The sequence below is a fragment of the Streptomyces sp. NPDC001796 genome (assembly GCF_042892355.1).
Lineage (GTDB): Bacteria > Actinomycetota > Actinomycetes > Streptomycetales > Streptomycetaceae > Streptomyces.
On record NZ_JBIAUC010000010.1, the window covers coordinates 115,169 to 171,452 of the forward strand.

General features: G+C 71.0%; 50 protein-coding genes, 2 pseudogenes and 1 riboswitch (2 of these 53 cut by a window edge). Of the genes and pseudogenes, 29 read left to right on the plus strand and 23 right to left on the minus strand.

The window, feature by feature from the left end; genetic code table 11:
* Together ACFYZE_RS21590 and ACFYZE_RS21595 are read left to right on the plus strand one after the other, a co-directional pair.
* Nucleotides 1–691, plus strand: partial view of an MFS transporter gene (locus ACFYZE_RS21590; protein WP_388996697.1) — the 3' portion only. The gene continues 476 nt to the left of window position 1, outside the view; 691 of the gene's 1,167 nt are visible here — the last part of the coding sequence; its start codon lies beyond the left edge, outside the window; the stop codon is at nt 689–691.
* Nucleotides 692–868: 177 nt separating this feature from the next.
* Nucleotides 869–1,192: a zinc-binding dehydrogenase gene (locus ACFYZE_RS21595; protein WP_388996701.1), complete on the plus strand. Its 324-nt coding sequence runs from the start codon at nt 869–871 to the stop codon at nt 1,190–1,192.
* Nucleotides 1,193–1,203: 11 nt separating this feature from the next.
* Here ACFYZE_RS21595 and ACFYZE_RS21600 read toward each other — a convergent pair whose 3' ends face one another.
* Nucleotides 1,204–1,722, minus strand: coding sequence for a YceI family protein (locus ACFYZE_RS21600; RefSeq protein ID WP_388996327.1), 519 nt, complete (start codon nt 1,720–1,722; stop codon nt 1,204–1,206).
* Nucleotides 1,723–1,867: 145 nt separating this feature from the next.
* Between ACFYZE_RS21600 and ACFYZE_RS21605 the strand changes: the two genes are divergently transcribed.
* The gene (locus ACFYZE_RS21605) at nt 1,868–2,371 is read left to right on the plus strand and encodes a MarR family winged helix-turn-helix transcriptional regulator (RefSeq protein WP_388996330.1); all 504 of its coding nucleotides are present in this window, start codon (nt 1,868–1,870) and stop codon (nt 2,369–2,371) included.
* A gap of 116 nt (nt 2,372–2,487) precedes the next feature.
* Here the strand turns inward: ACFYZE_RS21605 and ACFYZE_RS21610 are convergent.
* A pseudogene (locus tag ACFYZE_RS21610) lies at nt 2,488–2,634 on the minus strand (hypothetical protein); the annotation flags it as partial.
* Between the two features lie 422 nt (nt 2,635–3,056).
* On the opposite strand from ACFYZE_RS21610, the gene ACFYZE_RS21615 reads away from it, so the two are divergent.
* The 5 genes from ACFYZE_RS21615 to sbnA all read left to right on the plus strand — a co-directional run bounded on the left by ACFYZE_RS21615 (nt 3,057) and on the right by sbnA (nt 12,132).
* Complete coding sequence (locus tag ACFYZE_RS21615) at nt 3,057–5,642, plus strand: Pls/PosA family non-ribosomal peptide synthetase (protein ID WP_388996332.1); 2,586 nt, start codon at nt 3,057–3,059, stop codon at nt 5,640–5,642.
* Between the two features lie 19 nt (nt 5,643–5,661).
* Entirely contained in the window at nt 5,662–8,928 is a 3,267-nt protein-coding gene (locus ACFYZE_RS21620) for an amino acid adenylation domain-containing protein (RefSeq protein WP_388996335.1), read from the plus strand.
* Between the two features lie 69 nt (nt 8,929–8,997).
* Nucleotides 8,998–10,002 carry a TauD/TfdA family dioxygenase gene (locus ACFYZE_RS21625; protein ID WP_388996338.1) on the plus strand — a complete coding sequence of 335 codons (1,005 nt, stop codon included), beginning with the start codon at nt 8,998–9,000 and terminating at the stop codon, nt 10,000–10,002.
* Nucleotides 9,999–11,069 (plus strand): 2,3-diaminopropionate biosynthesis protein SbnB, encoded by a 1,071-nt coding sequence (gene sbnB, locus ACFYZE_RS21630; RefSeq protein WP_388996341.1) that lies wholly within the window; start codon nt 9,999–10,001, stop codon nt 11,067–11,069. The genes ACFYZE_RS21625 and sbnB overlap by 4 nt, the downstream gene beginning before the upstream one ends.
* A 34-nt stretch (nt 11,070–11,103) precedes the next feature.
* Nucleotides 11,104–12,132, plus strand: coding sequence for a 2,3-diaminopropionate biosynthesis protein SbnA (gene sbnA, locus ACFYZE_RS21635; RefSeq protein WP_388996344.1), 1,029 nt, complete (start codon nt 11,104–11,106; stop codon nt 12,130–12,132).
* Between the two features lie 118 nt (nt 12,133–12,250).
* Here sbnA and ACFYZE_RS21640 read toward each other — a convergent pair whose 3' ends face one another.
* The 5 genes from ACFYZE_RS21640 to ACFYZE_RS21660 all read right to left on the minus strand — a co-directional run bounded on the left by ACFYZE_RS21640 (nt 12,251) and on the right by ACFYZE_RS21660 (nt 17,407).
* A complete protein-coding gene (locus tag ACFYZE_RS21640) occupies nt 12,251–13,003 on the minus strand; it encodes a metallophosphoesterase (protein ID WP_388996346.1) in 753 nt (250 codons plus the stop codon).
* Complete coding sequence (locus ACFYZE_RS21645) at nt 13,000–13,290, minus strand: BON domain-containing protein (protein ID WP_200421983.1); 291 nt, start codon at nt 13,288–13,290, stop codon at nt 13,000–13,002. The genes ACFYZE_RS21640 and ACFYZE_RS21645 overlap by 4 nt, the downstream gene beginning before the upstream one ends.
* Nucleotides 13,287–13,970 carry a nucleotidyltransferase family protein gene (locus ACFYZE_RS21650; RefSeq protein WP_388996349.1) on the minus strand — a complete coding sequence of 228 codons (684 nt, stop codon included), beginning with the start codon at nt 13,968–13,970 and terminating at the stop codon, nt 13,287–13,289. The genes ACFYZE_RS21645 and ACFYZE_RS21650 overlap by 4 nt, the downstream gene beginning before the upstream one ends.
* Nucleotides 13,971–14,109: 139 nt before the next feature.
* The gene (locus ACFYZE_RS21655; protein WP_388996352.1) at nt 14,110–15,348 is read right to left on the minus strand and encodes a PP2C family protein-serine/threonine phosphatase; all 1,239 of its coding nucleotides are present in this window, start codon (nt 15,346–15,348) and stop codon (nt 14,110–14,112) included.
* Nucleotides 15,349–15,466: 118 nt separating this feature from the next.
* On the minus strand, nt 15,467–17,407 hold the full coding sequence (locus ACFYZE_RS21660; protein WP_388996704.1) for an ABC transporter ATP-binding protein: 1,941 nt from the start codon (nt 17,405–17,407) through the stop codon (nt 15,467–15,469).
* 144 nt (nt 17,408–17,551) lie between these two features.
* Here ACFYZE_RS21660 and ACFYZE_RS21665 point away from each other — a divergent pair, with 144 nt between their 5' ends.
* The 5 genes from ACFYZE_RS21665 to ACFYZE_RS21685 all read left to right on the plus strand — a co-directional run bounded on the left by ACFYZE_RS21665 (nt 17,552) and on the right by ACFYZE_RS21685 (nt 23,621).
* Nucleotides 17,552–18,514, plus strand: a complete 963-nt coding sequence (locus ACFYZE_RS21665) for a YbhN family protein (protein ID WP_388996355.1) — start codon at nt 17,552–17,554, stop codon at nt 18,512–18,514.
* Nucleotides 18,515–18,776: 262 nt separating this feature from the next.
* On the plus strand, nt 18,777–19,541 hold the full coding sequence (locus tag ACFYZE_RS21670) for a crotonase/enoyl-CoA hydratase family protein (RefSeq protein WP_388996358.1): 765 nt from the start codon (nt 18,777–18,779) through the stop codon (nt 19,539–19,541).
* A 205-nt stretch (nt 19,542–19,746) separates the two neighbouring features.
* Nucleotides 19,747–20,829: a mechanosensitive ion channel family protein gene (locus ACFYZE_RS21675; protein ID WP_388996361.1), complete on the plus strand. Its 1,083-nt coding sequence runs from the start codon at nt 19,747–19,749 to the stop codon at nt 20,827–20,829.
* 49 nt (nt 20,830–20,878) lie between these two features.
* A complete protein-coding gene (locus ACFYZE_RS21680; RefSeq protein ID WP_388996364.1) occupies nt 20,879–21,298 on the plus strand; it encodes a DUF4186 domain-containing protein in 420 nt (139 codons plus the stop codon).
* 103 nt (nt 21,299–21,401) lie between these two features.
* Nucleotides 21,402–23,621 (plus strand): NADP-dependent isocitrate dehydrogenase, encoded by a 2,220-nt coding sequence (locus tag ACFYZE_RS21685; protein ID WP_388996367.1) that lies wholly within the window; start codon nt 21,402–21,404, stop codon nt 23,619–23,621.
* A gap of 135 nt (nt 23,622–23,756) precedes the next feature.
* Here the strand turns inward: ACFYZE_RS21685 and ACFYZE_RS21690 are convergent, their stop codons facing one another.
* The 8 genes from ACFYZE_RS21690 to ACFYZE_RS21725 form a co-directional block, all read right to left on the minus strand.
* Nucleotides 23,757–25,133, minus strand: a complete 1,377-nt coding sequence (locus ACFYZE_RS21690) for an NtaA/DmoA family FMN-dependent monooxygenase (RefSeq protein ID WP_388996370.1) — start codon at nt 25,131–25,133, stop codon at nt 23,757–23,759.
* Nucleotides 25,134–25,154: 21 nt separating this feature from the next.
* Nucleotides 25,155–26,363: an LLM class flavin-dependent oxidoreductase gene (locus ACFYZE_RS21695; protein WP_388996373.1), complete on the minus strand. Its 1,209-nt coding sequence runs from the start codon at nt 26,361–26,363 to the stop codon at nt 25,155–25,157.
* 111 nt (nt 26,364–26,474) lie between these two features.
* Nucleotides 26,475–26,585: a putative leader peptide gene (locus ACFYZE_RS21700; protein ID WP_388996376.1), complete on the minus strand. Its 111-nt coding sequence runs from the start codon at nt 26,583–26,585 to the stop codon at nt 26,475–26,477.
* A 101-nt stretch (nt 26,586–26,686) separates the two neighbouring features.
* On the minus strand, nt 26,687–27,712 hold the full coding sequence (locus tag ACFYZE_RS21705; protein WP_388996379.1) for a transporter substrate-binding domain-containing protein: 1,026 nt from the start codon (nt 27,710–27,712) through the stop codon (nt 26,687–26,689).
* A gap of 76 nt (nt 27,713–27,788) precedes the next feature.
* A complete protein-coding gene (locus tag ACFYZE_RS21710; protein WP_388996382.1) occupies nt 27,789–28,574 on the minus strand; it encodes an amino acid ABC transporter ATP-binding protein in 786 nt (261 codons plus the stop codon).
* Complete coding sequence (locus ACFYZE_RS21715; RefSeq protein WP_388996385.1) at nt 28,571–29,554, minus strand: amino acid ABC transporter permease; 984 nt, start codon at nt 29,552–29,554, stop codon at nt 28,571–28,573. The genes ACFYZE_RS21710 and ACFYZE_RS21715 overlap by 4 nt, the downstream gene beginning before the upstream one ends.
* 328 nt (nt 29,555–29,882) lie before the next feature.
* A riboswitch (SAM riboswitch) is annotated at nt 29,883–29,992 on the minus strand.
* Nucleotides 29,993–30,080: 88 nt separating this feature from the next.
* On the minus strand, nt 30,081–30,965 hold the full coding sequence (locus ACFYZE_RS21720; RefSeq protein ID WP_388996388.1) for a glutathione S-transferase C-terminal domain-containing protein: 885 nt from the start codon (nt 30,963–30,965) through the stop codon (nt 30,081–30,083).
* Nucleotides 30,966–31,322: 357 nt separating this feature from the next.
* Nucleotides 31,323–32,492 (minus strand): glycosyltransferase, encoded by a 1,170-nt coding sequence (locus ACFYZE_RS21725; protein ID WP_388996391.1) that lies wholly within the window; start codon nt 32,490–32,492, stop codon nt 31,323–31,325.
* Nucleotides 32,493–32,799: 307 nt separating this feature from the next.
* Here ACFYZE_RS21725 and ACFYZE_RS21730 point away from each other — a divergent pair, with 307 nt between their 5' ends.
* Complete coding sequence (locus ACFYZE_RS21730) at nt 32,800–33,564, plus strand: hypothetical protein (RefSeq protein WP_388996393.1); 765 nt, start codon at nt 32,800–32,802, stop codon at nt 33,562–33,564.
* 157 nt (nt 33,565–33,721) lie between these two features.
* Entirely contained in the window at nt 33,722–34,528 is an 807-nt protein-coding gene (locus ACFYZE_RS21735; protein WP_388996396.1) for a hypothetical protein, read from the plus strand.
* Nucleotides 34,529–34,591: 63 nt separating this feature from the next.
* Here the strand turns inward: ACFYZE_RS21735 and ACFYZE_RS21740 are convergent, their stop codons facing one another.
* From ACFYZE_RS21740 to ACFYZE_RS21750, 3 genes are all read right to left on the minus strand, one after another.
* On the minus strand, nt 34,592–35,689 hold the full coding sequence (locus ACFYZE_RS21740; RefSeq protein WP_388996399.1) for an ABC transporter substrate-binding protein: 1,098 nt from the start codon (nt 35,687–35,689) through the stop codon (nt 34,592–34,594).
* Nucleotides 35,690–35,754: 65 nt separating this feature from the next.
* Nucleotides 35,755–36,636 (minus strand): ABC transporter permease, encoded by an 882-nt coding sequence (locus ACFYZE_RS21745; protein WP_388996402.1) that lies wholly within the window; start codon nt 36,634–36,636, stop codon nt 35,755–35,757.
* On the minus strand, nt 36,633–37,493 hold the full coding sequence (locus tag ACFYZE_RS21750; protein ID WP_388996405.1) for an ABC transporter ATP-binding protein: 861 nt from the start codon (nt 37,491–37,493) through the stop codon (nt 36,633–36,635). Before ACFYZE_RS21750 ends, ACFYZE_RS21745 begins: the two co-directional genes overlap by 4 nt.
* A gap of 303 nt (nt 37,494–37,796) precedes the next feature.
* Here ACFYZE_RS21750 and ACFYZE_RS21755 point away from each other — a divergent pair, with 303 nt between their 5' ends.
* From ACFYZE_RS21755 to ACFYZE_RS21765, 3 genes are all read left to right on the plus strand, one after another.
* Nucleotides 37,797–39,461, plus strand: a complete 1,665-nt coding sequence (locus tag ACFYZE_RS21755; protein ID WP_388996408.1) for an ATP-binding protein — start codon at nt 37,797–37,799, stop codon at nt 39,459–39,461.
* Nucleotides 39,461–40,150 (plus strand): response regulator, encoded by a 690-nt coding sequence (locus ACFYZE_RS21760; RefSeq protein WP_388996411.1) that lies wholly within the window; start codon nt 39,461–39,463, stop codon nt 40,148–40,150. Before ACFYZE_RS21755 ends, ACFYZE_RS21760 begins: the two co-directional genes overlap by 1 nt.
* 161 nt (nt 40,151–40,311) lie before the next feature.
* The gene (locus tag ACFYZE_RS21765) at nt 40,312–40,848 is read left to right on the plus strand and encodes an NUDIX hydrolase family protein (protein WP_200422004.1); all 537 of its coding nucleotides are present in this window, start codon (nt 40,312–40,314) and stop codon (nt 40,846–40,848) included.
* A gap of 110 nt (nt 40,849–40,958) precedes the next feature.
* Here the strand turns inward: ACFYZE_RS21765 and ACFYZE_RS21770 are convergent, their stop codons facing one another.
* Nucleotides 40,959–41,945 (minus strand): aldo/keto reductase, encoded by a 987-nt coding sequence (locus ACFYZE_RS21770; RefSeq protein ID WP_388996414.1) that lies wholly within the window; start codon nt 41,943–41,945, stop codon nt 40,959–40,961.
* A gap of 194 nt (nt 41,946–42,139) precedes the next feature.
* On the opposite strand from ACFYZE_RS21770, the gene ACFYZE_RS21775 reads away from it, so the two are divergent.
* The 6 genes from ACFYZE_RS21775 (at nt 42,140) to ACFYZE_RS21800 (ending at nt 47,749) form a co-directional block, all read left to right on the plus strand.
* Nucleotides 42,140–43,291 carry an NAD(P)/FAD-dependent oxidoreductase gene (locus ACFYZE_RS21775; protein WP_388996417.1) on the plus strand — a complete coding sequence of 384 codons (1,152 nt, stop codon included), beginning with the start codon at nt 42,140–42,142 and terminating at the stop codon, nt 43,289–43,291.
* Entirely contained in the window at nt 43,288–43,587 is a 300-nt protein-coding gene (locus ACFYZE_RS21780; RefSeq protein ID WP_388996420.1) for a (2Fe-2S)-binding protein, read from the plus strand. The genes ACFYZE_RS21775 and ACFYZE_RS21780 overlap by 4 nt, the downstream gene beginning before the upstream one ends.
* The gene (locus ACFYZE_RS21785) at nt 43,577–44,995 is read left to right on the plus strand and encodes an FAD-dependent oxidoreductase (protein ID WP_388996423.1); all 1,419 of its coding nucleotides are present in this window, start codon (nt 43,577–43,579) and stop codon (nt 44,993–44,995) included. The genes ACFYZE_RS21780 and ACFYZE_RS21785 overlap by 11 nt, the downstream gene beginning before the upstream one ends.
* 33 nt (nt 44,996–45,028) lie before the next feature.
* Entirely contained in the window at nt 45,029–45,925 is an 897-nt protein-coding gene (locus ACFYZE_RS21790; RefSeq protein ID WP_388996426.1) for a dihydrodipicolinate synthase family protein, read from the plus strand.
* Between the two features lie 14 nt (nt 45,926–45,939).
* Nucleotides 45,940–46,941, plus strand: a complete 1,002-nt coding sequence (locus ACFYZE_RS21795; protein ID WP_388996429.1) for a proline racemase family protein — start codon at nt 45,940–45,942, stop codon at nt 46,939–46,941.
* Nucleotides 46,942–47,032: 91 nt separating this feature from the next.
* Nucleotides 47,033–47,749 carry a GntR family transcriptional regulator gene (locus tag ACFYZE_RS21800; protein ID WP_388996432.1) on the plus strand — a complete coding sequence of 239 codons (717 nt, stop codon included), beginning with the start codon at nt 47,033–47,035 and terminating at the stop codon, nt 47,747–47,749.
* Between the two features lie 52 nt (nt 47,750–47,801).
* On the opposite strand, the gene ACFYZE_RS21805 is transcribed toward ACFYZE_RS21800, so the two are convergent.
* On the minus strand, nt 47,802–48,086 hold the full coding sequence (locus ACFYZE_RS21805; protein ID WP_388996435.1) for a hypothetical protein: 285 nt from the start codon (nt 48,084–48,086) through the stop codon (nt 47,802–47,804).
* Nucleotides 48,087–48,357: 271 nt separating this feature from the next.
* Between ACFYZE_RS21805 and ACFYZE_RS21810 the strand changes: the two genes are divergently transcribed.
* Nucleotides 48,358–49,761, plus strand: a complete 1,404-nt coding sequence (locus tag ACFYZE_RS21810) for a glutamine synthetase (RefSeq protein WP_388996438.1) — start codon at nt 48,358–48,360, stop codon at nt 49,759–49,761.
* Nucleotides 49,762–49,890: 129 nt separating this feature from the next.
* Nucleotides 49,891–51,099 carry an amidohydrolase family protein gene (locus tag ACFYZE_RS21815; protein ID WP_388996441.1) on the plus strand — a complete coding sequence of 403 codons (1,209 nt, stop codon included), beginning with the start codon at nt 49,891–49,893 and terminating at the stop codon, nt 51,097–51,099.
* 3 nt (nt 51,100–51,102) lie between these two features.
* Here the strand turns inward: ACFYZE_RS21815 and ACFYZE_RS21820 are convergent.
* Nucleotides 51,103–51,360: pseudogene (locus tag ACFYZE_RS21820) on the minus strand (TetR family transcriptional regulator); the annotation flags it as partial.
* 13 nt (nt 51,361–51,373) lie between these two features.
* Here ACFYZE_RS21820 and ACFYZE_RS21825 point away from each other — a divergent pair.
* Both ACFYZE_RS21825 and ACFYZE_RS21830 read left to right on the plus strand, forming a co-directional pair.
* Nucleotides 51,374–51,694, plus strand: a complete 321-nt coding sequence (locus ACFYZE_RS21825) for an FAD-dependent monooxygenase (RefSeq protein WP_388996444.1) — start codon at nt 51,374–51,376, stop codon at nt 51,692–51,694.
* 9 nt (nt 51,695–51,703) lie between these two features.
* Complete coding sequence (locus ACFYZE_RS21830) at nt 51,704–52,036, plus strand: hypothetical protein (RefSeq protein WP_388996447.1); 333 nt, start codon at nt 51,704–51,706, stop codon at nt 52,034–52,036.
* Between the two features lie 55 nt (nt 52,037–52,091).
* On the opposite strand, the gene ACFYZE_RS21835 is transcribed toward ACFYZE_RS21830, so the two are convergent.
* Entirely contained in the window at nt 52,092–53,210 is a 1,119-nt protein-coding gene (locus ACFYZE_RS21835) for a PP2C family protein-serine/threonine phosphatase (RefSeq protein WP_388996449.1), read from the minus strand.
* Nucleotides 53,211–53,612: 402 nt separating this feature from the next.
* Here ACFYZE_RS21835 and ACFYZE_RS21840 point away from each other — a divergent pair, with 402 nt between their 5' ends.
* On the plus strand, nt 53,613–54,974 hold the full coding sequence (locus tag ACFYZE_RS21840; RefSeq protein ID WP_388996452.1) for a hypothetical protein: 1,362 nt from the start codon (nt 53,613–53,615) through the stop codon (nt 54,972–54,974).
* Nucleotides 54,975–55,038: 64 nt separating this feature from the next.
* Here the strand turns inward: ACFYZE_RS21840 and ACFYZE_RS21845 are convergent, their stop codons facing one another.
* On the minus strand, nt 55,039–56,284 hold the 3' portion of the coding sequence (locus ACFYZE_RS21845; protein ID WP_388996454.1) for a cytochrome P450. It continues 8 nt past the right edge of the window; the window shows 1,246 of its 1,254 coding nt (coding positions 9–1,254); its start codon lies off the right edge, out of view; the stop codon is at nt 55,039–55,041.

Here is a 56,284-nt window from a genome sequence, read left to right on the forward strand (position 1 = left end):
CGCGGTCCTGATGGCCCTGCTGGCCGTGGCCCTGCGGGCCGCGCTGCCCAAGCACGCCCCCACCACGACCGTCCCGTACCACCACGTGCTGCGCTCCACCGCCGCACTCGTGCGCAGGCATCCCGCACTGCTGCGCCGCGGCCTGTACCAGGCGGCGATGTTCGGCGCCTTCAGCGCCTTCTGGACAACCGTCTCCTACGTCCTCACCGGGCCCCGCTTCCACTGCTCCCCCGTCGGCGTCGGCATCTTCGCCCTCGTCGGAGCCGCCGGTGCGGCCATCGCCCCGCTGGCCGGGCACTGGGCCGACCACGGGCTGACCCGGCGCATGACCGGCGCCGCGTTCGCCGCCGCCGCGCTGGCCTTCGCGCTCGCCGGCTTCGGCGGGCACAGCGTCGTGCTGATCGCCCTCGCCGCCGTCGTCCTCGACATGGCCGTCCAGACCACCCTGATCCTCGGCCAGCACACGGTGTACCAGCTCGACCCGGACGCCCGGGCTCGTCTGAACAGTGCCTTCATCGCCACCTTCTTCCTCGGCGGCGCCCTCGGCTCCCAGTTCGGCTCGATCGCCTACCGCGCCGGCGGCTGGGGCGCGGTCACCGTCCTCGGTGCGGCCCTGCCGGTCCTGGCACTCCTCTACTGGACCACCGAACACCGCCGCGCCGCGCGGACTCCCGAACACGACGCCAAGTGACGGGCGCCGCACGGCCCTGACCGGAGTGCCGCACGGGGTTCTTCTTCGGACCACACCCCGTGGCCTCCACGGCAAGTCGCTCCCCCGGGCCTGCCCTACGGTGATCGGCACCATCCACCGTCAGATCCCGCGCTGACGAACGCAACCGCACGCACTGTCGCAGACAGGGGGCGGCATCTGGACACCGCCGTGGATCTGCTCGCCCGGCACGGGCGGATCGTCGTGTTCTCCGGGATGAGGACCCGGCCGCCGTTGCCCACCGGAGCGCTCCACCTCAAGGACGGTGCGGTCACCGGGTTCACGATCTCCCATGCGTCGACCGCGGAACTCGCCGAGGCCGCGGCCGGATTCGGCCGGTTGCTCGCCGACGGCTCACTGCGTCCGCCGGCCGTCGTCACCATGCCCCTTCAGGAGGCGGCCACGGCGCACCGCCTGCTGGAGTCGGGAGACGTGCGCGGCAAGATCGTCCTGCGCGTCACATCGAAGGACTCAGCCCGGTAGGCCGCCTGTCCTCACGCGGATGCGCGCTGGAACCGAAGCGTGGCGTTGACGGTGGTCAGACCGCGCATCATGCCCAGCTGGTTCCACGCCAGACCGAATTGGGCGCGGTCCACGGTGAACTCGGTGGTGAGGGCGACCGCGTCGGGTCCGGCCTGGGTGAGGGTGGCGGTGACGGTCTGCGGCCGGGTGATGCCGCGCACGGTCAGCCGGCCCTGGACGGTGACGGTGTCGTCGCCACGCCGGGTGGCGTCGAGTACGTCGAAGACGATGGCGGGGAACTGGTCCGCGGCGAAGAAGTCGTCGGAACGCAGGTGCGCGTCGCGCTTGGCGTGCTTGGTGTCCAGGGAGGCGGCGTCCAGGCTGACGGTGCCCGTGGCGGTGCCGTCGGGGCGCACCTCTCCCTGGCCGGTGACCGAGGTGAAGGTGCCCTTGACGGTGACCAGGCCCCACATCGTCCTGTGCTTGAGGGCGACGGTGGAGGAGGCGGAGTCGAGCACGAAGAGGCCGGTTTCGACAGCAGCGGTGGTCATGGGGATCTCCTGACAGCGGAGGGTGGCCGGGAGGGACGGTCACCAGCTCATCCAAATTTGAACAGCACCGTAGCAGGTGATCCGAATTTGGACCATCACTCGGCGGCGAGATCGTTCAGATTTGGAACACTGTTATCCTGAGCGCATGGCAGATCACTCCCCTCCCGCCGACGCGTCGACGGACGGCGGCGGACTGCTGCCGGACGGGCTGCGCACCTACATGCGGGTCGTGGCCGCCACCGGAGCGATCGAGCAGCAGTTGCGCGCGCACGTCAAGAAGATGCTCGGGGTGTCGCACGACGAGTTCCTGGTGCTGTGCCTGCTCGCGGATCAGCCGGACACCACTCTGCGCATGACACGGATCGCCGAACTCCTCGGTCGTCCGAAGACACGGCTGACCTACCAGGTCGGCTGCCTGCACCACATGGGTCTCGTCACCCGTGAGTCGGTCTGCGGCGACCGGCGCGGCATCGCGCTCACCCTCACGGACAAGGGCAGGCGGCTGCTCGCGGAGAACACCCCCGCCCTCGCCCAGGTCCTGGTCAGCCTGATCGGCCCGGCCCAGTGCGCGGCCCTGACCGGCCTGCTGGCCCAGGCGTCCCATCCCGCCGAGGAAGGCGGACACCCGCAGGACGCCCCTGGCGCTTGACCGTTCAGGCGCCGCCGAGGCCCCGCGGAGGCGCGGTGGAGGCGCGGTGGAGGCGCGGTGGAGGCGCGGACGACGAGTTCGACCGGTGGATCACTCGCGGGCGCCGGTTCCACGTCGGGTTTCTCGAGGGGCTGGACCAGCAGGCGCAGTCCTTCCCGCGCCACGGCGTCGAAGGGCCGACGCACCGTGGTCGGCGGAGGAGTCACATAGGCCGAGACGGGGCTGTCGCCGAACCCACGACACCCACGTCGCCCGGCACCCACCGACCCACTCGCGCCATTGGCATCTCCGAATTCTCCCGCGGCGTGATCCTACCCGGTCGGCCGTATGACGGCGCCGTCATAATCGCCCAATCCCCTGCATGCGGTCGGATGGGACGGGTCACTCGCCGCCCGTGCCACGCCCCGCCGGGGTGAACACCCATACGGGTGACTTGTCACTCACCCCACCGGGGTACGGAGCAAGGAACACTGCCCTGTTCAGCGCCACTGTCGTTTCGTCGCGATCGAATACGAGTGGCAACTTGAGTATGTCCGACACAAACTGAAGCGCGTGGAGCCGTGATCAGATAAGAGTGCGCGACACCGTGGCTTCCGGATTGCTCGGTCCGGGCACTGCCGAGCACGGAAGACACCGGACCGGTCTCCCGTGGCCGGTGGTTGTCGGATTTCCTCAAGGAGCTTGAATGGTAGACAAGTCTGCCGAGGCGCTCGTCCTCGGTCAGGACGAACCCGCGATCGCCCGGCGCGGCGGCGCCGGCCCGGCGAGGGACACCGAGAGGAAATTCGCCGAAGTTCTGGCCGAGGTCGTCGACGTCGAAAGCGTATCGTCCGAAAGTCATTTCTTCGAGGATCTCGGTGCCAACTCGTTGGTGATGGCGCAATTCTGCGCACGGGTCAGGAAGCGCCCGGACCTGCCGTCCGTCTCGATGAAGGACATCTACCGGAATCCCACGATCCGCTCTCTGGCGGCGGCCCTCACGGACGCCGCACCGGCACCCGCCAGCTCCTCCACGACGGCGACACCACCGGCGCGGATGGCGGCACCGCCTCCGGGGAGTACGCCGCGTTACGTCCTGTGCGGCACACTCCAGTTGCTGTTCTTCCTCGGCTACTCCTTCGTCACCGGACTCGTCGCGGCCAAGGGCTACGACTGGATCTCCGACGGTTCGGGCGTGGCCGACGTCTATCTGCGCTCGGTCGTCTTCGGCGGCCTCGGTTTCCTGGCCCTGTGCGCGTTCCCGGTCGTCGCCAAATGGGTTCTCATCGGTCGCTGGAAACCCCGGGAGTTCCCCGTCTGGAGCCTGACCTATCTGCGCTTCTGGGTCGTCAAGGCGCTGCTCCACACCAATCCGATGATCCTCTTCGTCGGGAATCCGCTGTACGTCATGTACCTGCGGGCGCTCGGCGCACGGATCGGCAAAGGCGTCACGATCCTCTCCCGGTCCGTGCCGGTCTGCACCGACCTGCTCACGATCGGCGCCGGATCCGTGATCCGCAAGGACGCCTTCCTCCTCTGCTACCGGGCGCACGCCGGTCGCATCCAGACCGGTCGCATCACCCTCGGCCGGGACGTGTACATCGGCTCGAAGACCGTGCTCGACATCGACACGTCGATGGGCGACGGAGCCCAGCTCGGCCACGCGTCCGCCCTGTACCGCGGCCAGACGGTCCCGGCCGGCGAGCGCCATCACGGCTCACCGGCCCAGCCCACGGACGTCGACCACATCAGGGTCGCGCCCGCCCGGTGCGGCACCCCGCGCCGGGCCTGGTTCGCCCTCGTCAGCCTGCTCCAGCTGGTCCTGCTGTACATCCCGCTGGCGGTCGGCGGTCTCTACATGCTCTTCACCTGGATCCCCGTGCTCGACGACCGGCTGAACCCGGATGACGTGAGCATCCTGACGACGGAGTTCGTCGTCGACACGCTGCTGCTGTCCCTGCTGATGTTCTTCGGTTTCGTGGTGGTGGGCCTCGTTGCCCTGCTCGCCGTGCCGCGACTGATGCACCTGGCCGTCAAGCCCGAGAAGGTCTACCCGCTCTACGGCTTCCACTATGCGGCGTTCCGGACTGTCTCCGCCATGACGAACATCAAGTTCTTCGCCTGGCTGTTCGGTGACAGCTCCTACATCGTCCATTACCTGATCGGCCTCGGATACAACCTGTCCCGCGTCGAGCAGACCGGCTCGAATTTCGGTACGGAGGTGCAGCACGAGACCCCGTATCTGGCCACGGTCGGCAGCGGCACCATGGTGGCCGACGGGCTCTCCATCCTCAACGCGGACTTCTCCAGCACGTCCTTCCGGGTGTCCCGGGCGTCGATCGGCGCGCGCAACTTCCTCGGAAACAACATCGTGTATCCGGCGGGCGCGAGAACAGGCGACAACTGTCTGCTCGCAACGAAGGTCATGGTCCCACTCGACGGAGAGGTCCGCGAAGGCGTCGGACTGCTCGGCTCTCCCTGCTTCGAGATTCCGCGGACGGTGGAGCGCGACACCCGGTTCGACCATCTCAGAACCGGCGACGAACTGCGCCGCCGGCTGGGCGCGAAGAACCGCTACAACCTCCGCTCCATGGCGCTGTTCCTGTTCCTGCGCTGGCTGCACACTTTTATCCTCACGGCGATCGCCGTCGCCTCCGTCGACCTGTACGGACTGCTGGGTTATGTGGTGATCTCCGGGTATCTGGCGCTCACGCTCGCGTTCACCGCGGGTTATTACGTCCTGGTGGAGCGCTGCATCACGTTGTTCCGGCCGCTGCGTCCACGACTGTGCTCCATCTACGACCCGTACTTCTGGTGGCACGAACGCCTGTGGAAGGTGCCCTCCGAATACCTCAATGTCTTCAACGGAACCCCCTTCAAGAACGTGATCTGGCGGCTGCTGGGGGTGCGCATCGGCCGCAGGGTCTTCGACGACGGCTGCTATATGACGGAGCGGGAGCTCACCGCCGTCGGCGACGACTGCACGCTCAACGCCGGCTCCAAGATCCAGTGTCATTCGCAGGAGGACGGCACCTTCAAGTCCGACCACTCCACGCTCGGTGCCGGCTGCACTCTCGGGGTCGGCGCCCATGTGCACTACGGCGTGACGATGGGCGACGGCGCCGTCCTGGCTCCCGACTCCTTCCTCATGAAGGGCGAGGAAGTCCCCCCGAACGCCCTGTGGGGCGGAAACCCCGCCGTCGAGCTGCCCCATGCGCCGGACGAGGGCAGCGGATCGACGACGACATCAGGCGCGCCCTCGGTGAAGGGCGCCGCCACGACAGTGAGTTGAACTTCAGGAAGACCGATCGATGGGAGCGCTCGTGGAAGCGGACCGGGAGTACTGGCGCGGCGTGCTGACCGCCGGCGGTTTCACCGCGGTACCCCGCTGGGTGCGGGAGCCGATGGCGGGTGCGGCCGAGCAGGATGCGGTACTGCCGGACGACATCGCCGCGGCGGTGCGCGGGCTGGCGGACGAGCTGCGGGTGCCGGTGAGTTCGGTGCTGCTGGCGGCGCACGCCAAGGTGCTGGCCGCGCTGTCGGGTGAGCGTGAGGTGGTCACTGGATACGCCGTCGGCGCGGCCGGCGGGCCGCTGCCGTGCCGTGTGACGGTCGCCCCCGGGTCGTGGCGCGAACTCGTGCTCGGCGCTCACCGCGTCGAGGCCGAGGTGCTGGCTCACCGGGAGTTCCCGGTGGACGCGCTGCGCCGGGAACTGGGGCTCTCCGAGCCGTCGTACGAGGTGGTGTTCGACCCCACGGGCGCCGGGCACGGGCCGACCGACGACGCGGTGCTGGGCGTCGGCCTCAGTGACCGGAGCGGGCGGCCGGTGGTGCGGGTGCGGTACCGCACGGACGTCCTGGACGCCGAGTGCGCGGCCCGGATCGGCGGCTACCACCTGACCGCACTGCGGCTCATCACGGCCGACCCGGACGCCGCGCACGCGCGGCAGAGCCTGCTGTCGGCGCAGGAGATGCTGTACCAGCTCGAAGGACTGGCCGGACCGCACCGGGCCCTGCCCGACATCAGGGCGCACGAGCTGTTCGAGCAACGGGTACGGGCCCACCCACAGGCGGTGGCCGCGGTGCACGGCGACCGCCAGTGGACCTACGCGGAGCTGAACGCGCGCGCGAACCGGCTCGCACGGGCCCTTCTGGCTCGTGGACTCGGCCGGGAGGACGTCGTGGCGGTGGTCACCGAACGCGATCTCGACTGGCTGGCGTCGGTGTTGGCGGTGTTCAAGGCCGGAGGGGTCTACCTGCCGATCGAGCCGCACTTCCCGGCGGGCCGCATCGGGACGACGTTGTCGCGTGCCGGTTGCCGGCTGGTGCTCACCGAGTCCGGCAGCACCCACACCCTCGACCAGGCCCTCGCCACGCTGCCGGGCGTCGCGAAGCTGCTGGTCGAGACGGCGTACGCGGAGGAGCACGCCGAGGACGACCTCGGCGTGAAGGTGAGCGCCGGCCAGCTCGCGTACATCTACTTCACCTCCGGCTCCACCGGCGAGCCCAAGGGGGCGATGTGCGAGCACGCGGGCATGCTCAACCATCTCCACGCCAAGATCGAGGATCTGGGGATCGGCCAGGGGCGGGTTGTGGCGCAGACGGCCCCGCAGTGCTTCGACATCTCGCTGTGGCAGCTGCTGTCCGCGCTGCTGGTCGGCGGGCGGACGCTGCTGGTCGAGCAGGACGTGGTCGTGGATGTGGAGCGGTTCGTCGACACCCTGGTCCGCGGCCGGGTCGCGGTGGTGCAGGTCGTGCCCTCCTATCTGGAGGTGGTGATGTCGTATCTGGAGCGGCATCCCCGCGAGCTGCCGGACCTGACGTGTGTGTCGGTGACCGGCGAGGCCCTGAAACGGGAGCTGGTGCAGCGCTGGTTCGCGATCCAGCCGCGGATCAAACTGCTCAACGCCTACGGGCTGACCGAGACCTCGGACGACACCAACCACGAAGTCCTCGACCGGGTGCCCGAACGGGTACTGCTCGGGCGTCCCGTCAGCAATGTGCGCGTCTACGTCGTCGACGAGCACCTGTCGCTGGTGCCGCTGGGCGCCCCCGGGGTGATCGCGTTCTCCGGGGTGTGCGTGGGACGGGGGTACGTCAACGATCCCGAGCGGACCCGTCAGGCGTACCTGCAGGATCCGTACCGGCCGGGCGAGCGCCTCTACCTGGGAGGTGACTGGGGGCGCTGGCATCCCGACGGCAAGCTGGAGTTCCTGGGCCGCCGGGACAACCAGGTAAAGATCCGCGGTTTCCGCATCGAGATCGGCGAGGTGGAGAACACGCTGCTGCGGGTGCCCGGGGTACGCGACGGAGCGGTGGTCACCGCCGAACTGGCCGGTGGCAGCACGCACCTGATCGCCTTCTACACCGGCCGGCGCCAGGAGACGGAGGCGCTGCGCGAGGCGCTGGGCGCCGTACTGCCCGCCTACATGGTCCCGACGGCCTTCCACTGGCAGGACAGCCTGCCGCTGACCGCCAACGGCAAGATCGACCGGAAGGCCCTGACCGCGCTCGCCGAACGGACCGATCCAACCGCGGACGACGGCCGGGCCGGGGAGGAGGACCGCGCCCCGCGCACCCCGACCGAGCGAAAGCTGGCGGCGACCTGGGCCGAGCTGCTGGGCGTCCCCGAGCACCGGATCGGCCGGCAGGACCACTTCTTCGACTCCGGCGGCACCTCCCTGTCGGCGGTCAGGCTCACCATCGCCCTGGACCGCGCGGTGTCCCTGAAGGACATCACCCGGCACCCGGTGCTCGCCGACCTCGCCGCCCTCCTCGACGGCACCGCCGCGCCCCAGCGCCCGGAGCTGCTGCAGCCGTTGTCGCAGCCGGACGGTGTGCCGGAGTACGCCCTGGTCTGCTTCCCCTACGCGGGCGGCAACGCGGTCAACTTCCGTCCCCTGGCCGCTGCCCTGGGGGACGGCGGGCCCGCGGTGTACGCCGTCGAACTGCCCGGTCACGACCTGGCCGCCACCAGCGAGCCGTTCGCGCCGATCGCCGAGGTGGCCGAGCAGGTCGTCGCCGAGCTCGCCGGGCGTGGCCTGACGAGGGTCATGCTGTGGGGCCACTCCTCGGGCACCGCACTGGCACTGGAGACGGCGAGGAGACTGCGGGAGCGCGGAGTGGACGTGCCGCGGGTTTTCCTCGGTGCCCAACTGCTCGGCACCGCGGCCGAGCGGCGCGCCGCCGTCACCGAGCTGACGGGGCGGAGCAACGCAGAGATCGCCCGCCGGCTGAGCGCGGACAGCGGCTACACCGAACTCGGTGAGCTGAGCGCGCAGCACGCCGAGCACGTCGGCGCCGCCTACCGGCACGACTGCGTCGGTGCGCACCACTACTTCGCCGACGCGCTGGAGGCCCCGCCCCCCGTGCGGCTGTCCGCACCGGTCACCGTGGTCGTCGCCGCCGACGACCCGAACACGGCGGGCCACCGCGACCGGTACCGCGACTGGCAGCTGCTGGCCGAACACGTGGAACTGCGGGAACTGCCCGACGGCGGCCACTACTTCCCACGCACCCGTCCGGACGCAGCGGCAGGCGCCGTTCTGGGCGCGATCCAACTGCTGTCGCCTTCATGAGTCCTGTTTCCCCGTCAGCCCCTGCCTCTCCGTCAGCTCCGTGCGGGGCAACCGAAAGGAAGAACAGAGATGTCGTCATCGTCCCTGGCCTCACTGCCCGAAGTGGCACTGCAGCCGGGCAAACCACCGATCCTGCGCATCGAGGCCCCCGGTGACGCGGTGAGCTGGGCGGCCGAGAACCGGGAAGCGCTGCGTGCGCGGGTCGCCGAGCACGGCGCACTGCTCGTCCGCGGCCTGGGGCTGAAGGAGACGGAGCGGGTCGGCGCCGTCTTCACCGCGCTGGCCGGGGAGCTGATGACGGAGCGGGAGGCCTTCGCGCCCCGTCAGGCGCACGGTCCCCGGCTGTACTCCTCCGCGGCCTGGCCGGCCAACCAGCCGATGTGCATGCACCACGAGCTGAGCTACACCCTCCAGTGCCCCGGCCTGATGCTCTTCGCGTGCCTGACCGCGCCCGACCAGGGTGGGGCGACCGCGGTGGCCGACGCGGAAGAGGTACTGCGGGCACTGCCCGCCGGGATCAGCGAGCGGTTCGAGCGTGAGGGCTGGCTGCTCACCCGCAGCTACAACGACGAGATCGGAGCGTCCCTGACGGAGTCGTTCGGCACCGAGGACCGGACCGCCATCGAGCATTACTGCCGCGAGAACGCCATCGAGACCGACTGGCTGCCCGACGGCTCGCTGCGCACCCGGCAGCGGCGAGCCGCCGTGGTGCGGCACCCGGTCACCGGGCGACGCTGCTGGTTCAACCAGATCGCCTTCCTCAACGAATGGACGCTCGCGCCGGAGGTGCGCGAGTACCTGGTGGACGAGTACGGGGAGGACGGGCTGCCGTTCAACACCCGCTTCGGCGACGGCAGTCCGATCGGAGAGGACATCGTGGGCCTGCTCAACACCACCTACGAGCAGCACACGCGTCGCGAGCCCTGGCAGGCGGGCGACGTGATGCTGGTCGACAACATCCGCACCGCACACAGCAGGGAGGCCTACACCGGGGACCGCCAGGTGCTGGTCGCCATGGCCGAGCCGCGCCGCCTGACCGACTGCTGCCAGAGCCCGGAGGTGACCCGGCCATGACCGTTCTGTCGTCCCCCGCCGCCCAGCCCACGCCCGACCACACGGCAGCGCCCACCTTCGCGGTGATCCCCGGCGCGCAGGTGCGGCAGGCACTCGAAGGGCGCGAACAGCAGATCGTGGACCTGGTCGAGGCCACCTACCGGCTGCACGGCGCCGGGGACTCGGTCAACCCCCCGTCGTACTTCCTGCGCTTCCCCGACCGCCCGTCCTCCCGGATCATCGCGCTGCCGGCCTCCATCGGCGGACCGAACCGTGTGGACGGCATGAAGTGGATCTCCAGTTTCCCGGCCAACGTCTCGTCCGGGCTGCCCCGGGCCTCCGCGGTGCTCATCCTCAACGACCACGAGACCGGCTACCCGTTCGCCTGCCTGGAGAGTTCCATCATCAGCGCCACCAGGACCGCGGCGTCCGCGGCGCTGGCGGCCGACCGGCTCAGCCGCGGCCGGTCCCGGCCGAGGCGGGTCGGCTTCTTCGGCACCGGCCTGATCGCCCGCTACATCCACACCTTCCTGGCGGGCACCGGCTGGACCTTCGACACGGTCGGCCTGTACGACCTGTCCGCCGACAGCATGGCCGGTTTCCGCGGTTACCTGGAGCAGGCGGCGGACGCGACCGGCGAGGTCACGGTCCACGACAGCGCCGAGGCGCTGATCCGCTCCAGCGACCTGGTCGTCTTCGCCACGGTCGCCGGTAAGCCCCACGTCACCGACCCGGCCTGGTTCTCGCACCACCCCCTGGTGCTGCACGTGTCCCTGCGTGACCTCGCCCCCGAGGTCCTGCTCGCGTCCGCCAACGTCGTCGATGACGTCGAGCACTGTCTGAAGGCCGACACCTCACCCCATCTGACCGAGCAGCTCACGGGTGGCCGCGACTTCCTGGACGGCACCCTCGACGACGTCATGACCGGACGGGTGACCCTGCCGGACGACCGGACGGTGATCTTCTCGCCGTTCGGACTCGGCGTCCTCGACCTCGCCGTCGGCAAGTACGTCTACGACGAAGTGGCGCGCTCCGGACACCTCCACCTCATCGACCACTTCTTCCACGATCTGCGCCGCTACGGCTGAAGGCACCCCTCAGCCCTGGCATCAGGAGGCCACCGTGCCTGTCATCTCCGCTCCCCATGCCTTCAACGAGAGCCAGCTGTACGTCGACCTGCGGTCGATCTTCGGCCGCCCCCTCTATCTGAAGTGCGAGGGCTTCAACTTCGCCGGTTCGATCAAGTTGAAGGCCGCGACCGAGATGGTCGAAGCCGCCGAGAGGGACGGTCTCCTGACGCCGGATTCGATACTGGTCGAATCCTCGTCGGGGAACCTGGGCGTGGCGCTCAGCATGATCGCCGCGAGCAAGGGCTACCGGTTTCTGTGTGTGACGGACTCCCGTTGCAACCTGTCGACCAGGCTGCTGATGGAGGCCCTGGGCAGCAAGGTGCACGTCATCTCCGACCTGGACGCCAACGGCGGGTTCCTCGGCGCGCGGATCGAGTACGTCCGCGCGCTGTGCGACACCGACGACCGGTACGTCTGGCTCAGCCAGTACACCAACCCGGGCAACTGGCGCGCGCACTACCGCAAGACGGCTCCGGAGATCGCGTCCCAGTTCCCGCGTCTGGACGTGCTGTTCGTCGGGGCGGGCACCACCGGGACGCTGATGGGTTGCGCGCGCTACTTCCGCCAGTGGCACCGCCAGGTGCACATCGTGGCGGTGGACGCCGTGGGATCGGTGGCCTTCGGCGGTGAGCCGGGCCGCCGGATGATCCCCGGCCTCGGCATGAGCATGCGTCCGCCGCTGCTCGACGAGTCGTACGTCGACGAGGTGATCCGCGTCGAGGAGGCGGACACCATCCGTGCCTGCCACCGGCTGGCCCGGCGCGGGTTCCTGTTCGGCGGCTCCACCGGGACGGTGGTCAGCGGCGCCCTGGACTGGCTGTCCCGGCACGACACCCGGGACCTCACCGCGGTCGCCATCGCGCCGGACCTCGGCGAGCGCTATCTCGACACCATCTACCAGGCCAACTGGCTGCACGACCTGTATGGGGAACACATACTCGACTCCGAGGAGATGGCGACCGATTCCCACGAGAGACCGGAGGCCGTGACGCGGACGACGGCCCGCCGGCCGAAGGCGTAGGGCACGGCACGTCAGCGGCGCCCGCCGCCCCGGCGGGACTGCCGGCGCCGCTGCCGGTCCGGGGGTGCCGCGAAGCCTCCCCCCGGACGTGCAGGCAGAGAGGCCCCGGGGCCGGTGCTCAGCCGGAGGCGCCGGCGCCCACCGGTTCCCGTGTCCGCAGGTGGTAGACGCGGAAGGCCCGCCCGATGACCGGCTGGGCGACATTGCGCACCTTGACGCCGCCGGTGGTCATGCCGTGTTCCGTGCCGGCGTGCGCGTGTCCATGGACCGCGAGGTCCGCGCCGGCCGTGTCGATCGCCTCGGCCAGCAGATAGGTCCCGAGGAACGGATAGATCTCCAGGGGTTCGCCGGCCAGCGTCTCCGGCACGGGCGAATAGTGGGTGAGGGCGATCCGGGCGTCGCAGCCCTGCCCGTCCAGCTCCTCCAGCGCCTTGCGCAGGGCGTCGGCCGAGCGGCGGGAGGTCCGCACGAACTCCTTCATCAGCGGCTCACCGAACTCCCCGGCGCTGCGGCCGACGAATCCGCCGCAGAACCCCTTGGTGCCGGCCACGCCGACGCGCGAGCCCCCGGCCTCCACGACGGTTCCCTCTCCCTCGAGGACCCGCGCCCCGGCGTCCCGGAGGATGGCGGTGACCTCGTCCGGACGCTCGTCGTGGTGGTCGTGGTTGCCGAGCACCGCCACGACCGGGACGGCGAGGTCCTGGATCTCCCGGGCCACCACGCGGGCTTCCTCCGGCGTCCCGTGGCGGGTGAGGTCCCCGGCCAGCAGCAGCAGGTCTGCGCACTCGGGCAGGGACTCGAACGCCGGCCGCAGCACTCCCTGGCTGTCGGCTCCCATGTGGATGTCCCCGACGGCTGCCACGCGGATCATGTGAGCTCCTCCGCATGGTCGGGGGACGAGGTGTCCGCGACGACGATGTCGTAGTGGACCGGGATGCCGGCCAGTTCCTCGCGGACCATGCCGAGGATTTCGTCACGGCACTGGGCGGAGGCGACCGTGCCGGTCAGCAGCACCGCCTCACCGCGCACCTCGACCCGGACCCCCAGCTCACCGGGGTGCCCCCCGGCCAGGTGCTCCAGGAGGTGGGCGACGCGGTACTCCGTGTTCAGAGCGGGTGCGGCACCGGGTGGTGCCTGCTCTCCGCCGTGCTGGGTCATGGTGCCTCCTTGCGCGGGGCGATGACGTTCAGGCGTTCGAGGAGGAAGAAGAAGGCGGCGGGCATGGGTTCGTCGCCGCACTCCTGCCGCACCCGCTCCCAGTCGACCTTCTCGCGCAGCGCGCGGGCGACGGGCAGCACCGCGCCGAAGTCGCAGTGGTGCTCGGAGAAGGCGGCGATCAGACTCCACAGCAGGTCTGTGGGGGACAGCACGGGCATGCGCACCGAGGCGACGGAGAGCTCCTGAGCCCGGGAGAGCATGTCCGTGGTGACGGGCCGGTGCGCCAGTTCGAAGATGACGTCGATGTCCTGGTCGAAGCACTTGGCCTTGAGCAGCCAGTCCTCCGGCGGATGGTAGACGGTCAGACCGGCTTCGCTCAGCGTGTCCGCCACCGCTTCGGCGTCCTCGGGCCGCACGCAGAAGTCGGCGTCGTGCTGGAGGTTCTGGCTGCCGCCGTGGGCGTAGACGGCCACGCTTCCGGCCAGCGCGAACGTGTGCCCATTGCTCTTGAGCACGGCGCCGACCCGTTTGGTCGCCTCGATGATCGCCTGGTGACGGTCGTGCGGCAGTTGCCGCTCCCCCGGCTCCGGGCCGGACCGTTCGGAATTCGTCGTCGCCGGACGCAGTTCGCGCACCTCCGATCGCCGGGCAGGGGTCGCGTGATCCCCGTGCTGTGTCATGGCCACTCCATTGCCGTCCCGGGCAGTGCCCGGTGCCGTCGCTTCCGGGCAGCCCTCCGTGCCCGTCTGAGTACCCGGTCCTCCCCTCTCGACACGGAGCCGTCGGCGCCGCCCCTCCGCCGGGCTCCGGGCCGGAGGGTCACAGCCGGACGATGACCAGGGCGATGTCGTCGCGCGCACCGCCGGCCACGCCCAGCCGGGCCAGCAGGGCGTCGGCGAGGCGTTCAGGGCTGAGGGAGCACTGGCGGCACAGGACGTCTTTCAGGCGGTTCAGGCCCGCTTCTATGCTGTGGTCGCGGCGTTCGATCAGTCCGTCGGTGTAGAGGACGAGGGTGTCGCCCAGGACGTAGGTCTGGCCGGCCTGCGGCCGGGGCACATGCTGGGGCCGGGCGCCCAGAGGTGGGTCGGTGGCCCGGTCCAGCATCTCGCAGCTGCCGTCCACATGGACCAGCACCGGCGGCGGGTGACCCGCGCTGCTGTAGATGAGCAGCTGGCTGCGGGGCTCCACCATCACCTTGACGGCGGTGGTGTTGAGCGCGCCCTCGATGGAGCGGGCGTACAGGCCCAGCACCTCCAGGGCCTGGGCGGGCCGCTCCAGCGCACGGGTGGCCGCGCTGAGCGCGCTGCGGAGCATGCCCATGACGGCGGCGGCCTCCAGACCGTGGCCGACTACGTCGCCGACGGCCACCGCGAAGCGGTCGTCGGGCAGGTCGACCAGGTCGTACCAGTCGCCGCACACGTTCAGCGATCCGGTGGCGGGCAGGTAGCGCACGGCGACGTTCTCGTGGTGGGCGAGGTCGGGGGACTGGAGCATGGCCTCCTGCAGAGTGAGGGCCACCTCCCGCTCCCGCCGGTGGGCCTGGCGCAGTTCCTCGTTCAGTCGCTGCAGCTCACGCGCCCGCGCGTACAGTTCGGCCTCCAGGGCTTCGCGCTCGCTGAGCTTGTTCGACGGCTGCCAGTTGCCCTGGCCGTGGGTCTCCACGTACGCGGTCACGTCCTCCACCCGGAGGATGATCGAGCCCACGCTGCCGTCCGGGCGCAGGATCGGCGTGTTGATCGGGGACCACCACCGCTCCTCGAAGACGCCGGGGCGGCCCATGATGGGAATGTCGTACTTCTGCAGCGCCATGGTGTCGGGCTGCCTGGTGATCAGGACCCGGTGCAGGGAGGCGTTCAGGTTCCGCACGCCGTCGGCGCCCGGGTCGTTCGGGTTGTCGGGGAAGGCGTCGAAGACGTGCCGTCCGATGAGGTCCTGGCGCGTCCGCCTGGTGGCGTCCAGGTATGCCTGGTTGACCTCCACGATGACCAGGTCGGTGCCCAGCACCAGGTAGGGGCTCGGTGTGGCGGCGAACAGGGCCGCGTAGTCGATGTCCTGCATCGTCACCGTCTCCCTTCCCGCCCCTCCCCTGGTGCCCGCCCCTTCACGCTACGGTCATGGCGGACCGCACGCCCACCGGGAAGCCTCCCGGCACCGCCGCTGTGGAACCTCTCGGGTCCTAGGCCACGGCCTCCGCCGCGGTGTCCGGCCGGGTCTGCGCCGCTGTCTCCGTCCGCGCCCCGGTCCGCGGCTCCATCGGCGGGACCGCCCTCTCGAACTGGGTCCGGTACAGCTCGGTGTACCGGCCCCCCGCCGCGAGGAGCTGGTCGTGCGTACCCCGCTCCACGATCCGCCCGGACTCGACCACGAGGATCAGGTCGGCGGCGCGCACGGTGGACAGGCGGTGCGCGATGACGACGGCGGTACGGCCGTCGAGCGCCTCCGTCAGGGCCTCCTGGACGGCCGCCTCCGAGGTGTTGTCCAGGTGGGCGGTGGCCTCGTCGAGGATGACGACGCGCTGCCGGGCCAGCAGCAGGCGCGCGATGGTCAGACGCTGGCGCTCGCCGCCGGAGAGGCGGTAGCCGCGCTCGCCGACGACGGTGTCGAGCCCGTCGGGCAGGGAGCGTACGAGGTCCTCGAGGCGGGCCCGGCGCAGCACGTCCCACAGTTCCCCTTCCGTGGCGTCCGGACGGGCCAGCAGCAGGTTGGCGCGGACCGTGTCGTGGAACAGGTGCCCGTCCTGGGTGACCATGCCGAGGGTCGCGCGCAGCGACGCGGCGCTGAGGTCGCGGACGTCCACGCCGCCGACGCGGACGGCGCCCTCGTCCACGTCGTAGAGCCGGGGCAGCAGGGCGGCGATGGTCGACTTGCCGGCGCCGGAGGAGCCGACGAGGGCGACGGTCTGCCCGGGTTCGGCGCGGAAGGAGACCCCGTGCAGGACGTCGGCGCCGCCGCGCGTGTCCAGGGTCGCCACTTCCTCCAGGGAGGCGAGGGAGACCTTGTCGGCCGCCGGGTAGGCGAACCGGACGCTCTCGAACTCCACCGACACCGGTCCGTCCGGGACCTTCCGGGCGTCCGGCCTGTCCTCGATGAGCGGCTCCAGGTCCAGCACCTCGAAGACGCGCTCGAAGCTGACGAGGGCGCTCATGACCTCGACGCGCGCCCCGGCGAGAGAGGTGAGCGGCGCGTAGAGCCTGGTGAGGAGCAGGGCGAGGGAGACGACCGCCCCCGCCTGAAGCGAACCGCGCAGGGCGAACCAGCCGCCGAGGCCGTACACGAGGGCCAGTGCCAGGGCCGAGACGAGGGTCAGCGCGGTGATGAACGCGGACTGCGCCATCGCCGTACGCACCCCGATGTCCCGCACCCGCCGGGCCCGCGCCGCGAACTCGGCGGACTCCTCCGCGGGCCGCCCGAAGAGCTTCACCAGCGTCGCGCCCGGCGCGGAGAACCGCTCGGTCATCCGGGTGCCCATGGCAGCGTTCAGGCCCGCGGCCTCCCGCTGCAACCGGGCCATGCGGCGGCCCGTCCGCCTGGCCGGGACCACGAAGACCGGCAGCAGCACCAGCGCGAGCAGGGTTATCTGCCAGGAAAGGGTCAGCATCACGGCGAGCGTGAGCAGCAGCGTGACCAGGTTGCCGACGACCCCGGACAGCGTGTTGCTGAACGCCCGCTGGGCGCCGATGACGTCGTTGTTGAGACGACTGACGAGCGCCCCCGTACGAGTACGTGTGAAGAACGCGACCGGCATGCGCTGCACATGATCGAACACAGCCGTCCGCAGATCGAGGATGAGACCCTCGCCGAGCGTGGCCGAAAGCCAGCGGCCGAGGATCCCGAGCGCCGCCTCGGCGAGCGCGATGAGGGCGATGAGTGTCGACAGCCGTACGACTGTGCCGCGGTCGCCGTGCGACACGATCGCGTCGACGACGCGGCCGGCGAGCACGGGCGTGGCGACGGCGAGCAGTGCGGTCAGCACACTCACCACGACGAACTGCGCGATGCGGCGCCGGTGCGGGCGGGCGAAGGCGCCGATGCGGCGCAGCGTGGCGCGGGCGAAGGGGCGGTGCTCCGCTTGCGCGGTCATGACGCTGTGCAGCTGCTGCCAGGCGGTGGTCTCCATGCTCATGGGAACGACGGTAGAACCTCGAGCTTCGTTGAGGTCAATGAGCAGTGTGCGGCCTCTCCCGTGCCTTGCCCGGCGTGTCAGCCGCCGTCCTCGCGCACGCAACCTCCCGTTGGCGCGGTGCGGAGACCCTCTGCCGGTGTGACTGTCCTGCGTCTCCCTCAGGGACTCCCCGGACGTGTTCCGGTCCGCCAGGTGCTCTGCCTGCTCCCGCTCGTCCTTGTGACCGTGGTCGCGGTGCGGCACCGCTCGGTGCTCGCGGAGGGCTTCGGCCATCTTCGGGCGGCCGAGTGGCCGTGGCTGGTGGCCGCCGCCGGCGCCACCTCTCTGACCTGGGTCGCGGCCGCCCTCACCCGGCAGGGCGCGGTGGTGCAGCGGCTGCCTCTGCGACGGCTGCTCGCCACCCAGTTCGCGGCGGGCGCCGCCAACCACCTCCTGCCCACGGGTCTCGGCGCCGGCGCGGTCAACCTGCGGTTCATGACGGTGTGCGGGGTGCCGCTCGCCCGCTCCTCGGCGGCGCTCGCGCTGTACCTGCTCGCCGAGTCGGTCACCCGGGTCGGCCTGCTGCTGGTGCTGCTGGTCGCCTTCCCGGACGCCCTCCACCTCGGCGGTCTGGTACCCGCCTCGGCGACCGGCCCGCTCCTGGTCGCGGCGGCCGGGGTGCTGTGCGTGGCGGTGGCGGTGCCGCTGCTGGTGCGAAGAGTGCGGACGGCGGTGTGGTCATTCCTGCGCACCGCGCTCTGCGAGGCCCGCTCGGTGCACACCCGTCCCGCCCGGGCGCTCGCCCTGTGGGGCGGCTCGCTGGCGTTTCCCACGCTGCAGGCGGCCGGGCTCGCCGCGGTGGGGCGGGCGCTGTCGCTCCCGGTGGCGCCCGTGCACATGGCGGTGGCGTATCTGGCGGCGACGGTCGCGGTCGCCGTGGTGCCCACCCCGGGCGGCATCGGCTCGGTGGAGGCCGCCCTGGTCGTGGCCCTGGTCGCGGCGGGCGGTCCGGTGGCCGTGGCGACGGCGGTGGTTCTGGCGTACCGGATCATCACGGTGTGGCTGCCACTGCTGCCGGGGGCGCTGACGCTGGGGGCGCTGGTGCGGCTGAGGGTGATCTGACCGGGGGACGGCGCCGTTCCAGGGGCGCCTCCCGCCTGGGCCTGGCCCTGCCGCAAGCTGCTGGGCCTGGACGCCGACACGGCGGCCGTACTCGCGTCATGCGACCAAAGCGCGGAGGGCGCCTGCCGCGCGCCGGGTGCCCTCCGGGCGGCACGCGCGGGGGCCGTACTCGCGTGATCCGACCGGAGACGGCGGTCGTACTCGGGAGTAACGTCGGGGGCCTCTTCCCGTCCTCCCAGGAGCCGTCCGAAAGGGGCAGCCGATGCCGGTCCGCGTCGAACGTCAGGGACACGTCTTCACGGTGGTCCTCTCCCGCCCCGAGGCCCGCAACGCGGTCGACGGACCGACGGCCACCGAACTGGCCGCCGCGTTCCGCGAGTTCGACGAGGACGAGGTGGCGCGGGTGGCTGTGCTGTGGGGCGAGGGCGGGACGTTCTGCGCGGGCGCCGATCTCAAGGCGGTCGGCACCGGGCGTGGCAACCGGGTCGCCGAGGACGGTGACGGTCCGATGGGCCCGACCCGGCTGCGCCTGTCCAAGCCGGTGATCGCGGCGGTCGCGGGGCACGCCGTGGCCGGAGGGCTCGAACTGGCGCTCTGGTGCGATCTGAGGGTGGCCGAGGAGGACGCGGTGTTCGGGGTGTTCTGCCGCCGCTGGGGCGTGCCGCTCATCGACGGCGGGACGGTCCGGCTGCCGCGGCTGATCGGCACCAGCCGGGCGATGGACATGATCCTCACCGGCCGTCCGGTGCCGGCCCGGGAGGCGCAGGAGATGGGGCTCGCCAACCGGGTCGTACCGACAGGGCGTGCCCGCGCCGAGGCGGAGGAACTCGCCGCCGCGATCGCCCGTTTCCCCCAGGCCTGCCTGCGCGGCGACCGGGCCTCGGTGCTCGACCAGGAAGGGCTGGACGAGCGGGCGGCCCTGCGTGTCGAACTCGGGCACGGCGTGGACGTACTGGCCCAGGGTCTGGAGGGCGCGGCGCGGTTCGCGGCGGGCGCCGGGCGGCACGGATCGTTCTCGGACATGTGACACCGAGCGCACGTCGGGCGGCCAATGGCCGCTTCCGGACGTCCCGGTGAGGGGACGTCACCGGGATGCGGCAGGATGAATCCTCACTCCGGACAGCGAACACCTGTCCGGACACGATCGTGCAATCCGTGATTCGAGCAGGTGGCAAGGTGACGATTCATCACTTCCGGCCCCGGGGCCTTTCCTTTCGTGCGGGAGGTGACCGGTGAACCGCGCCGTGACCCTGGACGACCTCGTCGTCGGCGGGATCGCGCTGGCCGCGGGCTTCCTGGCGGCGTTCCTGTCGCGCACGCTGCTGCGCTGGCTGGCCAAGCACGCCAAGCGCACCCGCTGGAGCGGTGACGACGTGATCGTGGACGCGCTGCGCACGGTGGTGCCGTGGGCGGCGATCGCGGGCGGTGCGGCGGCCGCGGCCGCGGTGCTGCCGCTGACGCGGACGGTCCAGCAGCACGTGAACCAGACCCTGACCGTGCTGCTCATCTTCGTGGTCACCCTCTCCGCGGCCCGGGTGGTCGCGGGCCTGGTGCGGACGGTCACGCAGTCCCGTTCCGGAGTCGCGGGATCCGCCACGATCTTCGTCAACATCACGCGGATCCTGGTCCTGGCCATCGGCTTCCTGGTGGTGCTGCAGACCCTGGGCATCTCCATCGCGCCGCTGCTCACCGCTCTGGGTGTCGGCGGCCTGGCGGTCGCACTGGCCCTGCAGGACACCCTCGCCAACCTGTTCGCGGGCGTCCACATCCTCGCCTCCAAGACCGTCCAGCCCGGCGACTACATCCGGCTGAGCAGCGGCGAGGAGGGCTATGTGGTGGACATCAACTGGCGGCAGACGACCGTGCGCCAGCTCTCGAACAACCTGGTAGTGATCCCCAACGGTCAGCTCGCCAAGACGAACATGACCAACTACACCCGTCCCGAGCAGCAGCTGACCGTGCTCGTCCAGGTCGGTGTCGCCTACGACAGTGATCTGGAGCACGTCGAGAAGGTCACCACCGAGGTCGTCGCCGAGGTGATGACGGAGATCACCGGAGCGGTCCCGGACCATGAGCCGGCCGTCCGCTTCCACACCTTCGGCGACTCCCGGATCGGCTTCACGGTGATCCTGGGCGTCGGTGAGTTCAGCGACCAGTACCGGATCAAGCACGAGTTCATCAAGCGCCTGCACCAGCGGTACCGGGCCGAGGGCATCCGCATTCCGGCGCCGACGCGGACGGTGGCGCTCCAGCAGGGCTCGGCTCTCATCCCGCCGCAGCGCAGCGGCGAGGACAGGGTGTCGGAGGCCGGTTAGTCCCGGCCGGGCCGGAGTCGGGGAACCGCGGCTCTATGCTCGAAAGAGCATGATGTCCTCGCCAGACCCCAGCGCCCCGACTCCGGCTCCGGCTCCGGCTCCGACGGCCCGCTCGCTCGACCAGAAGCTGGACGCCGTCGCGCGCCATCCGTTCCGCGCCAAGTTCCACCTGCGCGGGCGCGACCTGGCCACCGCCCAGCTCAAGGGCCCCTCCACGATCCGGTGGCACGCCTACGACCTCGTCGCGCGGCGTCTGGCGCCGGCCGAACCGTACAAGGACGGCAAGCAGACGCCCTACCGGGGCCACCCGGTCTTCGTCGCCCAGCACGCGACCGCGACCTGCTGCCGTACCTGCCTCCAGCGCTGGCACGGGATCCCCAAGGGGCGGGAACTGAGCCGCGCGGAGCACGCCTATGTGGTGGACGTGATCTGCAGGTGGATCGAACGCGAGGTGGCGGAAGCCTCCTGATCGGACACCGGGGGCGTCCGTGGCGCAGGCCGCTGTCGAGCGGGGGCCGCGTACGAGATATCTTGATGTCGAGCAATGTTGCAGACGTGGAGCGGAGCACCCGGTGACTGACTCGACCATCATCTACACGCACACTGACGAGGCCCCGGCCCTGGCGACGTATTCCTTCCTGCCGGTGGTCAAGGCCTACGCCGGGAAGGCGGGCGTCGCCGTCGAGACCCGTGACATCTCGCTGGCCGGGCGCATCCTCGCGGTCTTCCCGGAGTACCTGACCGAGGACCAGCGGATCGCCGACCACCTCGCGGAGCTGGGCGAGCTGGCCAAGACCCCCGCAGCCAACATCATCAAGCTGCCGAACATCTCGGCGTCCGTACCCCAGCTGAAGGCGGCCATCGCCGAGCTGCAGGGCAAGGGCTACGCGCTGCCGGAGTACCCGGACGAGCCGAAGACCGACGAGGAGCGGGAGATCCGCGCCCGTTACGACAAGGTCAAGGGCTCCGCCGTGAACCCGGTCCTGCGCGAGGGCAACTCCGACCGCCGGGCCCCCGCCTCGGTCAAGAACTACGCCAAGACCCACCCGCACCGCATGGGCGCCTGGACCTCCGAGTCCAAGACGAACGTGGCGACCATGGGCGTGGACGACTTCCGCTCCACGGAGAAGTCCGTGGTGATCTCCGAGGCCGGTTCGCTGCGCATCGAGCTGAAGGGCGACGACGGCTCGACCACGGTGCTGCGCGAGTCCGTGCCGGTCCTCGAGGGCGAGGTCGTCGACGCCTCCGTGATGCGCGTCGGCGCCCTGCGCGAGTTCCTCACGGCGCAGGTCGCCAAGGCCAAGGAGGAGGGCGTCCTGTTCTCCGTGCACCTGAAGGCCACGATGATGAAGGTCTCCGACCCGATCATCTTCGGTCACGTGGTGCGCGCCTTCTTCCCGAAGACGTTCGCGAAGTACGGCGAGACGTTCGCCTCGGCCGGTCTGACCCCGAACGACGGCCTGGGCGGCATCTTCAAGGGTCTGGAGGCCCTGCCGAACGGCGACGAGATCAAGGCCTCCTTCGACGCCGAGCTCGCCGAGGGCCCGGACCTGGCCATGGTCGACTCCGACAAGGGCATCACCAACCTGCACGTCCCGTCCGACGTGATCGTCGACGCCTCCATGCCGGCCATGATCCGCACCTCCGGCCACATGTGGGGCCCGGACGGCCAGGAGCACGACACCCTCGCGGTGCTGCCGGACTCCAGCTACGCGGGCGTCTACCAGGCCGTCATCGAGGACTGCCGCGCCAACGGCGCCTACGACCCGGCCACCATGGGCTCGGTTCCGAACGTCGGCCTCATGGCGCAGAAGGCCGAGGAGTACGGCAGCCACGACAAGACCTTCGAGATCCCGGCCACGGGCACGGTCCGCCTGGTCGACGGCAACGGCAACGTGGTCATCGAGCAGACCGTCTCCGCCGGTGACATCTTCCGCGCCTGCCAGACCAAGGACGCCCCGATCAAGGACTGGGTCAAGCTGGCCGTCACCCGCGCCCGCGCCACCGGCGACCCGGCCGTCTTCTGGCTGGACGAGACCCGCGCCCACGACGCGAACCTGATCGCCAAGGTCAAGCAGTACCTGCCCGAGCACGACACCGAGGGCCTGGACATCCGGATCCTGTCCCCCGTCGAGGCGACCAAGCTGTCGGTGGAGCGCATCCGCCGCGGCGAGAACACCATCTCCGTCACCGGCAACGTGCTGCGCGACTACCTGACCGACCTGTTCCCCATCCTGGAGCTGGGCACCAGCGCCAAGATGCTGTCGGTCGTCCCGCTGATGGCGGGCGGCGGCCTGTTCGAGACGGGCGCCGGCGGCTCCGCCCCGAAGCACGTCCAGCAGCTGGTCAAGGAGAACTACCTGCGCTGGGACTCCCTGGGTGAGTTCTTCGCCCTGGTGCCGTCCTTCGAGCAGTACGCGAAGGTCACGGGCAACGCCCGTGCCCAGGTGCTGGCCGACACCCTCGACCGCGCCACGGCGACCTTCCTCAACGAGGACAAGTCCCCGACCCGTCGCGTCGGCGGCATCGACAACCGCGGCAGCCACTTCTACCTGTCCCTGTACTGGGCGCAGGAGCTGGCCAGGCAGACCGACGACGCCGAGCTGGCCAAGGCGTTCGCCCCGCTCGCCGAGACGCTCTCCGCCAACGAGCAGAAGATCGTCGAGGAGCTGGTCGCCGTCCAGGGCAAGCCGGCCGACATCGGCGGCTACTACCAGCCCGACCCGGCGAAGGCCGCCGAGGTCATGCGCCCGTCGGCGACCTGGAACGAGGCGCTGGCGTCGCTCGCGTAGGACGGCAGCCCTGTCCGCGTGACAGCCGCCCCGGCCGGATCCGATCCGGCCGGGGCGGTCGCGCATGGTCCGGCCGACCACCTCGTTGTCAGTACCGGGCCTCGACTGGAAGGAGTGTCCCGCAGAGCGGCACGCTCACGACGCCGCCTGCTCCCTGGGCGCCCCGGTGTCCGGGTGGGCGAGGCCGAGGTGGTCGCGCAGGGTCGTGCCCTCGTAGTCGGTGCGGAAGACTCCCTGCTCCTGCAGGAGCGGGACGACCTTGTCGGCGAACGGGTCCAGCCCGCCCGGGGTGATGTGCGGCACCAGGATGAAGCCGTCGGAGGCATCGGTCTGCACGAACTCGTTGATGGTCTTCGCGACGGTGGACGGGGAGCCGACGAAGGTCTGCCGGTTGCCGGTGTGGATGACGAGGTCGCGGATGGACCAGTTGTTGGCGGCGGCGAGCTCCCTCCACTCGCGGGCGGTGGCCAGCGGGTCGCGGTACATGCGCACCTGGGCACGGCCGCGGGAGATGTGCTCCTCGCTCACGTTCGGGTCGACGTCGGGGAGCGGGCCGTCAGGGTCGTAGGCCGACAGGTCCCGGTTCCAGACGAACTCCAGGTGCTTGATGGCCGTGGCGCCGCTGACCTGTTGCCGGCGCACCTCGCGGGCCAGGTCCTCGGCCTCCGCGTCCGTGTCGCCGAGGACGAAGGTCGCGGCGGGCAGGATGAGCAACTGGTCGTGCCGGCGTCCGTACTTGGCCAGACGGCCCTTGACGTCCGCGTAGAAGGCCTGGCCCGCCTCCAGGGTGGCGTGCCGGCTGAAGATGGCGTCGGCACTGGACGCGGCGAACTCGCGGCCCTCCTCGGAGTCGCCCGCCTGGAAGACGACCGGGCGGCCCTGCGGGCTGCGCGGGACGTTGAACCGGCCGTGGATGTCGAAGTGCTCGCCCTGGTGGACGAAGGCGCCGGCCCTGGCGTCCCGCAGGAAAGTGCCGCCGGCCTGGTCGGCGAGGATCTCGTCGCCGTGCCAGGAGTCGAAGAGTTCGTTCGCCGTGGCCAGGAACTCCTTCGCCCGGGAGTAGCGCTCCTCCTGCGGCAGGAAGCCGCCGCGGCGGAAGTTCTCGCCGGTGAAGGCGTCCCAGGAGGTGACGACGTTCCACGCCGAGCGACCGCCGGAGAGGTGGTCGAGGCTGGCGAACTGGCGGGCCACCTCATAGGGCTCGTTGAACGTGGAGTTGATGGTGCCGGTCAGGCCGAGCCGGTCGGTGACGGCCGCCAGGGCGGCGAGCACGGTGAAGGTGTCGGGGCGGCCCACGACGTCCAGGTCGTAGATCTTCCCGCCCTGTTCGCGCAGGCGCAGGCCCTCGGCGAGGAACAGGAAGTCGAACTTGGCGCGTTCGGCGGTCTGCGCGAAGTGGGCGAAGGAGCTGAACTCGATGTGGCTGCCGGCGGCCGGGTCGCTCCACACGGTGGTGTTGTTGACGCCCGGGAAGTGGGCGGCCAGATGGATCTGCTTCAGCGGCTTGCTCATGGTGGGTGCGGTCCCTCCGGCTCAGGCGGTCGCTGCGGCGTAGCGGTTGGCGGGGCGGGCTAGCCCGAGCAGTCCGCGCAGGGTGTCGGACTCGTAGGCGCGGCGGAAGGCGTCACGGCGCTGGAGCTCGGGGACCAGGCCCCGGGTGATGGCCGGGAGGTCATGGCCGGCGACCGCGGGGCGCAGCCGGAAGCCGGTCAGTCCTGCGGACCGAAACTCCTGCAAAAGGTCGGCGAGTTGAGCGGGGGTGCCGGTGAAAACGCGGGCGTCGCTGGTGTACTCGTGTCCGGCGAGATCGTCCAGGCGCTGCTTGCGGGCCGCGGCCCTGGCCGGGTCGTCGTCCAGGAAGACCACGAGATCGCCGAAGACGTGCAGCGGCTCCTCGGCACGGCCCGCCCTCTCCTGCTCGGCACGGATCTCGGCGACGATCGCCCGGGCGTGGTCGGCGTCGTACGGGGTGACGTAGCCGATGTCGGCCTGGCGGGCCACCAGCCGGTAGGGGACGGTCTGGTGCGCGAGAGCGGTGACGATCGGCTGGCCCTGCGGCGGTCGGGGCGTGATGGACGGTCCCTTGACGCTGAAGAACTTGCCCTCGAAGTCGATGTAGTGCAGCTTGTCCCGGTCGATGAAGCGGCCGGTGGCGACGTCCCGGATCTCCGCGTCGTCCTCCCAGCTGTCCCACAGGCGCCGGACGACCTCGACGTAGTCGGCGGCCTCGTCGAACAGGTCGGTCACGACGCCCTGGGCGTCCGGGCTGTCGTAGGCGTAGATCCTCGGGATCGTGCGGCGACCGAAGTGCGCGGCCTCGTTCGGACGCGCGGTGATCTGTACGCGCAGGCCCGCACGGCCCGTGCTGACGTAGTCCAGAGTGGCGATCGCCTTGGAGATATGGAACGGCTCCGTGTGGGTGGCCACCACGGTCGGCACCAGCCCTATGTGCCGGGTCAGTGGCGCGACACGGGAGGCGATGAGCACGGCGTCCAGGCGTCCGCGCACCTGGTCGGTGCGCTCGTCCGGGTCGAGGAAGTCGGAGGACTGGGGTCCGAGCCCGTCCTCGATGGTCACGAAGTCGAGCAGACCGCCTTCGGCCTCGGCGATCAGGTCGGCCCAGTATCCGGCCGTGAACAGGTCCCGGGGCCGGGCCACGGGCTCGCGCCAGGAGGCGGGATGCCAGCCGGTGCCGTCCAGGGCGACGGCAAGGTGCAGGGGGGAAGGGGAAGTCGAGGACACGAGTGGGTGCCTTCCTGAAGTCCGTACAGGAACGCCGGCCGGGGTGAGCGGGCGCGGCGGAGGGCGGGCGCAGCGAGACGGGGGGTACCCCCGGCCGAGGGCTGGGGACGGTCAGGAGCAACAGAGCGCGCCGGCCACGCGCAGCAGATCGATGTGGGCCCGGGAGTGCAGAAGCGGACGGCGGGACGGGGTCAGGACGCGGGCGTGCACGGTACGGGTCACGTCCTGCACCTCCGTCCGTACGGCCGTCGTGGCGCGCAGCTCGTCGTCAACGACAACAGCCCGGCTCCGCCGTCTGTTCCGCACTCCGGGAATCCCTTCGGTCAGGAGTTGTCGAGCGGCAGCCCGGGCGGGTTGACCTCGGACTTGGCGACGGCCTCGTTGGACAGGTTCCAGGCGGCCAGCCACTTGGCGTACTGGCCGTTCTGGATCAGGTGGTTGACGGCGTCGGCGAGCGGCTTCGCGAGCCCGCTGTCCTTCTTCGCGGTCGCCGCGATCAGGCCCTGCAGGGACTCGCCGGCGCCGGAGAACTCGCCCGCGTTGCGGGTCGCCTGGGGCGTGTTCGCGACCTGCCTGATGTGGTAGGCGATACCGGGGTTGGGGCCGAAGTAGGCGTCGATCTTGCCGCTGGACAGCGCCAGGTAGGTGCCGTTGCGGTCCGGGTAGTACTTGACGGTGAGCTGCTTGCCCTCCTTGGCCAGCTTGGCCTTCCACTCCAGGAGGATCTTCTCCTGGTTGGTGCCGGAGCCGACGGATACGGTCCTGCCGGCGAGGTTCTCGTAGGTGCCGCCGAAGTTCCAGGTGCTCTTCTTCGGCACCTCGAAGGCCAGGTTGTCCTGCCGGTAGGAGGCGAACTCGTACTTCTTCTTGCGCTCCTCGGTGTCGGTGACGTTGGAGAAGGCCACGTCGACCTTGCCGCTGTCGATGCCGACGAACAGGTTCTCCCAGGTGAAGTTCTTCAGCACGGGCTCGAGGCCGAGGGTGGCGGCGACCAGGCGGCCGAAGTCGGGTTCGGCGCCGGTGAGGGTCTTCTGGTCGCTGCCCACGTACGCCAGCGGTGCGAAGCCGGAGGGCAGGGCGCCGATGCCGATCTCCAGCTTGCCGCTCTTGCGGATGGCGTCGGGCAGTTCGGCGTTGAGGGACTTCACCTCGGACACCTTGAGGGCGGTCTGCGTGGCGGCGCCGTTGGAGAGCTGGCCCACGGTGACCGTGCCGGAGGATGCGCTGTCCGTGCTGGTGGCGGCGTCGCTCTCGCCCCCGCACGCGGCGAGTCCGGCGGCGAGGGAGGCGACGGCGGTGCCTGCGGTGAGGCCGCGCAGGAGTCGGGTGCGGAGACCGGTGGTGGGCATGGTTGTCCTTGTTCTGTGAGCGGTGGCGTTGGTGGCGTTGGGGGGAGGTCGTGAGAGGAGTGCGGGACCGGCGGGTTCAGAGCACCTTGCTCAGGAAGTCCCGGGTCCGCTCGTGCCGCGGGTTGTCCAGGACCTGGGCGGGCGGCCCCTGTTCGACGATCCGGCCGTCGTCCATGAAGATCACCCGGTCGGCGCATTCGCGGGCGAAGCCGATCTCGTGGGTGACGATGACCAGCGTGGTGCCGCCGCCGGCCAGGTCCTTGATGACGGCCAGCACCTCGCCGACGAGTTCGGGGTCGAGGGCGGAGGTGGGTTCGTCGAAGAGGATGACGCCGGGCCGCAGGGCGAGCGCGCGGGCGATGGCGACGCGCTGCTGCTGGCCGCCGGACAGCTGCCGCGGGTAGGAGCCGGTCTTGTCGGCGAGTCCGACCCGGCCGAGCAGGTCGAGGGCCAGGTCCCGGGCCTCCTGCTTGGTCAGCTTGCCGGTCGCCACCGGCGCCGCTGTCACGTTCTCCAGCACGGTCAGGTGCGGGAAGAGGTTGAAGTTCTGGAACACGAACCCGATGCGGCTGCGCTGCCCCAGGATGACCCGCTCGCTCAGCTCCTTGAGGTGGTCTCCGTGCCGGCGCACGCCGATGGGTTCGCCGCCCACGCTGACATAGCCGCGGTCGGGCTTCTCCAGGTGGTTGATCACCCGCAGCAGCGTGGACTTGCCGGAGCCGGACGGACCGAGGATCACGGTCACCTCGCCAGGCCGTACGGTCAACTCCACGCCGTGCAGCACCTGGTGGGTGCCGAACGCCTTGTGCACGTCGTGCACCTGGATGGCGGCGGGGCGGGTCTGAAGCGTGTCGGTGGTCATACGGCGGCCTCCCTGCGCGCACGGGCCCGCAGCTCGGCGAGACCGGTGCGGAGCTTCTGCAACGGGGTCGGCGGCAGCGCGCGGGTGGCACCGCGGGCGTAGTACCGCTCGACGTAGAACTGGACGACGGACACCAGGCTCGTCAGGATCAGGTACCAGACGGTGACGACCAGCAGCAGCGGCACGATGTCGCCCGGGTAGGTGCTGCCCATGGTCTGCGCGGAGCCGAACAGGTCGAGCAGCGACACGTAGAACACCAGTGAGGTGCTCTTGATCAGGCCGATCAGCTGGTTGACGTAGTTCGGGGTGATGGACCTGAGAGCCTGCGGAAAAACGATCCGCCTGAACTGGTGGCCCTTCGGCAGACCGAGCGCGGCGGCCGCCTCGTGCTGGCCCTGGTCGACCGAGAGGATGCCGCCACGGACCACCTCCGCCGCGTACGCCGCCTCGTTGAGGCTCAGCCCGACGACGGCGACGACCATGTCGGTGGCGAGCTTGGACTCGTCGAAGCTGAAGAAGGCCGGGCCGAAGGGCACGCCGACGCTCAGCGTCTTGTACAGGGCGCTGAAGTTGTACAAGAAGATCAGCACCACGATCAGCGGTATGGAGCGCAGCGCCCATACGTACGTCCAGCTGACCGCGCGCAGGACCGGGCTCTTCGAGAGCCGGGCCAGTGCGAGCACGATTCCGCCGATCAGGCCCAACACGGCGCTGAGTGCGGTGACTTCGAGCGTGATGAGCAGCCCGTCGAGGATCGTGGGGCGCAGGAACCAGTAGGCGAAGCGGTTCCACTGGTAGAACGGGTTGGACACCAGGCCGTGGACGAACTGGGCCACGAGGACCAGCACGATCGCCGTGGCGATCCAGCGGCCCGGCCGGCGCAGGGGCAGTACCCGCTGGGCCGCGGGGGGCGTGGCCGCGATGTCTTCGTCTGGTGGCGCCGGGGCGAGGGACACGGCGGCTCCGGGGGGTTCACTCATGACAGGCTCCAGCGGAGTCGGACGCCCCGGGCGGCGCGCCACGGCACCGCCCGGCGGCGCGGGCCGCGGCGTGACGAGGCTGGTGAAGCGTGAGTGCACCGGGGACGGGACGGGACGAGGGCACACCGCGGCGGCGGTGAGCGTCAGGGATTCAGAACGCCGTCAGCCGTGACAGCGGGCAGAGCCCGGGGCGGTACACAGTGCGCTGCTGACGCGGAGCAGGTCGACGGAACGGTTGGCGCACAGCAGGACGCAGCCGGGGAGCCGCACCGCGGCTGTCCTCGAGGCTGCGTACATCACTGTCTCCGTCGTTCTTCCGGCCCGGGGGGCCAAGCGCTTACCGAAACGTCGTCCGGTCGGGTCGTCACCTGGGGCACCCCACCGCGGTGCGAGGGTTGCCGGTCAGCCAGCCAGGGCTTGTCGCTGACGCTCATGACCTTTCTGGCCGTAAGTCAATACAGGCGCCACAGGCAATGTCAACGTGCGTCCAGCAGGTGATACGTGCTCAGCGACGCCGTTCTCCCTCTCAACCGGTCCAGTCGGCGGCGGCGTTGGGGACGTGCGAGGCCCAGTCCAGGATCTGCACCGCGGCGCCCGCGGCCTCCAGTCCCCGACAGTGCGCGTGATGCCGCCGGGCGATGCCGGCGTGGTCGAGGTGCGGGCCGAAGGCCGGGTGCGCGGCCAGCCGGCGGGCGTACGCCCACAGGTGCGGGTGGTCGGCGATGCGGTGCACGGCGGCGGCGTCCAGGTGCCAGCGGTGCACGGTGTCGAGTTGCACCAGGCTCACCCACAACTCCACGTCCGCTGCGGTGAGCCGGTCACCGAGCAGGTACTCCTGACGGGCGAGCCGTCCGTCCAGCGACCGCAGGGTGCACAGCAGCGAGGTGAGCGCGGCGTCCCGTTCCTCCGTGCCGGCGTCGACCCGTCCGGCGCGCTGGGCGGCCCCGTCGATGCCCTGCTCGCACAGCCGCTGGACGCCCTCGATCTCGGCGTTCGACCCCAGCGGATACAACGCGGGGTGGCCGGTGCCGAAGTGCCGCGCCAGGTCGCGCATGATGTCCGGAGCGTGGGTGCTGACGATCCGGCCCGACCAGTCGTCGCTGAGCACCGGTGCCAGGGCGGCTCCGGGGTAGCGGTGGGCACTGGCCTCGTACAGCGGACGCAGCGCGGAGTACTCGCCGCCGGGTCCGTCGGGCACCGCGGGCAGCAGGGTGACGGGACAGACGTCCTCGAGGCCGAGCAGGCTGTGCGTGATGGCTATCCGCAGACAGTGCGGACACGCAAGGGACAGGTGGAGACGGTAGCGGCGCGGCACGGCGTAGTGGCCGCTGCGCGCGTCGCAGCCGATCCGGCCGCGGAAGGCGGGGACCGGCTGTGCGGACGGGAGTGCGGTCAGGGCATGGGCGGACATGTCTCTCCCGGGGTTCTGGGACGCGAGGGTGCGGGGGTGTGGCCCACGGGCAGGCGGCGCTCCCCGGCGCGAACGGCGCGAGGTGGCGGGGGCCGGGGGCGGGGCGTGGCTCCGCCGGTTCAGCGCCGGGGGCTGCTCGCGCTGCAGACGCGCAGCAGATCGATGTGACGGCGGGAGGTCAGCAGGAGGGACTGCCGGCGCGCGCGGTGAACACGGCTGATGACCGGCCTCAGGCACCCCATGTTTCCCTACCTGTCCACTAGGAAATCTCCTCTGAAGTGTCGATCCGGCTCAGGCGCACGTCAAGGGGGGTGTCCGGGAAGGCGGTGAAGGCGGGGTTTCCGACGCCGGCAAGGCCTAGCGCTTGCGCTTCGTCGTCTTCGTGGCCTTCGACCGCTTGGCGGCCTTTCCCACTCGGGCGGCCTTCGGCCGGGCCGTCGGGGAGTACGGCTTGGGCACGCCCGCGGCACCCAGGGCCGCGAACTCCCGGTTGGCCTCGGTCTGGCGGCGAACGGCGTCCGGCAGGTCCGGCATGGCCAGCAGCAGGTCGCACGCACGCAGGGAGCCGGCGTGGTCACCCACATGGAAGGCCGCGATCGAGAACTCGAAGAGCAGACCCCAGCGGTACACCCAGGGCTTGGTGAACAGGTCGTCCGGTTCCGGTCGGCCCACGACGGCACCGAGGATGGAGTACGCGATGTGGTGACGGCCCTGGACGCGCAGCCGCGAGGCCAGTTCGTAGCAGGCCTCCAAGCGCCGGGGGCGCGACTCCCAGGCCCGGGAGAACGCGTCCATCGCACCGGCCCAGTCGTCCATCTTCTCGGCCCTGAGGATGCCGGCCTCCAGCAGCGAGCAGTACACCTCCTCGGGCCGGCCACCCATCGCGGCACGCCGCTCGTACAGCGCGATCGCTTCTTCCGTGTGGCCCAGCTCGCGCTCGATCCCGGCCAGGGAGAAGACGGTCAGCGCGTCGGAGGAGTCACCTTCGAGTTCACGGCGCAGCAGGCGCGCGTCGCGCTCGAGCTTGCCGCTGCGGCAGCCGCCGTCGGCGCGGTCCTCGATGACGAGCGCGTCGAGGACCTCCTCGACGTCGGGCTCGTCGGCGCGGGGCTCGTGGGCGACGCCTTCGTAACGCCACAGCCAGTCGCCCCGCATGAGGTGCTTGAAGCGGTGCGGGGCGCCCGGGACGTCATGGCGCAGCAGGTACGAACCCGCCGTCAGGTGCGGCAGCGGGGCGTCCTGGCGCATGACATGGTCGGCGTCGAGGGTGAGGATGTAGTCGGCCTTGCCGCGGGCGTGCCGGATGTTCCGCGTCCGGTTGTGGCCCAAGTCGATCCAGGGTTCTTCGAGGAGTTCGCCGGGGATGCCGTCGAGCATCGTGCGGACGAGGTCCTGGGTGCCGTCTGTCGAACCGGTGTCGGAGATCACCCAGGTGTCGATCAGGTGGCGTACGGAGCCGAGGCACCGCTCGATCACGCCCGCCTCGTTCTTGACGATCATGCAGAGGCAGATGGTCTGCTTGCTCACGGCCTCACCGGTCTCGGGATGACGATGTCCTGATGGAGAGGCGGTCAATGTGACACAGGCCGGTTCCACTCCCACCCATCCACGCGGAGGGCGGGACGCAACGGCGCCCGATTGGCCGCGCACCGCGAAGCGCTGGGAATCCTCATCGTTCAATGGTCATCGCCTCATCAAGGCACCCCGCTTAGACCGATTTGCTGATGTGTGTGCGTGTTTTGGGCGAGAAGTCGCAATTGTTTGTTTTGCCTGGGCCAAGCTCACTCTCGGATTCGGGGACCTGCCCGAAGAGGTTGACACAAGGAGCACACACATGAGTCCTGAGTACAGGACGACATCGCTGCTCGGGCCGCTGGCGCGAGACAGGTTCAAAAAGGCCGGCATGATCGCCTCGCTCGCGATGGTGATGGCCACCGGCGTGGCCGCCCCCGCCGCCCTGGCCTCGCAGAACGCCCACGCGCACAGGACCGTGTCGTCCGGCGGCGACAAGTGCGACGACGACAACCACCGCGCGGTCGGGATCGGGGGCGACCACGACAAGGACAAGGACAAGAACAAGGAGAAGAACAAGTGCCGCGGCGCGACGGGGGCGACGGGGGCCACCGGTGCGACGGGTGCCACCGGTGCGACGGGTGGCACAGGTGGTAAGGGTGGCACGGGTGCCACGGGTGGTACAGGTGCCACCGGTGGTACAGGTGCCACGGGTGGCACGGGTGCCGCGGGTCCGTGCATCGACATCGACGCGGTGCAGGAGACCGGCAACTTCGACCTCCGAGCCGCGCTGACCCCCGACGGACGGACGTTCGCGGGAATTCGTAGCGACACCGGCATGCCGCCTGTGACCGGCGCCTTCGTGTGGACCGACCTCAGCACCCCCAACCACGCGAACTACCCGAAGAACGCGTGCGCCGTGTCCATCAACGAGCACGGCGCGTCCGCATCGGACAACCACCCGGTCCGCATCGATGTCATCACCACTGCCGGGACGGTGTTCGAGACCACGTGTACCGTCGTCCCGTCCGGACCCTCGCTCGACTGCGACGACAACCCCTGGGTCCAGTTGACCACGCCCGCCTAGGCTCAGCTTGGTCAAACGGGCCCCGCCCTGCCTGAGCCGCCCTCCTGTGAGCACCCCGGGGGGCGGCTCCGGCTGTGGCAACTCATGCACCAGAAGCCCCAAAACAATGGCAAAGGCCTCTGCGGAAACATGAGTTCCCCATGTCATCGTGCGTGCCATGAGCACTGAGCACCTCCTTGATGACCGGTCCGACTTCCACGCCCATCCCCGCATACGCCGGACGGCGAACAAGGTCCCGGAAGTCACCGTCTACTTCTGGATCATCAAGGTTCTGACCACCGGAATGGGCGAGACCGCCTCCGACTACCTGGCCCGACTGCTCGGCCCGATCCCCGCGGTCGGCCTCGGTGCCCTCGCCCTGCTCGGGTCACTGGTCCTGCAGTTCGCGGTGCGCCGGTACGTGGCCTGGGTCTACTGGACCGCCATCGTCATGGTCAGTGTGTTCGGCACGATGGCCGCCGACGTCCTGCACGTGGGTCTCGGCGTCCCCTACACCCTCTCGACGCCGCTGTTCCTGGTGGCGCTGGCCGCCGTCTTCGCCCTGTGGTACGCGAGCGAGCGGACCCTGTCCATCCACAGCATCTCCACGCGGCGCCGTGAGACGTTCTACTGGGCTGCCGTGCTGGCCACGTTCGCGCTCGGCACGGCCGCGGGCGACCTGAGCGCCACGATCGGCCTCGGCTACCTGGGGTCCGTCGTCCTGTACGCCGTGGCGATCTGTGTGCCGGCGGTCGCCCACCGCGGGGGTCTGCTCGGCCCGGTGGTCGCGTTCTGGTCCGCGTACGTCATCACCCGCCCGCTCGGTGCGTCGATCGCCGACTGGATGGCCCTGCCTCACAAGCGCGGCGGGCTGGACTGGGGTCTGGGCCCGGTCACCCTGTCGTGGACGGTCGCGATCCTCGGCTTCGTGGCCTACCTGGCGGTCTCGCGACGCGACGTCGGGAGCGAGTCGGCCGCAGTGTGACATGGCACCGCCCCGCCTGCCGCTGGTGCGGTCAGGCGGGGCGACGTCGTGTCGGTGGCAGGTTCAGCCGTCCGCCCCCGCCGGGGTCGTGGTGGTCTTGAAGCCCTCGGTCTTGTTGGCCTGGACGGCGAACTCGTTGGTGAACGTCTTGCTGAGGTCCACCGACCCCTTCACGTTGCCGACCAGTTGCTCCGTGGCCAGGGAGGTCTTCGGACCGCCGGCCGGCATGATGCCGTCCGGGAGGAACTGACCCTTGTCCTGGGTCAGGGCCTGGATGTAGTCGGCCTTGGTGACCAGCTGGTTCTGCACGAACGACGCCGGCAGCTTGTTCGCGATGTCGGCCGCGCTGTGCGTGTTGATCCAGTGCATGGTGGCGACGAGCGCGTCGACGACCTTCTGCACGGTGTCCTTGTGCGAGTTCACCCAGTCGGTGCGGGCGAGCACACTGGCCGCGGGGTAGGCGCCGCCCATCGCCGCCGTGGCGCCCTGCGTGGTGGCCAGGTCGATCGCCGAGGCGCCGACGCCCTTCTTCTCGATCGCGGCGACCGTGGGCTGCGTCGTCATGACGCAGTCGACCTTGCCGTTCTGCAGCGCGGCGATCGCGGTGGAACCGGCGCCGACCCCGATCCGGTGGAACTCGCCGGTCTTGACGCCCTTCTTGGCGGCCAGGAACTGGGTGAGGGTGTCGGTGCCCGAACCCAGGTCGGTGACGCCGAGGGTCTTGCCCTTGAAGTCGGCGGCCGAGGTGACACCCGACTTCGTGGTGCACATCTCCCGTTCGCCCGGCGCGCCGGACAGCTGGACGACGTCCTCGACCGCCTTGCCCTTCGCCTGGAACTCGATCGTGTGGTTGTACCAGGCGCCGGCCATGTCCACCTGGCCCGAGGCCATGGCCTCCTCGGCGCCGACACCGCCGTCCTGCTCGGTGCTCAGCACGACGTCGACGCCGTACTTCTTGTAGAAGCCGAGGTTCTGGGCGAGCTGGTAGGGCAGGTAGATCTGCTTGTCGATGCCGCCGACCATGAGCTTCACCGTGGGCACGCCGCCGGAGCTGCCGACGCTCTGGGAGTTGCCGTGGGAGCCGCTGGAACAGGCGGTGGCCGTGCCGAGCGCGAGGACGGTGAGGAGGGACGCGGTGACGGTGGCGGAGCGTCGTGACATGGCTGGCCACTTTCCTTTTCTCGGGGTGGGACAGGGGAGAGCGGAGGGAGGGGGCGGGGACGGATTCAGAGGGCGTTCGTCGCCTCGGAGGGGGCCGGCGGACGCCAGGACAGCAGCCGGTGCTCGAGCTTGCCGATCAGCCACTCGGCACCGAGCACGATGACCGAGATGACGAGCATGGTCGCGAACACACCGTTGGGGTCGAAGTTGTTCTGCGCGGTCTTGATGACCAGGCCGAGGCCGCTCTGTGCGCCCAGCACCTCGCCGACCAGCGCGCCGACGATGGCGAAGCCGAAGGCGCTGTGCAGGCTGGCGATGATCCAGGTGAGGGCGGAGGGCACGATGACGTGGCGGATGATCTGCATCTGCGATGCGCCGAGCACCTTGGCGTTGGCGAGGATGTTGCGGTCGACCTCGCGGACGCCCTGGAAGGCGTTGAAGAAGACGATGAAGAACACCAGCACCGCGGCGAGCAGGATCTTCGGGGTCACGCCGATGCCGAAGGCCACGATGAAGATCGAACCGAGGACGATCCGCGGGATCGCGTTGACCATCTTGATGTAGGGGCCGAGCACGTCGGAGAGGAAGCGGCTCTGGCCCAGCGCGACACCGAAGATCACTCCGGTGACGGACCCGACGGCGAAGCCGACGAGCGCCTCCTGGATCGTTGTCCAGATGTTGGAGTAGAAGGAGCCGAACTCCGTGCCGTTCTGGAAGAGGTCGACCAGCCGCTTGGCGATGCCGGACGGCTGCCCGAAGAAGAACGGGTCGACGATGCCCCAGGTGGTGAACGCCTGCCAGCCGCCGATGACGACGACCGCGAGGCCGATGCGGCCCGCCCACACCAGCGCGACGCGGCGCCGGACGGCGCGTTTGGCCGCGGTCGCGGCCGTCACCCGGCCGCCGTCGGCGGCCGGAGCGGCGGAAGCGGTGGACGTCGTGGTCATGCCTTACCTCCTGCGGTGCGTGCGTAGGCGCGCTCCACCTCCTCGCGCAGCGTGTCCCAGATCTGGTGCTGCAGTTCGATGAAGCGGGGCTCGAAGCGGATCTCCTGGACGGAGCCGCGCGGGCGCGGCAGGTCGATGTCGAAGACCGCCTTGACCGACCCGGGGCTCGACGTCATGACGACGACGCGGTCGGCGAGTGCCACGGCCTCGTCGAGGTCGTGGGTGATGAAGACGACCGACGGACGGATCTGCTCCCACAGGGCCAGCAGCTCGGTCGACATGATCGCCTTGGTCTGCACGTCGAGGGCGCCGAACGGCTCGTCCATGATCAGGATCTTGGGTTCGTTGATCAGCGCCGCCGCCATCGCCACGCGCTTGCGCATACCGCCGGAGAGCTGGTGCGGGTAGCGGTCCTCGAAGCCCGTGAGGCCCACGCGGCGCAGCCAGTCGCGCGCCGAGGCCTGTGCCTTCTGCTTGGGGACGCCCCGGAAGACGGGGCCCATCAGCACGTTGCCGAGGACGGTCTTCCAGGGCAGAAGCGCATCGGCCTGGAACATGAAGCTGACGCCGTCGGTGATGCCGTCCACCTCGCGGCCGCCGACCTTGACCGATCCCTCGCTCGGCCGGTCCAGGCCGGACACCATGCTCAGCGTGGTCGATTTGCCGCAGCCGGTCGGACCGACCACCGCGCAGAACTGGCCGGGCTCCACGGTGAACGAAACATCTTGCAGCGCGGTGAACACCTCACCGGCGGGGGTCAAGAATCGCTTGGTGAGCCCGGATATCTCAATGCGCGCGTCGTCACGGTCCGTTCCGCCGGCGACCGGGCTCGTCGCGACATCGTTTCGCGAAGCCATCTGGGGCGGTCTCCTTCCTGGCCTCGGGGGTCGAGGAAGTCAGACGCTAGGCGCCACCCCATGTGACGTCGCTGTTTCCGACGTATCTCGCGATCGTTGAATTAACCGGGGTTCTGCTCGTTCAGCTCACGGCCGCCAGGGACTCCGCCCGCCACACGATGTGCACGTTGAACGTGGTTCTGCGCATTCTGCTCAGCGGCCCGGGGGTGGGCAGAATTTCGGCCATCAGGCACAATCGCGCCACGCGGGTCCGGCGCAGGGGCCGGACCCGGCACGACGTACGACAGGGGCAAAGAGGCGCCTGTGACACCCATCCGTACCTGGATCACCCGCGGCGGCAGAGGGAAGCTCTCCGCCCGCATCCTCGCCAACCAGCTGTTCATCCTCGGTCTCACCGGCGTGATCGGCTTCGTGCTGTTCGCGTTCGCACAGCGGGGCGAGCTCGACCGTTCCTACGAGCAGCGGGCGCTGGCCATCGCGCGGACCACGGCCGCCGAGCCGCAGATCCGTCAGGCCATGGCGGACGGAACCGACAACGGCGTGGTGCAGACCGCCGCCGAGCGCATCCGGAAGGCCTCCGGGGCGTCGTACGTCGTCGTGCTCGACCTGCGCGGCATCCGTCACTCGCACCCCATGCCACAGCTCATCGGCGAACCGGTGGACGAGCCGATCGAGGTACTGGACGGCCGTCCGCGCGTCGGCACCGACCAGGGCGCCACCGGGCGGTCCGCCAACGCCAAGGCTGCCCTGTACGAGCCGTCCGGCAAACTGGTCGGCGAGGTCTCGGCGGGGCTCCCCGAGCGGTACGTGCTGGGCGAGCTGTGGCGTGAGCTGCCGACCTTCGGCCTGTACGCGGCGATCGCCACCGCGCTCGGTTCGGCGGCCGCCTATCTGCTGGCGCGGCGGCTGAAGCGGACCACCTTCGGCCTGGAACTGGAGGAGATCGCCGGACTGTTCCAGGACCGCGAGGCGATGCTGCACGGCATCCGGGAGGGCGTGGTCGCCTTCGACCCCGACGGCAGGGTCACCGTGGTGAACGACGAGGCCCGGCGGCTGCTCGGGCTCGGCACCGCGCTCGGCAGCAGGCTCGAGGAGGTGCTGCCGGACGGCAGGCTGCGGCGTGCCCTGGACGGCACCCTGAGCGGCACCGACGTCAGCGTCCTGACCGACGAACACTGCCTCGTCGTCAACCGCATGCCGGTCACGCTGCGCGGCCGCGAACTCGGCGCGGTGGTCACCGTACGCGACCGCACCGAGTTGATCGGACTCCTGCGCGAGCTGGACTCCGTACGGGGGCTCACCGACGCACTGCGGGCCCAGCAGCACGAGTTCACCAACCGGATGCACACCCTGGCCGGGCTGCTGGACATCGGCGACCACGACGCGGCCTACGAGTTCGCCGTCGGGTCGGCCGGCGCCGGGCAGGCGCTGACCGAGTCGGTGCGCAGACGGATCGGGAACACGCTGATGGTCGGGCTGGTCGTGGCGAAGACCACGGTCGCCGCGGAACGCGGGGTGCGGATCGTGCTCGACGACGACTCCGCGCTCGGCCAGGACACGCCGCATCTGCGCCGGCTGCTGACGATCGTGGGCAATCTGCTGGACAACGCGGTCGACGCTGCGGCGGACGGACCGCCCCCGGCGGGCGGCCGCCAGGTGCGGCTCACCCTCACCGAGGCCCCCGACCATGTGACCGTGCGGGTGGCGGACACCGGGCCGGGGGTCCCGCCGGGCGCCGCCGAGGCGATCTTCGAGGACGGCTGGTCGACCCGGCCCGAGCGGGGCACCGCCCGGCGCGGCCTGGGGCTCGCCCTGGTGCACCGCCTGGTGCAGCGGCACGGTGGCACCGTAGCGGTCAGCGAGGGCCCGGGCGCGGTCTTCACCGTCGTCCTGCCGCTGCCGGACACGGCCCCCGCACCGCAGGGCGCACTGTTCACAACGGCGTTGCCGGTGGGAGGCGACCGCTGATGATCCGAACCCTGGTCGTGGACGACGACTTCCGGGTGAGCCACATCCACAGCGAGTACGTGAGCCGGGTCCAGGGCTTCGAGGTGGTCGGCGAGGCGGCGACCGTGGCCGACGCCCTGGAGGCGGTGCGGGCCCTGCATCCGGACCTGCTGCTGCTCGACATCTTCCTGCCGGACGGCAGCGGTCTCGATGTGCTGCGCCGGCTCACCGGCGACGAGGGCGGCTCCCGCCCGGACGCGTTCATGATCACAGCGGACCGTGACATCGAGTCGGTCCGCACCGCGATGAAACTGGGCGCCGTGGGATACCTGGTCAAGCCCTTCGGCTCGCCCGACCTCTGCGGGCGGCTGACCGCCTACCGCGAACTCCAGCACCGGGTGCACGCGCTGGGACCGGCCGCCGAGACCGAGCAGGCCGATGTGGACGCCCTGTTCAGCGCCACCCGGCCGCCGGCCGTGCCGCGGGTGCCGGCCAAGGGGCACTCCGCGCCCACCCTGACCCTCGTCCACCAGGCGCTGCTCTCCGCCCGCGGTCCCGTGTCGGCGGCCGAGGCGGCCGAACTCACCGGGGTCTCCCGGGCGACGGCCCAGCGGTACCTGTCCTACCTCGTCAAGGAGGGCATGGTGCGGCTGGAGCTCCGGTACGGGGCGACGGGGCGACCGGAGCACCGGTACCGCATCGTCACCTGACCGTCCCGTTCCCCGACCGTCGCCTTCCCGTCACCGACCTGATTTCGCCTGTGCGGAAAAGCGGACCGGGCGGGCGGCCGATCACATGTCCTGGGTGTGACTTGCGTCTGACCTGGTGAGACACGCGGCCGATGCCGGGGTGTTGACCGTACGATCGGGCAATGCCTGACACGACCGAAACCACGCCCGGCTGGCTGACTCCCGACGAGCTCGAGCTGGCGCGAGCCCGCATGCCGATCCTGTACGTGGAAGCCGTGCCCGTGCGCGTCGACGACAGCGGTGAAGTCACCAGCATCGGACTGTTGCTGCGGATAGGGCCCGACGGGACCGTCAGCCGCACCCTCGTCTCGGGTCGGGTGCTGCACCACGAACGGGTCCGTGACGCCCTCCTGCGCCATCTGGAGAAGGACCTCGGACCGGTGGCGCTGCCCCGCGTTCCCCCCTCCCTCCAGCCCTTCACCGTCGCCGAGTACTTCCCGACACTCGGGATCACCCCGTTCCACGACCCCCGCCAGCACGCCGTGGCCCTCGCCTACATCGTCCCGGTGGCCGGTGACTGCCGTCCCCGCCAGGACGCGCTGGACCTGGAGTGGTTCAGCCCCCAGGAGGCCGCGTCGGCCGTGGTCCAGAACGAGATGCCGGGCGGCCAGGGCGTCCTGCTCAAGCAGGCCCTGGCGCACATCGGCTGCCTGCCCTGAGCCACTGTCGGACCTGAGCGACGCGACCGCCGGCCAGGTGCCCCGACGGTGCCGGGCCGGTGGTCGCGTCAACGGCGGTGTCGCGTCCGAGAGCCCCGCGTCCGGAGCTCTCAGTGCGCCGCGTCCAGCCGCGCCCTCTGCTCCGCGGTCAGTTCGAGTTCCACCGCCGCCAGGTTCTCCTCCAGCTGCGCCACCGACGAGGCCCCGGTCAGCGGGATCACCGGCAGATCACCGCCGATCTGCCAGGCCAGCACCACCTGGCTGACACTCGCCCCGGTCTCCCGCGCCACCTCCCGCAGCACCGCCAGCCGCGCCGGGGTTCCCGGGTGGTCGAAGTCACGGGGCAACGGGACGTCCTGACGTGCGTAGGCGCCCTTGAGCAGCGGTGAGTACGCGACCAGGGTCAGGCCCGGCTCCGCGCGCAGATAGCTCAGCAGCTCCGCCGTGGTGCCGCCGAGGCTGCCGTCCGGGAAGATCTCCTCGGGGATGTCGGTGCGCGGGCGCAGATAGCTGTGCTGGTACTGCAGCACCTCGTAGCCGGGCAGCCCGGCCGCCGCCGCGAGGGCGCGGGCGCGCTCCACCCGCCAGACGGCGTGGTTGCTCACGCCGAGCAGGCCGACCGTGCCCTCCGCGACCAGTTCGGCGAACCCCTCGACGGTCTCGCGCAGCGGCACCGTGCGGTCCTCGATGTGCGCGTACAGCAGGTCGAGCCGGTCAACACCGAGGCGCTCCCGGCTGCGTTCGGCCGCCTCCCGGATCACCTTCGCCGACAGGCCCTCGGCATTGTCGACATAGCTCGTGCCGGGGGCCGGCGGGCGTGCGCCGAGCTTGGTGGCGATCACGATCTCGTCGCCGATGCCGCGGCTGCGGCGCCAGCGGCCGAGCAGTTCCTCGCTCTGACCGCCCTGGCCGCCGTCGGTCCAGAAGGCGTAGTTGTCGGACGTGTCGATGAAGTTGCCGCCCGCCTCGACATAGCGGTCGAGGACGGCGAAGGAGGTCTTCTCGTCCGTCCGGGAGCCGAACAGCATCGCACCCAGCGCGAGCACGCTCACCCGGCGGCGGGTGTTCGGATCGGTGCCGATCGTCCGGTACTTCATGGTGCTCCTCCCGTCGCGACCCGCTGGTGCGGGCTCGGGCGGGAGTCTTCAGCTTCAAGTGCGCTTCAAGTCAAGGGCCGTGGCGCGCCGGGGAACGGCGGGAAGGCGTGACGTCTGTGCGGCAGCGTCGCCTGCGCGGCGGCCTCCGACGCGCATCTGGCCTCCGCGCAGAGCCATGTGACATAGTACTGACCGTGAGTCAGCGACTGACCTGCGATGTCGTGGTCGTCGGCGCCGGGATGGTGGGCGCCGCCTGTGCGCTGTACGCCGCCCGCGGCGGTATGGACGTCGTCCTCGTCGATCGTGGCCCTGTGGCCGGCGGCACGACCGGCTCCGGCGAGGGCAATCTGCTCGTCTCCGACAAGGAACCGGGGCCCGAACTGGAACTCGCCCTGCACTCCCTGCGCTTGTGGCGGCAGCTGGCCGAGGAGCTGGGACCGGCGATCGAGTACGAACCCAAGGGCGGTGTCGTCGTCGCCTCCTCCCCCGAAGGGCTCACCGCCCTCGCGGACTTCGCGGCCGGGCAGCGGGTCGCCGGGGTCGAGGCGGAGGTCGTCGCCGCCGACCGGCTGCACGACCTTGAGCCGCACCTGGCCCCGGACCTCGCGGGCGGCATGCTGTACCCCCAGGACTGCCAGGTGATGCCGACGCTGGCCGCCGCGCACCTCGTACGCGCGTCCGGTGCGCGCCTGCTGACCGGGCGGGCCGTGACCGAGGTGCTGCGCACGCCGGAGGGAGCCGTACGCGGGGTGCGCACGGCCGGCGGTGACATCCTCGCCCCAGCCGTGGTGAACGCCGCCGGTACTTGGGGCGGGCAGCTCGCCGCGCTGGCGGGAGTGCACCTGCCGGTCCTCCCCCGACGCGGGTTCGTCCTCGTCACCGAGCCGTTGCCACGCCGGGTGCGGCACAAGGTGTACGCCGCCGACTATGTCGCGGACGTGGCCAGCGACTCGGCGGCGCTGCAGACCTCGCCGGTCGTCGAGGGCACGGCCGCGGGTCCCGTCCTGATCGGGGCGAGCCGTGAGCGGGTCGGCTTCGACCGGTCGTTCTCCCTGCCGGCCCTGCGGGCGCTGGCGGGCGGTGCGATCCGGCTGTTCCCGTTCCTGGAGCGGGTGCGGGCGATGCGGACCTATCTCGGCTTCCGGCCGTACCTGCCCGACCATCTGCCCGCCATCGGCCCGGACCCCAGGGCGCCGGGGCTGCTGCACGCCTGCGGTCATGAGGGGGCCGGGATCGGACTCGCCACCGGGACCGGGCAGTTGGTCGCGCGGGTGCTGAGCGGCAGGGCGCCGGAGCTGGACCTCGGACCGTTCCGGCCGGAGCGTTTCGAGCGGGAGGCCGTGTGAATCCCCTGGAGCGGGCCCGGGCCCGGCCGGGCTCCGCCTTCACGGTGACCTTCGACGGCCGTGAGATCGAGGCGCTGCCGGGCCAGACGGTCGCGGCGGTGCTCTGGGCGGCGGGCGTCACCTCCTGGCGCACCACCCGGCGCGAGGGGCGTCCACGCGGCGTCTTCTGCGGGATCGGCGTGTGCTTCGAGTGCCTGGTGAGGGTCAACGACCGGCCGAACCAGCGCGCCTGTCTGGTGCCGGTACGGCCGGGCGATGTGATCCGTACGCAGGAGGGGACGGGGCATGCGGACTGACCTCGCGGTGATCGGCGCGGGCCCGGCGGGGCTCGCCGCGGCGCTCGCGGCCGGGGCGCGCGGCGTACGCGTCACGCTCGTCGACGCGGCCGCCGAGGCGGGCGGCCAGTTCTACCGGCAGCCCGCCGCGGGACTCGGCGCGCTGCGCGCGCGGGCCCTGCACCACCAGTGGCGCACCTGGTTGCGGCTGCGCGAAGGACTCGACCGGCACCTCGCGGCCGGACGCGTCAGCCACCTGGCGGATCACCATGTGTGGTGCGTGGAGAAGGAGTCCGAGGGGTTCACCGTGCACGCCCTGCTCGGGCCCGAGCAGGAGCGGCCGGTCGCCGTGCGGGCCCGCGCCGTGCTTCTGGCGACCGGCGGCTACGAGCGGGTGCTGCCCTTCCCCGGCTGGACGCTGCCCGGGGTCGTCACCGCGGGCGGTGCCCAGGCCATGCTCAAGGGCGGACTGGTGGTGCCGGGCCGCAGGGCGGTCGTTGCCGGGACGGGGCCGCTGCTGCTCCCGGTCGCGACCGGGCTGGCGGCGGCGGGGGTGACGGTCGCCGCGCTCGTGGAGTCGACCGGCCCGAGGGCCTTCGTACGGTGCGCCGGGGCCCTGGCCGCCCAGCCCGGCAAAGCGGTGGAGGCGGCGGCCTACGCGGCCCGGCTGCTGCGGCACGGGGTCCGGATCCTCGCCCGGCACACCGTGGTCGAGGCCCAGGGCACCGACCGGCTGGAGGCGGTGACCGTCGCCGCGCTCGACGGGGGCGGACGGGTCCGGGCGGGCACCGCGCGCCGTGTCCCCTGCGACGCCCTCGCCGTCGGGCACGGCATGCTCCCGCACACCGACCTCGCCGAAACCCTCGGCTGCCGCATCGACGGGACGAACGTCGCCGTCGACGACGAACAGCGCACCGACGTCCCGGGGGTCTGGGCGGCGGGCGAGGCCACCGGGATCGGCGGCGCGGCGCTCGCCCTCGCCGAGGGGCACATCGCCGGGCGGTCCATCGCCGCTCGGCTCGCCGGTGCCGTGCCCGATCCACAGGGGTGGGAGCGCGCCGCGCGGAGCCGGGCGGCGCTGCGCGGATTCGTCTCGGCGCTCGACGACGCGTACGCTCCGCCCGCCCGCTGGGCCGAGCGGGTCACCGACGACACCGTGGTGTGCCGTTGCGAGGAGGTACGTGCCGGGAGCGTACGGGAGGCCGTCGCCCTGGGCGCCGGTGATCTGCGGACGGTGAAGCTGCTGACCCGGGCCGGAATGGGCTGGTGCCAGGGCCGGGTGTGCGGGCCCGGGGTGGCCGGGATCGCCGGGTGCGCGGAGGCGGTGGCCCGGAGGCCGCTCGCGCGGCCGGTGCCGCTGGGGGTGCTGGCCGGGGACCCCGAAGAGGACCGCCGGCAAGAGGACCGCCGGCAAGAGGACCATCAGTAACATGTCACACGTCACTGAGATGGGGTATCGCGTATGACCGTTCCGCAGCACCGCCCCTGGCACGGCGTTCTCGTCGCCACCGCCCTTCCGCTCACCGACGGACTCGCCGTCGACCACGCCAGGTTCGCCGACCACTGCGCCTGGCTGGTGGAGAGCGGCTGCGACGGTGTCGTGCCGAACGGTTCGCTCGGCGAGTACCAGGTGCTCACCCCCGAGGAGCGCGCCCGGGTCGTGGAGACCGCCGTGTCCGCGATCGGCGGGGCCAGGGTGATGCCCGGTGTCTCCGCGTACGGATCGGCGGAGGCCCGCCGCTGGGCCGAGCGGGCACGCGACGCGGGCTGCGCCTCGGTGATGCTGCTGCCGCCGAACGCCTACCGCGCCGACGAGCGGTCCGTGCTCGCCCACTACGAGGAGGTGGCGAAGGCCGGGCTGCCGGTGGTGGCGTACAACAACCCCGTCGACACCAAGGTCGACCTCGTCCCCGAACTGCTCGCGAAGCTGCACGGCGAGGGGTTCGTCCACGCGGTCAAGGAGTTCTCGGGCGACCCCCGCCGCGCCTACCGCCTCGCCGAACTCGCCCCCGAGCTGGAGCTGTTGATCGGTGCCGACGACGTCCTGCTGGAGCTCGCGGTCGCCGGCGCCAGGGGGTGGGTGGCCGGCTACCCCAACGCCCTCCCCCGTGCCTCGGTGCAGTTGTACCGTGCTGCGGTCGCGGGCGACCTCGACACCGCGGTGCCGTTGTACCGGCGGTTGCACCCGCTGCTGCGCTGGGATTCCCGCGTCGAGTTCGTGCAGGCGATCAAGCTGTCGATGGACGTCGTCGGCCGGTACGGCGGTCCCGTACGCCCGCCGCGCATGCCGCTGCCGCCCGAGCAGCAGGCCGCCGTGCGCGCCGCCACGGAGAAGGCCGTCGCGGCAGGGCTCGCGTAGAAGGGAAGCCGGTCATGCGCAGCAAACTCGTCCTGCACGCCGTCGACTCCCACACCGAGGGCATGCCGACCCGGGTTATCACCGGCGGTATCGGCACCATCCCCGGCGCGACCATGAACGAGCGACGCCTGTGGTTCCGTGAACACCGTGACGACGTCAAGCAGTTGCTGATGAACGAGCCACGCGGGCACGCGGCGATGAGCGGCGCGATCCTCCAGCCGCCCACCCGTCCCGACTGTGACTGGGGCGTCGTCTACATCGAGGTCTCCGGCTATCTGCCGATGTGCGGGCACGGCACGATCGGGGTGGCGACCGTCCTCGTCGAGACGGGCATGGTGGAGGTCGTCGAGCCGGTGACCACCATCCGCCTCGACACTCCGGCGGGTCTCGTCGTCGCGGAGGTCGCGGTCCAGGGCGGCGCCGCGAAGGCGGTCACCCTCAGAAACGTTCCCTCCTTCTGCGTGGGCCTCGACCGCAAGGCCACCCTGCCCGACGGGCGCACGGTGACCTACGACCTCGCGTACGGGGGCAACTTCTACGCGATCCTGCCGCTCGCGGAGTTCGGGCTGCCGTTCGACCGCGCCCGAAAGGACGACATCCTCGCAGCCGGACTCACGCTGATGGAGGCGATCAACGCCGAGGAGGAGCCCGTCCACCCCGAGGACCCGACGATCCGTGGCTGTCACCACGTCCACCTGTACGCGCCGGGGGCCACCGCCCGGCTGTCCCGGCACGCGATGGTCATCCACCCGGGCTGGTTCGACCGCTCCCCGTGCGGTACGGGGACCAGCGCGCGCATGGCTCAGCTGCACGCGCGCCGCGAACTTCCCCTGCACACCGAGTTCGTGAACGAGTCCTTCATCGGGACGCGGTTCACCGGGCGCCTGCTCGGGACCACGGAGGTCGCCGGACGCCCCGCGGTGCTGCCCAGCTTCACCGGGCGGGCGTGGGTGACCGGCACGGCGCAGTACCTTCTGGACCCGGAGGACCCGTTCCCGGCGGGGTTCGTGCTGTAGCCACCTGCCGCAGCGGCCCGGTACGGGAACGCCGGGGCACTGGGACACTGGTGCCGCGTGACATTGCACCCTTCTAGGAGACAGAAACACCATGGTCGCCCCGCGCCCCAGCTCGCCCTCCCCCGCTCCCGCCCTGCCCACGCTCGGCGGCAAGAAGAGCAGTTACCGCGAGCGGGTCGCCGACGCCCTGCGGGCCGCGCTGATCGCGGGCGAGCTGCGCCCCGGCGAGGTGTACTCGGCGCCGACGCTCGCGGCCCGCTTCGGCGTCTCGGCGACCCCGGTGCGCGAGGCGATGCTCGACCTGGTCAAGGAGGGCCTGGTCGACACCGTCCCCAACAAGGGCTTCCGCGTCACGGAGGTCTCCGAGAAGCAGCTCGACGAGTACACCCACATCCGCTCCCTCATCGAGATCCCCACCACCGTGGCGCTGGCCCGGACGGCCGACCGGGTCTCGCTGGAGGCCCTGCGCCCGGCCGCCCGGGAGATCGTCACCGCGGCGGCGGCCGGGGACCTCATCGCCTACGTCGAGGCCGACACCCGCTTCCATCTCGGCCTGCTGGCCCTCGCCGGCAACGCGCACCTCGTCGAGGTGGTCGGTGACCTGCGCAAGCGGTCGCGTCTGTACGGGCTGACCGCGCTCGTCGAGGCCGGCCGGCTGCTCGCCTCCGCCCAGGAGCACCTCGAACTCCTCGATGCCCTGCTCGAACGGGACGAGGACGCCGTACGGGCGGTGATGACCCGTCACATCGGACATGTCCGCGGCCTGTGGGCGGCCCACGGCCGAGACCAGGACCGAGCGCGCGACTGACCACGCCCGCGCGGCCCCGGTCCGGGTCGGCGGCATCGGCGGCATCGGCGGCTCACCGTGGCAGACACAGAACGGTGGCCGCCCATGTCCCGCGGCAGCGGCGTGTGGTAACCGCATCCCACATCAGCGGCGTGTCGTCGATGACCACGGCGATCCTGCTCCTCGTCCCGGCCGCGAGCGTCCCCGGAAGCGTCACGCTGCCCTTCTGGTCCTGGTCGAAGGAGACCGGGCCGAGGTCGGTGACCCTCCCGCCCGGCGCGAACACGTAGACATGGCCCGTGGTGTTCGCGTGCAGGGCCTTGCCCGCGGGGTCCGACGCCGCCGCGTCCAGCGACACGGTGGCCTCCACCCCGATCCGGTTCGTCGAGATGAGACTCTTCGACCGCTCGGCCTCCGTCAGGTCCGCGGCGAAAGACTTCGCGCAACATCACGGCGACCCGGCCTCGACGCAGGGCGCCGTCCGCCCTCCCGTGCAGGCGCGACACACCTGGCGGCAGCGCGGCCGACCCGCTCCGCGACCGCCGTTGTGCGCAATCCTGGGCCCGGGTACACCGCCCACAGGACCAGTGGTGCGCAGGCGCCGGGCCGCGACTCTCCGAGGAGGACGCATGACCACCCTTGCCGACCCCGTCCCCGGCGGGCGCCCGGGTGACGTCGAGCGGGCCAACGCGCTGGTGGTGGAGCTGTCGGCGCGGGGTGTGCACGGTGTCGTCCTGGCGTACGTGGACACCGCGGGCATCGGCCGGGTGAAGACCGTCCCTACGGCCCGGCTCGCGCGTGCGACCGCCTGGGGGGTGGGAATGTCCCCGGTGTTCGACACCTTCTTGGCGAACGACTCCATCGTCTCCACCGACGTGCTGGGCTCACCGGACGGTGATCTTCGTCTGTATCCCGACCTGGACCACCTGGTGGTGCTGTCCGGACAGCCGGGCTGGGCCTGGGCCCCGGTCGACCGGATCACCCAGGAGGGGGAACGGCACCCGGCGTGCAGCCGCAGCTTTCTGCGCCGTGTCGTCACGGACGCGGCCCGGGACCACGGCATCACCTTCAAGGCGGCCATCGAGGTCGAATGGGCGGTCGGGCAGGGAGCCGCACCAGGGGACGCGTTCGACCCCGCCACGTCCGGCCCTGCCTACGGTGCCGCCCGGCAGGTCGAACTGAGCGACTACGCGGCCGAGTTGCTGGCGGCGCTCGCGGCGCAGGGCGTGGACGTCGACCAGATCCACCCCGAGTACGCGCCCGGGCAGTTCGAGATCTCGGTCGGCGCGCTCGACCCCGTGGCCGCCGCCGACCGGAGCGTGCTGGTACGGCAGACCATCCGGGCGGTGTCCCGGCGTCATGGGCTCAAGGTCTCCTTCTCACCGGCGGTCTCGGCGGAAGGCGTCGGCAACGGCGGGCACGTCCATCTCTCCGCCTGGCGTGACGGAGCGAATCTGCACGCACATGGCGAACGCCGCTACGGCATGACCGCCGAGGCGGAGTCGTTCGCCGCGGGCCTGCTCGCCCACCTGCCGGCCCTCACGGCGGTGACCGCCCCGAGCCCGGCGAGCTATTTGCGCCTCAAGCCCTCGCAGTGGGCCGGCGTCTTCACCGTATGGGGTCGCGAGACCCGCGAATCCGCGGTGCGCGTCATCACCGGTACGGCGGGGACGCGCAGCCGGGCGGCGAACCTGGAGGTGAAACCGGTCGATCTGGCCGCCAACCCGTATCTGGCGCTCGGATGCCTCATCGCCGCCGGCCTCGACGGGCTGCGGTCGTCCTCGCCTCTGCCCGGGGAGATCACCGGAGATCCCGCACGGTTCACCGCCGAGGAGGCGGTGGCCCGGGGCGTGCGCCGGCTGCCGACGTCACTCGAGGAGTCCGTCGGGAACTTCCGCGAGGACGAACTGCTTCGCACCGCGTTGGGGCCGGTCCTGGCGGACGCCGTGATCGCCGTACGCCTCGGGGAGATCGCCGCGGTGGCCGGGCTCGACGACGAGCTCGTGGCAGCGGCGTACCGGTGGAGGTACTGAGAAGTACTGAGGCTGAGAAGTACTGAGACTGAGAAGTACTGCGAACCACCGGGAACGGAACCACTGCGAAGTACCGAGCAGAGGCGCCACAGCGGATGCCCGCCGACCACCCCAGGAGGCCGCCCAGCCGTGAGCAGCTCACCCGCACCCGCCACCGGGCCGGTCCACGAGGCCGTCGCCGGTCTGCCCCTCGTCGATCACCACTGCCATGGCGTCCTCACCGCCGATCCGAGTCCGCAGACGTTCCACTCCTTGATGACCGAAGGCGACGTTTGGCCCGGCAGCGGCATCACCCCCTTCGACAGTCCCGTCGGCGTGGCCGTCCGCCGCCACTGTGCTCCTCTGCTGGACCTGCCGCGGCACGCTCCCGCCAAGGAGTACCTGGCGCGTCGGGCCGAGTTGGGCTGGCGCGAGGTGAACCGCAGGTTCGTCGCCGCTGCGGGGACGGACGTGTTCTGCGTCGACACCGGCTACACGCCGCACCGCCTCACGACACCCGCGGAGCTCGCCGGCGCCGCGGGTCGTCCGGGGGCGACCGCGTACGAAGTCGTGCGCCTGGAGGCCGTCGCGGAGGCCGTGGCAGCAGAGGGAGTGGAGCCGGACGAGTACGCCTCGGCGTTCGTCGCCGCCACGCAGGACGCCGTGGACGAGCGGCGCGCGGTGGCCGTGAAGTCCGTCGCCGCCTATCGCACCGGATTCGACCTGGATCCCGGCCGGCCTTCGGACGCGGACGTCACCGAGGCGGCACGGCGCTGGCTGGCCCCGGCAGGAACCGGCAGCAGGGCTGACGGAGCCGGGAAGGAAACCGGCACCCCTCCCCGCCTGAACGACCCCGTCCTCGTACGGCATCTCCTCTGGACGGCGGTGGACCTGGGGCTGCCCCTTCAACTGCACACCGGGTTCGGGGACAACGACATCAGGATGCACCGGGTCGACCCCACCCATCTGACCGACTGGCTGCACCGCACCTCCGGCACGATCGCCGTGCTGCTCCTGCACTGCTGGCCCTACCAACGTCAAGCCGCCTATCTGGCCACGGTGTTCGAGCAGGTGTACTTCGACGTCGGGCTCACCCTGCACCACGTCGGCCCCGTCCGCGCCCGGACGATCCTCGAGGAGGCCCTCGAGATCACCCCGTTCCGCAAACTCCTCTACAGCTCCGACGCCTACGGGATCCCCGAGTTCTACCACCTCGGCGCGCTGGCCTTCCGGCGGGGCCTTACGGAGTTGCTCCAGGACCGGGTGGACGCCGACGAACTGAGCCTGCCCGACGCGCGGCGGATCGCCGCGTGGACGGGCCGCGACAACGCCTGCCGCGTGTACGGGCTGCCCCGGTGAGATTCACCGCTGCTGGGTCAGGTGCCGCAATCCGTTCTCGAGCAGCGCGAACGCGTGTTCGGCGTCAGCCACCGCCCCCGCATAGCGCTCGTCGGCCGGCTCCCCGTACGCCAGGCGTTCGGCGTTGTCCTGTGCCAGCGCCCAGTGGACCGAGACGATCTGGACGGCAGCCAGCCGCGCGGTGAGTTCCGGAGTCCCCGCCGTTTCCCGCAATGCCTCGGCGAGTGCGCGTTCGGCGCCGGTCTTGAACCGCTCCAAACGAGGGGGAGCGACGATGTTGACGGAGCGCACGACCGAGGTCGTCATAGCGGGCGCCGGCCCGACCGGACTGATGCTGGCGTACGAACTGGCTCTGGCCGGGGTCGAGACCCTGGTGCTGGAGAAGCTGCACCAGCGCATCCAGCAGGTGAAGGGCGGCGCGATCCAGCCCCGTACCGCCGAGCTGCTTCAGTCGCGTGGGCTGCTGGAGCCGCTGCTGCGGCGGGCCACACCGCGTGAGCCGGTGGGCGGGCACTTCGCGGCCCTGCCCGTGCCCCTGGACTGCACGCCCTGGCAGACCAGGCACCCTTTCCCCATCGCGATCCCCCAGTGGTAGATCGAAGAAGTGCTCGAGGAACGGGCGATCGCCGGCAAGCATCCGCTCACCGGACAGCGCACACCGGACGCCGACCTGGTCACCGAGGCCGGCCCCACCCGGCTGTCGGCGCTGTTCGGCTCGGGGCACGCCGTCCTGCTCGATCTGGCCGGAGCCGTCCCGGCCGACCTCGCGCTCCCGCCACGGGTCGACCTCGTCCGTGCCACCTGCACCGACGACCTGTGCGCCGCCGTCCTGCTCATCCGCCCCGACGGCTACGTGTGCTGGGCCGCGGACAGCTCCGCAGCCGGCGACGATTCGCTGCTCACCACCACCGCCGGCCACCTTGCGAAGGTGCAGTGAGCCGGGTGCCCACCACGGCCGGACCGCGCCCGCCCCTTACGCGGAGCGCACCCGATCACGCGGAGCACGCCCGAACCGGAGTATGCCGACAGCGCACGGCGAGGGCCGCGATGTCGTCGTCGAGCCTCCCGCCGCTGTAGTGGAGCAGGTCTTGATGGAGCCGGTCCAGCAGCTCCCGGGGCGGCGTCGGGCCTTGCTGCCGCATCCACTCCGGCAGCGGGAAGAACGTGCCGGTGCGATCCCGGGTCTCCGTGACACCGTCGGTGTAGAGCAGCATCTGGTCGCCCGAGGCGAAGGCGATGGTGTCGACGTAGTAGTGGTGCCCGAGGAGCGTCGCGAGGTTGAGGGGTGGCGAGGGGAGGCTGGGTTCGAGGATCTGGACCTCTCCCTGTCGCACCAGAACCGGCGGCGGGTGCCCGCAGTTGAGGATTCTGGCGTGCCCGCCGTCGTGACGGATCTCGGCGATGAGAGCGGTGGCGAAGTGCTCCGGACGGTCCTGGGCGGATGTCCCGGCGCTGTAGCGGGCCAGACTGATCTCCAGGCGATGGATGATGCCCATCAGGTCGGGCTGGTCGTACGCGGTCTCCCGGAAGCAGTTGATCACCGCAGAGGCCGCCCCCACCGCCGACAGCCCCTTGCCCCGCACGTCGCCGATGAGCAGCCGGACCCCGTACGGCGTGTCGACCGCCTCGTAGAAGTCACCTCCGATCCGGGCCTGCTCCTGGGCAGCCAGATACAGCGACTCGATTTCGACGTGCTGGATGCGGCGCGGCAGCGGGCGCAGCAGCACCTTCTGGGCCGCGTCGGCGACGAGCCGGACCTGGAAGAGCGCCTCTTCCCGCTGGAGTCTGAGGTGGCTCGCGTACGCGGCCGCCAACGTGACCGCGACGATCGCGGCGGCCGTGTACGGCGTCCCCAGATCGGAGTAGACGAAGCTGAGCCCGATCATCACCAGCAGGCAGCACGCCCCCAGCAGGACCGTGGGGAGCACGGACCACATCGCGGCGGCGAGAGCGGGCGCCGCGGGCAGGAGACGGCTGAAGGCGATCTGCCTGGGAGTCGCGAACGCCAGACTGGTGACGAGGACGGTGAGGACGACCGGTGACAGCAGTACGGTGTCCCGCCGGCCACCGTACGGAGGGCGGCGGCGCCGGAGCCGTCCTGACCTGATCACAAATTGCATCCTATCGGGGTGAAGCGGACATCGAGCCGCGTTGGGTGCGCGGCCGATCAGCCGCATGGAATCCCGCGCCGCGGCCCGCGGCGCCCCTCCGGTGAACGGCGCGTCCGCCGTCGTCCGGCGCTCCGCCCGGCTTCGGGAGACTCCCCGCCGCCCGCCGGGCATCCACGCGATCGGCGTGTCGTCACGGTGGCGCACTGCAAGCCGGGGCAGCGACCAACCCGGCACAGAAGGCGGCCGCGCCGACGCTCGGGCTTGATTCCTTCGCGTACCGCTGCCAGGCTCCCAACCCGGGCCGGATGTGGATCTCGGTGACCGTGTGGCTTCTGCCCCCGGTTCCCTCGATCGCCTCAGGCCCCGGAGGAACAGGACCCGACAGCGACTCAGCGAGTGACCGTGACGACCGACAGCGACGAGTGGACTCCGCGTTCCGCGGGCCGGATGCGGACGACTTCCTCGCCGGGGCTGACGGTCGTCGGGCAGTTCCGGCCGCGCGCGGCCGTATGGACGGCCGTGGCAGGCATCGCTCTGTTCGCGCTGGTCGGCGCGAGCGCGCCGAACCACAACACACTCAGGGTGCCGACCACCTGGCTTCGGTTGCCCGCCATGCCCGGCGCCGCCTCCGCGGCGGTCACCTACGCGGCCATCGTGCTGTCGTGTCTCGGGACGCTCAGCCTCCTCCGCGCGCACGGACAGGGCTGGAGACCACACCCGCGGATCCTGTTCGGCGCCGGCACACTCGCCGTGCTCGTCGTCGCCAACCTCACCCCGGTCGGCTCCTCCGACATGGCCAGTTACGCCGCGTACGGCCGTATCGCCGCGCTCGGCGCCGATCCGTACGTGACGACCCCCGCCCAGTTGGGCGGCGCCTACGCCCATCTGGTGAGCGAGGGGTGGCAGTACACCCCGTCCGTGTACGGGCCGGTCGCCACCTGGTGGCAGGCCGCTGGGGCGTTCGTCGGCGGTGACCGGCCGTGGCTGACGATATGGGCGCTGATGCTCGCCAACGCAGCCGCGTTCCTGGGCACCGGCTACCTGCTGATCCGCACGGCCGACGATCCGGTCCGGGCCGGACTGCTGTGGATCGCCAACCCGCTCCTGATCGGCGTGCTGGTGGCTGGCGGGCACCTGGACACCATCATCGCGTGCCTGACCGTCTGCGCGATCCACTTCGTCCGCAGGGCCACCCGATGGCACCACGACCTGATCGTCGGGGGGCTGGTCGGCCTGGCCTGCGGTGTCAAGATAAGTGCCGCTCTGCTCGGCGTCGGACTGGCCTGGCCGTTGCTGCGTGCGGGCGCCTGGCGTCAGACCGCCCGGCTGACGTTCGCGGCCACGCTGACGCTCGCCGCCCTCTACAGCGCGTACGGTGTGCACGCCCTCGCCCCGCTCTCCGACGCCTCCCAACTGGTCTCCACACCGTCGTTGTGGGCCGTGTTCGAGAAGTTCGGCGCCTGGTTCCTGGGCCCTCGTGGGGCCGCGACCGCCACCGGCGTCCTGTGGCCCGTGGTGATGCTCGCGCTGGCCTGGGTACTGCACCGCCGCGTCCCGGCGGGCGTTCCCGCCGTCGTCGCCGTACCGTTCGCGCTCACCTTCGCCTGGGTGCTCGCGGCACCGTGGACGATGCCTTGGTACACGGCTGTCGCCTGGGCGTCGGCGGCCTTGTTCCGCCAAGGCCGCCTCACCCGGTACCTCGTCGTGACCACCGCGCTCCTGACCCTGTCCCACAACAGCGGCGGTCACGGCTGGACCCTGTGAGCCAGTGGGATGTCGCGGACGCCCGCCGACACGGGAGTTCGCCTCAGGGTTGCCGCGTCGACCGTCAGCCGCCGTCCCCTCCCGGTCTTGCCGGGAAGGGACGGGAGGGAGTGAACGTGACGGGCAGGCGCTCGGGGCCGCGCAGGCCGCCGGGCCTCCATCGCAGCTCGTCCGGCGGGACGGCCAGGGCGAGACCGGGGAGGCGGCGCAGGGCGGTTCCGATGGCGACCTGGCCCTCCAACCGGGCCAGCGGCGCGCCCAGGCAGTAGTGGATGCCGTGCCCGAACGCCAGGTGGGCGTTGTCGCGACGGGTGATGTCCAGACGATCGGGGTCGGGGAACCGTGCCGGATCGCGGTCGGCGAGGGCTGAGGCCACCAGCACGGTGGCGCCGCGCGGGATCCTCACGCCCGCGATCTCGACGTCCTCCCGCGCGAAACGGGCGATGCCGGGGTTGACCGGTCCGTCGTAGCGCAGGAACTCCTCGATCGCGTCCGGCAGCAGCGCCGGATCGTCCCGCAGCAGCTGAAGCTGGTCGGGATGGGCGAGCAGTGCGGCGATGCCGCCGCCGATGAGGTTGACCGTGGTGATGTAACCGGCCACCAGGAGCAGGAACGCCATGGCGATCAGTTCTTCCTCGTCCAGCCGCTGCTCCTCGTCACGCGCGGTGATCAGAGCGCTGAGCAGGTCGTCCTCGGCGTTGGCGCGCTTGGCCTCCAGAAGCTTGGTCAGGTACGCGCGCATCTGCTGCCAGGCACCGTCGACCACGGCAGGATCCGGCGGCTCGGGTCCCCGGAGGATCATGTCGTCGGTCCACCGCTGGAAGTCGTACCGGTGCGTCGTGGGCACCCCCAGCAGTTCGCTGATCACGGTGACCGGAAGGGGCAGCGCGAAGTCCGCGACCAGGTCCGCGTGGCCTTGCTGCACGATCGCGTCGAGCAGCCCGTCCGTGATGGCCTGGACGCGGGGCCGCAGCTCGGCCACCCGGCGCGCGGTGAACGCCTTCGAGACCAGCCGGCGCAGGCGGGTGTGGTCGGGCGGGTCCGCCCGGAGCATGGTGCGCAGCATGGACTCGCGCTCCGTCGCGGGCAGCTGTTGCAGCAGACGCGGGTCCGACGCGTCGTGGACGTCGCTGCTCAGCCGCGGATCGGAGAGCGCGGCGAGGCCGTCCTCGTAGCGTGTGACCAGCCAGGCCTCCAGGCCGCCGGCGATGACCGCGCGCCGCACCGGGCCCTCCTCGCGCAGCTGCCGGTAGAACGGGAACGGGTTTGCCACGAAGGCCGGGTCGGCATAGGGAAGGAGGATCGGCTGC

What these genes read in the sequence shown, in the direction of transcription:
- ACFYZE_RS21600 (WP_388996327.1), bottom strand. Translation starts at nt 1,722, where the DNA reads ATGACCACCGCTGCTGTCGAAACCGGCCTCTTCGTGCTCGACTCCGCC.
- ACFYZE_RS21605 (WP_388996330.1), top strand. Translation starts at nt 1,868, where the DNA reads ATGGCAGATCACTCCCCTCCCGCCGACGCGTCGACGGACGGCGGCGGA.
- ACFYZE_RS21615 (WP_388996332.1), top strand. Translation starts at nt 3,057, where the DNA reads ATGGTAGACAAGTCTGCCGAGGCGCTCGTCCTCGGTCAGGACGAACCC.
- ACFYZE_RS21620 (WP_388996335.1), top strand. Translation starts at nt 5,662, where the DNA reads ATGGGAGCGCTCGTGGAAGCGGACCGGGAGTACTGGCGCGGCGTGCTG.
- ACFYZE_RS21625 (WP_388996338.1), top strand. Translation starts at nt 8,998, where the DNA reads ATGTCGTCATCGTCCCTGGCCTCACTGCCCGAAGTGGCACTGCAGCCG.
- sbnB (WP_388996341.1), top strand. Translation starts at nt 9,999, where the DNA reads ATGACCGTTCTGTCGTCCCCCGCCGCCCAGCCCACGCCCGACCACACG.
- ACFYZE_RS21640 (WP_388996346.1), bottom strand. Translation starts at nt 13,003, where the DNA reads ATGATCCGCGTGGCAGCCGTCGGGGACATCCACATGGGAGCCGACAGC.
- ACFYZE_RS21645 (WP_200421983.1), bottom strand. Translation starts at nt 13,290, where the DNA reads ATGACCCAGCACGGCGGAGAGCAGGCACCACCCGGTGCCGCACCCGCT.
- ACFYZE_RS21650 (WP_388996349.1), bottom strand. Translation starts at nt 13,970, where the DNA reads ATGACACAGCACGGGGATCACGCGACCCCTGCCCGGCGATCGGAGGTG.
- ACFYZE_RS21655 (WP_388996352.1), bottom strand. Translation starts at nt 15,348, where the DNA reads ATGCAGGACATCGACTACGCGGCCCTGTTCGCCGCCACACCGAGCCCC.
- ACFYZE_RS21660 (WP_388996704.1), bottom strand. Translation starts at nt 17,407, where the DNA reads ATGGAGACCACCGCCTGGCAGCAGCTGCACAGCGTCATGACCGCGCAA.
- ACFYZE_RS21670 (WP_388996358.1), top strand. Translation starts at nt 18,777, where the DNA reads ATGCCGGTCCGCGTCGAACGTCAGGGACACGTCTTCACGGTGGTCCTC.
- ACFYZE_RS21680 (WP_388996364.1), top strand. Translation starts at nt 20,879, where the DNA reads ATGATGTCCTCGCCAGACCCCAGCGCCCCGACTCCGGCTCCGGCTCCG.
- ACFYZE_RS21690 (WP_388996370.1), bottom strand. Translation starts at nt 25,133, where the DNA reads ATGAGCAAGCCGCTGAAGCAGATCCATCTGGCCGCCCACTTCCCGGGC.
- ACFYZE_RS21705 (WP_388996379.1), bottom strand. Translation starts at nt 27,712, where the DNA reads ATGCCCACCACCGGTCTCCGCACCCGACTCCTGCGCGGCCTCACCGCA.
- ACFYZE_RS21710 (WP_388996382.1), bottom strand. Translation starts at nt 28,574, where the DNA reads ATGACCACCGACACGCTTCAGACCCGCCCCGCCGCCATCCAGGTGCAC.
- ACFYZE_RS21715 (WP_388996385.1), bottom strand. Translation starts at nt 29,554, where the DNA reads ATGAGTGAACCCCCCGGAGCCGCCGTGTCCCTCGCCCCGGCGCCACCA.
- ACFYZE_RS21720 (WP_388996388.1), bottom strand. Translation starts at nt 30,965, where the DNA reads ATGTCCGCCCATGCCCTGACCGCACTCCCGTCCGCACAGCCGGTCCCC.
- ACFYZE_RS21730 (WP_388996393.1), top strand. Translation starts at nt 32,800, where the DNA reads ATGAGTCCTGAGTACAGGACGACATCGCTGCTCGGGCCGCTGGCGCGA.
- ACFYZE_RS21735 (WP_388996396.1), top strand. Translation starts at nt 33,722, where the DNA reads ATGAGCACTGAGCACCTCCTTGATGACCGGTCCGACTTCCACGCCCAT.
- ACFYZE_RS21740 (WP_388996399.1), bottom strand. Translation starts at nt 35,689, where the DNA reads ATGTCACGACGCTCCGCCACCGTCACCGCGTCCCTCCTCACCGTCCTC.
- ACFYZE_RS21745 (WP_388996402.1), bottom strand. Translation starts at nt 36,636, where the DNA reads ATGACCACGACGTCCACCGCTTCCGCCGCTCCGGCCGCCGACGGCGGC.
- ACFYZE_RS21750 (WP_388996405.1), bottom strand. Translation starts at nt 37,493, where the DNA reads ATGGCTTCGCGAAACGATGTCGCGACGAGCCCGGTCGCCGGCGGAACG.
- ACFYZE_RS21760 (WP_388996411.1), top strand. Translation starts at nt 39,461, where the DNA reads ATGATCCGAACCCTGGTCGTGGACGACGACTTCCGGGTGAGCCACATC.
- ACFYZE_RS21765 (WP_200422004.1), top strand. Translation starts at nt 40,312, where the DNA reads ATGCCTGACACGACCGAAACCACGCCCGGCTGGCTGACTCCCGACGAG.
- ACFYZE_RS21770 (WP_388996414.1), bottom strand. Translation starts at nt 41,945, where the DNA reads ATGAAGTACCGGACGATCGGCACCGATCCGAACACCCGCCGCCGGGTG.
- ACFYZE_RS21785 (WP_388996423.1), top strand. Translation starts at nt 43,577, where the DNA reads ATGCGGACTGACCTCGCGGTGATCGGCGCGGGCCCGGCGGGGCTCGCC.
- ACFYZE_RS21790 (WP_388996426.1), top strand. Translation starts at nt 45,029, where the DNA reads ATGACCGTTCCGCAGCACCGCCCCTGGCACGGCGTTCTCGTCGCCACC.
- ACFYZE_RS21795 (WP_388996429.1), top strand. Translation starts at nt 45,940, where the DNA reads ATGCGCAGCAAACTCGTCCTGCACGCCGTCGACTCCCACACCGAGGGC.
- ACFYZE_RS21800 (WP_388996432.1), top strand. Translation starts at nt 47,033, where the DNA reads ATGGTCGCCCCGCGCCCCAGCTCGCCCTCCCCCGCTCCCGCCCTGCCC.
- ACFYZE_RS21810 (WP_388996438.1), top strand. Translation starts at nt 48,358, where the DNA reads ATGACCACCCTTGCCGACCCCGTCCCCGGCGGGCGCCCGGGTGACGTC.
- ACFYZE_RS21825 (WP_388996444.1), top strand. Translation starts at nt 51,374, where the DNA reads ATGTTGACGGAGCGCACGACCGAGGTCGTCATAGCGGGCGCCGGCCCG.